This is a genomic window from Mycobacterium asiaticum, assembly GCF_001673365.1.
Lineage (GTDB): Bacteria > Actinomycetota > Actinomycetes > Mycobacteriales > Mycobacteriaceae > Mycobacterium > Mycobacterium asiaticum_A.
Map to the genome: position 1 here is coordinate 1 of NZ_LZLS01000068.1, position 43525 is coordinate 43525.

The 43525-nt window shown below is 65.5% G+C and carries 30 protein-coding genes and 1 pseudogene; 16 read left to right on the plus strand and 15 right to left on the minus strand.

Annotation, left to right across the window (positions count from 1 at the left end; genetic code table 11):
• From A5634_RS07435 to A5634_RS28905, 4 genes are all read right to left on the minus strand, one after another.
• Positions 1-511, minus strand: a 511-nt coding sequence (locus A5634_RS07435) for a PE family protein (protein ID WP_155769407.1), incomplete at its 3' end; no start/stop codon positions are given.
• A gap of 55 nt (positions 512-566) precedes the next feature.
• The gene (locus A5634_RS07440) at positions 567-3155 is read right to left on the minus strand and encodes a sugar epimerase family protein (protein WP_065143419.1); all 2589 of its coding nucleotides are present in this window, start codon (positions 3153-3155) and stop codon (positions 567-569) included.
• Positions 3152-15658: a type I polyketide synthase gene (locus A5634_RS07445; protein WP_065143420.1), complete on the minus strand. Its 12507-nt coding sequence runs from the start codon at positions 15656-15658 to the stop codon at positions 3152-3154. Before A5634_RS07445 ends, A5634_RS07440 begins: the two co-directional genes overlap by 4 nt.
• 220 nt (positions 15659-15878) lie before the next feature.
• Positions 15879-16229 (minus strand): hypothetical protein, encoded by a 351-nt coding sequence (locus A5634_RS28905; protein WP_081290263.1) that lies wholly within the window; start codon positions 16227-16229, stop codon positions 15879-15881.
• A gap of 186 nt (positions 16230-16415) precedes the next feature.
• Between A5634_RS28905 and rbpA the strand changes: the two genes are divergently transcribed.
• Entirely contained in the window at positions 16416-16751 is a 336-nt protein-coding gene (gene rbpA / locus A5634_RS07455; protein WP_036359704.1) for an RNA polymerase-binding protein RbpA, read from the plus strand.
• Here rbpA and A5634_RS30300 read toward each other — a convergent pair.
• The 4 genes and pseudogenes from A5634_RS30300 to A5634_RS07475 form a co-directional block, all read right to left on the minus strand.
• A pseudogene (locus tag A5634_RS30300) lies at positions 16708-17581 on the minus strand (polyprenol monophosphomannose synthase); the annotation flags it as partial. The gene rbpA and the pseudogene A5634_RS30300 overlap by 44 nt on opposite strands.
• The gene (gene lnt / locus A5634_RS07465; RefSeq protein WP_437339951.1) at positions 17569-19245 is read right to left on the minus strand and encodes an apolipoprotein N-acyltransferase; all 1677 of its coding nucleotides are present in this window, start codon (positions 19243-19245) and stop codon (positions 17569-17571) included. The gene lnt and the pseudogene A5634_RS30300, both read right to left, overlap by 13 nt.
• A gap of 121 nt (positions 19246-19366) precedes the next feature.
• The gene (locus tag A5634_RS07470) at positions 19367-20899 is read right to left on the minus strand and encodes an amidohydrolase (RefSeq protein WP_081290264.1); all 1533 of its coding nucleotides are present in this window, start codon (positions 20897-20899) and stop codon (positions 19367-19369) included.
• Between the two features lie 81 nt (positions 20900-20980).
• A complete protein-coding gene (locus A5634_RS07475; RefSeq protein ID WP_065143423.1) occupies positions 20981-21484 on the minus strand; it encodes an FxsA family protein in 504 nt (167 codons plus the stop codon).
• Between the two features lie 72 nt (positions 21485-21556).
• On the opposite strand from A5634_RS07475, the gene A5634_RS07480 reads away from it, so the two are divergent.
• Entirely contained in the window at positions 21557-22252 is a 696-nt protein-coding gene (locus A5634_RS07480) for a dienelactone hydrolase family protein (RefSeq protein ID WP_065143424.1), read from the plus strand.
• Between the two features lies 1 nt (position 22253).
• On the opposite strand, the gene A5634_RS07485 is transcribed toward A5634_RS07480, so the two are convergent.
• Entirely contained in the window at positions 22254-22637 is a 384-nt protein-coding gene (locus A5634_RS07485) for a PPOX class F420-dependent oxidoreductase (protein WP_065143425.1), read from the minus strand.
• Positions 22638-22744: 107 nt separating this feature from the next.
• Between A5634_RS07485 and A5634_RS07490 the strand changes: the two genes are divergently transcribed.
• The 5 genes from A5634_RS07490 (at position 22745) to A5634_RS07510 (ending at position 26813) form a co-directional block, all read left to right on the plus strand.
• On the plus strand, positions 22745-23947 hold the full coding sequence (locus A5634_RS07490; RefSeq protein WP_065143426.1) for a DUF1214 domain-containing protein: 1203 nt from the start codon (positions 22745-22747) through the stop codon (positions 23945-23947).
• Positions 23944-25089, plus strand: coding sequence for a sulfotransferase family protein (locus A5634_RS07495; RefSeq protein WP_065143427.1), 1146 nt, complete (start codon positions 23944-23946; stop codon positions 25087-25089). The genes A5634_RS07490 and A5634_RS07495 overlap by 4 nt, the downstream gene beginning before the upstream one ends.
• The gene (locus A5634_RS07500; protein WP_065143428.1) at positions 25076-25714 is read left to right on the plus strand and encodes a TetR/AcrR family transcriptional regulator; all 639 of its coding nucleotides are present in this window, start codon (positions 25076-25078) and stop codon (positions 25712-25714) included. Before A5634_RS07495 ends, A5634_RS07500 begins: the two co-directional genes overlap by 14 nt.
• A gap of 10 nt (positions 25715-25724) precedes the next feature.
• Positions 25725-26528 carry an SDR family NAD(P)-dependent oxidoreductase gene (locus A5634_RS07505; protein WP_065143429.1) on the plus strand — a complete coding sequence of 268 codons (804 nt, stop codon included), beginning with the start codon at positions 25725-25727 and terminating at the stop codon, positions 26526-26528.
• A gap of 84 nt (positions 26529-26612) precedes the next feature.
• Positions 26613-26813 carry a hypothetical protein gene (locus tag A5634_RS07510; protein ID WP_065143430.1) on the plus strand — a complete coding sequence of 67 codons (201 nt, stop codon included), beginning with the start codon at positions 26613-26615 and terminating at the stop codon, positions 26811-26813.
• A gap of 2 nt (positions 26814-26815) precedes the next feature.
• On the opposite strand, the gene A5634_RS07515 is transcribed toward A5634_RS07510, so the two are convergent.
• A complete protein-coding gene (locus tag A5634_RS07515) occupies positions 26816-28312 on the minus strand; it encodes a molybdopterin-dependent oxidoreductase (RefSeq protein WP_065143431.1) in 1497 nt (498 codons plus the stop codon).
• Between the two features lie 83 nt (positions 28313-28395).
• Here A5634_RS07515 and A5634_RS07520 point away from each other — a divergent pair, with 83 nt between their 5' ends.
• The 3 genes from A5634_RS07520 (at position 28396) to A5634_RS07530 (ending at position 31733) form a co-directional block, all read left to right on the plus strand.
• Positions 28396-29223 carry an SDR family oxidoreductase gene (locus A5634_RS07520; RefSeq protein ID WP_065143432.1) on the plus strand — a complete coding sequence of 276 codons (828 nt, stop codon included), beginning with the start codon at positions 28396-28398 and terminating at the stop codon, positions 29221-29223.
• On the plus strand, positions 29220-30107 hold the full coding sequence (locus A5634_RS07525) for an oxygenase MpaB family protein (protein WP_065143433.1): 888 nt from the start codon (positions 29220-29222) through the stop codon (positions 30105-30107). Before A5634_RS07520 ends, A5634_RS07525 begins: the two co-directional genes overlap by 4 nt.
• Positions 30108-30194: 87 nt before the next feature.
• Positions 30195-31733 carry an HNH endonuclease signature motif containing protein gene (locus tag A5634_RS07530; protein WP_065143434.1) on the plus strand — a complete coding sequence of 513 codons (1539 nt, stop codon included), beginning with the start codon at positions 30195-30197 and terminating at the stop codon, positions 31731-31733.
• Here A5634_RS07530 and A5634_RS07535 read toward each other — a convergent pair.
• The 4 genes from A5634_RS07535 to A5634_RS07550 form a co-directional block, all read right to left on the minus strand.
• Positions 31702-33090, minus strand: coding sequence for an FAD-dependent oxidoreductase (locus A5634_RS07535; protein ID WP_065143435.1), 1389 nt, complete (start codon positions 33088-33090; stop codon positions 31702-31704). The genes A5634_RS07530 and A5634_RS07535 overlap by 32 nt on opposite strands.
• 51 nt (positions 33091-33141) lie before the next feature.
• Positions 33142-33813, minus strand: a complete 672-nt coding sequence (locus A5634_RS07540) for an alpha/beta hydrolase (RefSeq protein ID WP_253861512.1) — start codon at positions 33811-33813, stop codon at positions 33142-33144.
• A gap of 59 nt (positions 33814-33872) precedes the next feature.
• Complete coding sequence (bla, locus tag A5634_RS07545; protein ID WP_065143443.1) at positions 33873-34706, minus strand: class A beta-lactamase; 834 nt, start codon at positions 34704-34706, stop codon at positions 33873-33875.
• A gap of 97 nt (positions 34707-34803) precedes the next feature.
• A complete protein-coding gene (locus A5634_RS07550; protein WP_065143437.1) occupies positions 34804-35553 on the minus strand; it encodes an SDR family NAD(P)-dependent oxidoreductase in 750 nt (249 codons plus the stop codon).
• A 35-nt stretch (positions 35554-35588) separates the two neighbouring features.
• Between A5634_RS07550 and A5634_RS07555 the strand changes: the two genes are divergently transcribed.
• Positions 35589-35999: a F420-dependent biliverdin reductase gene (locus A5634_RS07555; protein WP_065143438.1), complete on the plus strand. Its 411-nt coding sequence runs from the start codon at positions 35589-35591 to the stop codon at positions 35997-35999.
• A 7-nt stretch (positions 36000-36006) separates the two neighbouring features.
• On the opposite strand, the gene A5634_RS07560 is transcribed toward A5634_RS07555, so the two are convergent.
• Complete coding sequence (locus A5634_RS07560; RefSeq protein ID WP_065143439.1) at positions 36007-37470, minus strand: hypothetical protein; 1464 nt, start codon at positions 37468-37470, stop codon at positions 36007-36009.
• 227 nt (positions 37471-37697) lie between these two features.
• On the opposite strand from A5634_RS07560, the gene A5634_RS07565 reads away from it, so the two are divergent.
• The 5 genes from A5634_RS07565 (at position 37698) to A5634_RS28095 (ending at position 42764) form a co-directional block, all read left to right on the plus strand.
• Positions 37698-38012 carry a DUF2563 family protein gene (locus tag A5634_RS07565; protein WP_065143444.1) on the plus strand — a complete coding sequence of 105 codons (315 nt, stop codon included), beginning with the start codon at positions 37698-37700 and terminating at the stop codon, positions 38010-38012.
• Positions 38013-38023: 11 nt separating this feature from the next.
• Positions 38024-40381, plus strand: a complete 2358-nt coding sequence (locus tag A5634_RS07570; protein ID WP_081290262.1) for a hypothetical protein — start codon at positions 38024-38026, stop codon at positions 40379-40381.
• A 35-nt stretch (positions 40382-40416) separates the two neighbouring features.
• Complete coding sequence (locus tag A5634_RS07575; RefSeq protein ID WP_253861511.1) at positions 40417-41367, plus strand: hypothetical protein; 951 nt, start codon at positions 40417-40419, stop codon at positions 41365-41367.
• A 178-nt stretch (positions 41368-41545) separates the two neighbouring features.
• Complete coding sequence (locus A5634_RS28090; protein WP_155769408.1) at positions 41546-41992, plus strand: hypothetical protein; 447 nt, start codon at positions 41546-41548, stop codon at positions 41990-41992.
• A gap of 238 nt (positions 41993-42230) precedes the next feature.
• Entirely contained in the window at positions 42231-42764 is a 534-nt protein-coding gene (locus tag A5634_RS28095) for a hypothetical protein (RefSeq protein WP_155769409.1), read from the plus strand.
• Positions 42765-43525 lie beyond the last annotated feature (761 nt).

The window sequence follows — 43525 nt, forward strand, 5'->3', positions numbered from 1 at the left end:
CGACGCCACCGTCGCCGCCGTCGCCGCCGTCGCCGTAGAACAGGCCTCCGTTGCCGCCGTCGCCGCCCGCCCCGCCGTTGCCGAACAACAACCCCCCGGCTCCGCCGTCGGCCCCAGTTCCCGCCGCGCCGTTGGCGCCGTTGCCGATCAGCGGACGACCCAACAGCAGCTGGGTCGGCAGGTTGATCAGGTTCAGCAGGTCGGTAAATGGCCCGGGCAACGCCGCCGCCGCGGCAACCTCGGCGCCGGCGTAGGCGGTCGCGCCGGCGGCGAGGGTCTGCACGAATTCGGCGTGCAAGGCGGCGGCTTGCGCGCCGAGCACTTGATATCGCTGCGCGTATCCGCCGAACAAAGCGGCGACGGCCGCGGACACCTCATCGGTGCCGGCGGCCAGAATCTCGATCGTCGGGCCTGCGGCAATTGCGCTGGCCGCGTGCACTGTTGATCCGATGCCCGCCAATTCCGATGTCGCCGCCGTCATTAGCTCCGGCGCTGCATAAACGAACGACACTGCACACCCTCCCCGGCTCGCCGGATGTGCAGCAAAGGGTATCCCTACTGAGTGCCTATATCGGGGATTTCGCGGGGTCGAGCACCCGGATCTCTCCGGTGGCGCCGTCGACCTCAACGAGCGCACCCTGCGGCAGCGAACGCGTGGCGCCCGCAACGTCGACCACGCAAGGGAATCCGAATTCCCGGGCCACCACGGCGGCGTGCGACATCGGGCCGCCGAGTTCGGTGACCACCGCCGCGGCGTAACAGAATGCCGCGGTGTAGCCGACGTCGGTGACCTCGGCAACCAGAATTTCCCCGGGTAGCAGGTCGTCGATGGTGTCGGGACGCACAATGCGCACCCGGCCCTGCACCCGACCGCCGCAGACCCCCACCCCGCGCAGCGTGTCGCCGCCGGTCAGGACCGGCGCGCTAGACGTGGTCGGTTCCCAGCTCCCGCTGAACACAGTGGGCGGAACGACGGCGATCAGTCGGCGCTGTTCGGCGCGGCGCTTGGCGATGAGTTCGGAAACGTTGGCGGGCAGCGCGTCCAGTTCGTCGACCAGCAGGTAGAAGACATCGTCGGCCGATCCGAACAGGCCGGACTCGGTCAGCCGGCGGCCGTACTCGCGTAGCAGTCCGCGCAGCACCCAGATGGCTCGCACCATCCTGTCCCGGCGTACTTCGCGGTCGCGCAGTTGTCGCGCGGCGAGCAGCGCAACGGGCTTGGCCCGCAATGGAATTCGTGCGTGTTGAGGAGTTGGGGGTGGCGGCGCACCAAGCGCTTTGGTCACCATGCGCACGAGCAACTCGGGGTCATCTGCATAGCTGGTGGACAGCATCTCGACCTCGGCCGGGCCGCGGTGCCCCATCAACGCGAGTTCGGCCTGCACCGCGGCGTGGAAGTCGGGTGCCTCCACGGCCAGCTTGTCCAGCCGCTCGCCGGGCTCGGCCAGCACCCTGAGGACAGTCGGATCGCGGCGGGCGGCGCTCACCAGCCGTTGCACCGCCTCCACCGATCGCGCACTGACCAGTTCCGGTCCGGCCGCGGGCGCCGTTTCGCGCCCGCACAGTCCGCGCAGCAAGACGTTGAACGCCGCGCACAACATGAACGAGCCGGACGCCAGCAGCCAGCCGTGCACCACGTGATCACGGGCCAGCAGGATCAGGCTGAGCAGCCGGCGGTCGTCCAACTGCTGAACATCTTCGCCGACGAGTTGCTCCAACCGGTCGACGTCGTCCAGATAGTCGCGGGTGTCCAGCGGCGAGCCGGCGCTCAAACCCACTAGGTTGACGCCGAACACACCGATATTGCGGATCGTGCGCAGCTGCCGGCGCACCGGGTTGGTTTCCGACGGCGGCCGTTGTTCGCCGAAGATCGGCAACGAGGCCATGCTGGGGCCGAAGAATCCGCTGTTGCTCACGATGGTTGCGGGTTTGGCGAACGGCACTGTTTCGGCCATGAAGTGAGCCGACGTGATGGCGCCGTAAAGCCGGTGCGCAAAGACCGCGACGGTGCGCATGGCGATCTCCTTTTGGACCACCCCGCCGGGCCGCAGCCGTTCGGCGATGCCCACCCCGCCGGCGCGCAGGCCCCGCACGGTCACCGACGCCGAGGACGGCGAGAACGGGCCAGGCAGCGCCTCGGACAGGTTGGTCGCCAGGAAGGTCGGGAATCGCGGGTCGATCGGAGTGTCGAACTCTCCGTTGTCCGACTCCGGGCCGGCCAGTTCGGGCACCACGCCGTCGTCGGCAGGGGTGTCGACCGCGGGCAGGTCCTGAATGGGCGCCAGCCGCCACGGCAGCGACAGGACCCGGTTGCCGACCGACACCCGGCCGCGAACGGCAAGGGCAAAGTCTTCGAAACACTCCTCGGCCGTCCAGGCGGGGACGAAACCCCAGTCGTCGCGGAGTCGGGCGGTATCCATCATCGGGCTGCTGGGCAACGTGGTCCGGCGACCCATCGCCGCCAGTCTGGGGCCCAGCGGCACGATCGGGCGGCGCAGCGCTCGGGCGAGCTGACGCAGCGTGGGTGCGTGTGGCGCGGCGAGATTTACTACGCCGGTTGCATTCTCGTCGCCGATAGCCTGGATCAACAACCGAAGCACATCGTCAGGGTGGACGACTTGGAGGCGGTCATCAGCCGACTGGACGAACAGCGCGGGGCGTGCAAGTGATGTGCGCAGTCTGTTGTTTACGCCACGGCCCAGCATGAGCGGGCAGCGGATCGCCACCCACCGCGCGCCGGACTGCGCCAGCATCTCCTCGACACGCGCCTTCTGCCGTCCATTCGCAGTCACCGGACGGACTGGGTCGTGCTCGGTTGCCGGACGTACCGTCGTGCCGTAGACCTCGGCAGAAGAAACGAAAACGATTCGCTTGCTGCCTGTTTCGGCCATCGCAGCCAAAACGTTCGCGGCGCCTTCCACATTGACCTGGTCGCCCGATGACGCCCAGGCGCAGTGAGCAACAACGTCCGCTCCGACGACGGCACCTCGCACCGCGGCCGCATCACGGATGTCGGCAGCAATGAATTCCGCTGAACCCGACCAACTTTCGGGCCGTTGACGGGCAATACCGGTGACCTCGTGACCCTGGCTGAGCAGCCGGGTGACCAGGCCGCGGCCGAGCACACCGCTGGCTCCGGTGACGGTGATTCTCACTCGTCGTCATCCATGAACGCCGCGCTGAGCAGGTCATCGAGATCCATGTCCGCGATGTCCTTCTTGGTGGACTCCGCGTGCAGCGAGGCGTCGCTGGCCTGCCCGTTGCTCTTGGGTGCACCGAGGTCTTCGTTGGCAAGGGCAAGCAGCAGGTCCAGCACTCCGGCCTGGCGTAGACGCTTGACCGGGATGGATGCCACGACCCGGCGCAACTCCTCTTCTCCGGGCGCTGCCTGCTGCTCCTCCTTGCGTTCGCCGCCCACCAACTCCTGGTGGAAGTAGCCGGCCAGCGCCGCCGAGTTCGGGTAGTCGAAGATGAGCGTCGGCGAAAGCGGCAGCCCGGTGGCGGCTTTGAGCCGATTGCGCATCTCGACCGCGGTCAGCGAGTCGAAACCCAACTCCTGGAAGGCCCGGTCGGGGTGGATGGCCTCGGGCGTGGTGTTGCCCAGCACGGTGGCGATGTGCGAGCGGACCAGATCCAACAGCATGGTGCGCTGCTCGTCCTCGGACAGGCCGTCGAGGCGTTGCAGCAGCGCCGACTTGGATTTCGCGGCGGCCAGCGAGTCGTCGACCTGACGGCGGGCCGGTGCGTTGATCAGGTCGACGAACATCGGCGGCAGTGTTCCGGCATCGAACTTGGCGCGCAAGGCAACCAAATCGATGTGGGCGGGCAACATGAACGGCTCGTCGACAATCAGTGCGGTATCGAGCAATTCGAGCGCCTCCTGCGACGACATCGCCACGATCCCGTCTCGCGCGAACCGGGCCAGATCGGCACTGGCCAACCCCTCGGTCATGTCGCTGGCCTGGTCCCACAGACCCCAGCCCAGCGAAGTGGCCGGCAGGCCGTGCGCGCGCCGGTGCGCGGCCAGGCCGTCCAGGAACGAGTTGCCAGCCGCATAGTTGGCCTGGCCCGAGGCGCCCGCAAGCCCGGCGATCGACGAAAACAGGACGAACGCAGACACATTCAGCTCACGCGTCAATTCGTGTAAGTTCCAGGCCGCATCAACCTTGGCGCGCATTGCCGCGTCGACGCGGTCGGGAGTCAACGACGTCACCACCGCGTCATCCAGCGTCCCCGCGGCGTGGATCACGGCTGACAGCGGATGCTGGACCGGGATATCGCCGATCACCTTGGCGAGCGCGGCGCGGTCCGCGGCGTCGCAGGCCACCACCCGCACCTGCGCACCCGCCTCGGTCAACTCCGCGATCAATTCCCGAGCGCCCGGGGCGTCAGGACCGCGACGGCTCAGCAAAAGCAGCTGACGCGCCTGATGCCGGGTAACGAGGTGACGGGCCAGTGCCGAGCCCGCCATGCCGGTGCCACCGGTGATCAGCACGGTACCGCCGCTGACTGCGTCCAGTCCGCCCTTCATGGTCATGACGACCTTGCCGACATGGCGCGCCTGGCCCAGGTAGCGCAGTGCCGCGGGGGCACGGCGTACGTCAAACGTGGTGGCCGGCAAGGGTTGCAGCCGGCCGGCATCGAACAGTCCCGCCAGTTCGGTGAGCATCCGCTGAATGTGGTCCGGTCCGGCTTCGAACAGGTCGAAGGCGCGATAGCGCACACCCGAGTGATCGTGGGCGACCGTATCGGCATCGCGGATGTCGGTCTTGCCCATCTCCAGGAACACCCCGCCGGGTGCCACCAAACGCAGTGAAGCGTCGACGAACTCCCCTGCCAGGGAGTCGAGCACGACGTCCATCCCAGCCACGCCGTCCCGGGCGGCCACGGCGCGGAATTTGTCCTCGAACTCGAGGCTGCGCGAGTCACCGATGTGTTCGTCGTCAAAGCCCATGGCGCGCAGGGTTGCCCATTTGGCCTTGCTCGCGGTCGCGAAAACCTCGACACCCCAGTGCCGGGCCAGTTGCACGGCCGCCATGCCCACACCACCGGCGGCCGCATGTACGAGCAGACGCTGTCCGGGTTGCACGTCGGCCAGCACCCGCAGCGCGTAATAGGCGGTCGCGAAAACGACCGGGGCGGTAGCCGCTTCGATGTCGGACCAGCCCGTCGGAATCTTGATCAGCAACCGCTCATCGGTAACGGCGACGGCGCCGGTGCCCTCCGGGAACAAACCGGTTACCCGATCACCGACCGCGAAACAACCTGCATCGGAGGCTGTTTCGATAACGATGCCGGATGCCTCGACACCCATCGCCGCATCCTCGTCGGGGTAGAGCCCCAGCGCGATCATCACGTCACGGAAGTTGGCGGCCATGGCGGTGGTCGCGATGCGCACCTGACGCGGCGCTAGCGGAAGATCCGCATCCGCAATGGGTTCCATGCGCAGGTTCTCGAACGTGCCGGCGGTGCTCACAGCCAACCGCCACGGGCCGTCGGTCGGAGGCACCAGCAGGTTCCGGACCGCACGGCTGCCGTGCACCCGCGCGATATGCGTCGTCCCGTTGCGTAACAGAACCTGCGGCTCACCGACCGCCAACACGGCCGCAACGTCCTCGTCGGTGACGGGAACATCGCTGTCCACCAATACGATTCGGCCAGGGTGCTCGGTCTGCGCCGAGCGAACCAGGCCCCACACCGCGGCGCCGGCCAAGTCCGTGACATCCTCACCGGCCGCCGCTACCGCGCCGCGGGTCGCCACCACCAGCACTCCGGCGTCATGGTCGTTCAGCCAGGCCTGGACCGCACCGAGTGCCCGATGGGTCACCGGGTAGACGCCGGCCAGGGTATCGCCGGCAACGGGCTCGGATTCGAAGATTTGGTACGGCGGAGTGCTCGCATTCGACGCCACCGGCGCCGGGGACCAAATCACCTCGAAGAGCCGGTCTGCACCCGAACCCGCCAGCGCAGCCTTGAGTTGCTGCTCGGTCACCGGCCGGGCCACCATCGACGCCACCGAGAGCACCGGCAGCCCAAGCGCGTCGGACAATTCCACCGACACCGACGAAGGTCCGGTCGGCACAATGCGGGCCCGCACCGCCGAAGCGCCCGCCGCGTGTAGCGACACCCCCTGCCAAGCGAAGGGCACCAACACTCCCTCGGCGCGATCCAGCTCGGTGCCGTCGCCGCCGACGATGAGCGCGTGCAACGCTGCATCCAGTACCACCGGGTGCACGCCGAAACCGTTGGGCGACAATCCCGGTACCGCCGGCAGTGCCACCTCCGCGAACAGTTCGTCGCCGCGGCGCCACATCGCGGTCAGGCCCTGGAACGCCGGTCCGTACCCGTAGCCGCGCTCGGCCAACCGCTCGTAGGTTCCGGCCACGTCGACTTGGCTCGCTCCCACCGGTGGCCACACCGACAGATCCGTACCGGGCTGTGTCCCCGCACTCACGCTTCCCTCGGCGTGCAGCAGCCACCCGCTCTCGCCCCGTGAAAACACCGACACGGCACGGGAACCGGACTCGTCGGCGGCATCGACGACCACCTGCACCGCAACCGAACCCGATTCCGGCAGGACCAGCGGCGCCGCCAGCGTGAGTTCGTCGACGACCGAGCAGCCGACCTCGTCGCCGGCGCGGATGGCGAGTTCCACAAAGCCTGCGCCCGGGAAGATTACGACGCCGCCGACGGCGTGGTCTTTGAGCCAACCGTGCGTCGCGGCCGAGAGTCGACCGGTCAGCACCACACCACCTGAGGATGGCAGGTCGACGACCGCACCCAACAGCGCGTGTTCGCTGGCCGCCAAGCCCAGACCGGCCGCGTCGACGGCCGCAGCCTCGTTGGACAGCCAGAACCTGCGCCTCTCAAAGGCATACGTCGGGAGCTCGACGAAGTTCGCCTGACCCACCATGGCCTGCCAGTCCACCGCCGCGCCCGCAACGAACGCCTGGGCAACCGCATTGGTCAGCGTCGTCGCCTCGGGCCGATCCTTGCGCAGCGCTGAGGCAGTGGTTACCTCGAATTCGGGCAGCGATTCTTCGATGGCGGCCGCCAGACCGCCGCTGGGGCCGACTTCGAAGAAGCGTGTGGCGCCGGCGGATTGGACGAAGCGGATGCTGTCGGCGAAGCGGACGGCTTCCCGGACGTGACGCTTCCAGTACGCCGCCGACCCGAAGTCGTCAGCGGCGAGCTCACCGGTCAGGTTCGAGATCACCGGAATGGTTGGCTGTCCAATCGGCAGTCCGGCTGCGACCCCGCCGAATTCGTCGATCATCGGATCCATCAGTGCCGAGTGGAATGCATGCGAAACGGCAAGCTGGTGGGTACGCCGACCCTCGGCGCGCAGCCGCTCGGCCACCGCCAACACCGCGTCCTCAGCACCCGAAATGACCACGGAGGCCGGACCGTTGACGGCGGCGATGTCTACCTCAGGGTCCAGCAGTGGGCCCAGTTCTTCCTCGGTGGCCTGCACCGCCACCATCGCCCCCCCGGGCGCCAGCCGCTGCATGAACCGTCCCCGGGCGGCCACCAGGACAGCGGCATTCTCCAGCGACAGCACACCGGCGACATGCGCGGCGGACAGCTCACCGACGGAATGTCCCATCACGAAATCAGGTCGCACACCCCAGGATTCCAGGAGCCGGAACAACGCGACCTCGACGGCGAACAACGCCGGCTGGGCGAACTCCGTACTGTTGAGCAGGGTTTCGTCGTGCCCCCACATCACCTCCCGCAACGGCCGCAGCAGGTGCCGGTCCAGTTCGCCGACCACGGTGTTGAAGGCCTCGGCGAACACCGGGTAGGTGGCGTGCAAGCCCATTCCCATGCCCAGCAATTGGGCGCCTTGGCCAGGAAAGACGAAGACGGTCTTGCCGCCGGGCTGGGCGACACCGCGAATGACGCTGCCCATATCGCCGGCCAATTCGGTTAACCCCGACAACAACTCGGCCCGGTCGGCCCCGATGACGACTGCACGATGCTCGAAGGCCGTCCGACCGGCTAGCGACCAGCCGATGTCGGCAACGTCGAGTTCCGCACGGGCACCGACATATTCGGCCAGTCGGGTCGCCTGGGCCCGCAACGCCGGCGCCGACTTGGCAGAGACGACCCACGGCAGCACGGCCGGTTTGGGCCCGACGCTCTCGGCCCGCGGCGCAGGCGATACCGGGGGAACCGATTCGATGATCACATGCGCGTTGGTGCCACTGATCCCGAACGACGACACACCCGCGCGACGGGCTCGGCCTTGTGCCGGCCACGGTTTGGCTTCGCTGAGCAACGCCACCGATCCGGTGGACCAGTCCACGTGCGGGCTCGGCTGGTCGACGTGCAGCGTGGCCGGCAACAGCTCGTGGCGCATCGCCTGGACCACCTTGATCACGCCTGCGACACCGGCCGCGGCCTGCGTGTGACCCATGTTCGACTTGATCGACCCCAACCACAACGGTTCGGTGCGCCCCTGACCGTAAGTCGCCAACAACGCTTGAGCCTCAATCGGATCACCCAGCGTGGTCCCGGTGCCGTGGCCTTCGACGGCATCCACCTCGCCCGGTGACAAGTCGGCGTTTGCCAACGCGCTGCGCACCACCCGCTGCTGGGAGGGACCGTTGGGGGCAGTCAAACCGTTGGATGCACCGTCCTGGTTGATAGCCGAGCCGCGCACTACCGCCAACACCGGATGTCCCAACCGTTGCGCGTCCGAAAGCCGTTCCACGACCAGCATTCCGCCGCCCTCGGAGAACCCGGTGCCGTCGGCGGCCCCGGCGAACGCCTTGCAACGACCATCCGCTGACAGCCCGCGCATCCGACTGAATTCGACGAAGATGTCGGGTGTTGCGTTGACGGTCACGCCGCCGGCCAGCGCCAGGTCGCACTCCCCCGACCGCAGTGATTGCACGGCCATGTGCAGCGCCACCAAGGACGACGAGCACGCGGTATCCACCGACACCGCGGGCCCTTCCAAACCGAGGACATACGCCACGCGGCCCGAGGTCACGCTGCAGGACTGGCCGGTCAACCGGAAGCCCTCGACGGCATCGGTGGCAGAGAATCCGTAGCCCTGGGTCATCACGCCCGCAAACACACCGGTCGCGCTGCCGCGCAGCGTGCTGGGCTCAATCCCCGCCCGCTCCAAGGCTTCCCACGACAATTCGAGGTACATGCGCTGCTGGGGGTCCATTGCCAGCGCTTCGCTGGGTGCAATTCCGAAGAACGCCGGGTCGAAATCGGCAACCCCGTCCACGAAGCCGCCAGTGCGCGTGTAGCACGTGCCGGCGACATCGGGGTCCCGGTTGTACAGCCCGGCCAGGTCCCAGCCGCGGTCGGTCGGAAAATCCGACAGCACGTCGCGGCCCTGGATCAGCATGTCCCACAGGTCTTCGGGGGAATTCACGCCGCCCGGGTAGCGGCACGACATGCCCACGATCGCGATCTGGTCGTCGCCAGTTGCGCGGGCGGCGGGTGCGTGCTTGATTTCCTGCGGTAGCCCTGCCAGCTCGGTGCGCATGTAGGACGCCAGGCCGTTGGGCGTCGGGTAGTCGAAGATCAGGGTCGGCGAAAGCGAAAGCCCTGTGGCCGATTTGAGCCGGTTGCGCATTTCGACGGCGGTCAGCGAGTCGAAGCCCAACTCCTGGAACGCTTTGTCGGCATCGATGGCCTCCGGCGCGACGTTGCCCAGGACGGTGGCAATATGCGACCGCACCAGGTTCAGCAGGATGGCCTGCTGCTCGGCTTCGGGCAACCCGTGCAATCGTTGCGCGAGAACAGATTTCGACTTTGCCGCGGCCAGCGAATCGTCAACTTGTCGCCGCGTCGGCGCGTTTACCAGATCACGGAACATCGGCGGCACCGCCACCGCGTGTGCCCGCAACGCAGACAGGTCGATGCGGGCTGGTGCGAGGAACGGCTCATCGACGATCAGCGCGGTGTCGAACAACTCCAGCGCCTCGGCCGACGACAGCGCCAGCACTCCTTCGCGGCCCAGGCGGGCGCGGTCGGCATCGTCGAGCCCGCCGGTCATGGCGCTGGCCTGCTCCCACAACCCCCAAGCCAGTGACATCGCCGGCAGGCCGTGCGCCCTGCGGTGTGCGGCCAGTCCATCCAAGAAACCGTTGGCCGCTGCGTAATTGGCCTGTCCCGACGAGCCCACCAACCCGGCCATCGACGAAAACATAACGAAGACAGACACATCCAGATCGCTGGTCAGCTCGTGCAGATTCCAGGCCGCATCCACTTTGGCCCGCAACACCGCGTCGACCCGGTCGGGCGTCAGCGACGTCACCACGGCGTCGTCGAGCACGCCGGCGGCATGGATCACCGCCGAAAGCGGTCGCTGCACACCGATGTCGGCGATCACCTTGGCCAGTGCCGGCCGGTCGGACGCGTCGCACGCCACCGCCTGCACCTGCGCACCGGCGGCTTCCAGTTCGGCCACCAATTCGGCGGCTTCCGGCGCGTCCGGTCCCCGCCGGCTGAGCAGCAACAGATTACGCACCCCGTGCCGGGTCACGACGTGCCGTGCCAGCGTCGAACCGGCCATGCCGGTGCCGCCGGTGATCAATACCGTCCCCTGTGCCCAGGCATCCGGCAAAGTCATGACTACCTTGCCGATGTGGCGGGCCTGGCTGAGGTACCGCAACGCCGCGGGTGCCCGCCGAATGTCGAATGTCGTCACCGGCAACGGCCGCAACACACCGGCGTCGAACAATTCGGCGAGGTCGAGCATGTACTGGTGCATCCGCGGGCGGCCTGGTTCGAACAAGTCGAAGGCCCGGTAACGCACCCCCGGGTATTCCTGGGCGATCACGCCGGGGTCGCGGATGTCGGTCTTGCCCATCTCCAAGAAGACGCCGCCGGGTTTGACCAACCGCAATGAGGCATCGACGAATTCGCCGGCCAGCGAGTCCAATACGATGTCCATTCCGACCGTTCCGCTGCGGGCGGTCACCGTCGCGAACTTCTCCTCGAAGTCCAGACTGCGCGAATCGGAGATGTGGTCGTCGTCAAAGCCCATGGCCCGCAAGGTGTCCCATTTGCCCTTGCTGGCCGTGCCGAATACCTCGAGACCCAGGTGCCGAGCCAACTGGGTGGCCGCCATGCCTACTCCGCCAGCGGCGGCATGGATCAACACCCGCTGCCCGGGCTTGGCGGCGGCCAGGTCGATGAACGCGAACCATGCGGTGGTGAAGACGGCCGAAATGGCGGCCGCTTCGGGGTACGACCAGTGCGAGGGCATCGGCAGTAACAGCCGGATATCGCCGGGGACAACCGTGCCGCTGGTGTCCGGGAAGAACCCGTAAACCGAGTCGCCGACCGCGAATTCGGTGACGCCCGGCCCGACTTCGGTGACCACGCCGGCTCCCTCGCCGCCGAGCAGGGCTTCGTGGGTGAACATACCCAGCGTGATCATGATGTCGCGGAAGTTGGCTGCGATGGCCCGCAGCGCGACCCGGACATGGCCGGGCTGCAAAGGTGCGTCCCCGTTGGGAACCGGTTCGAGACGCAGGTTTTCGAAGGTGCCGGCGCTGCTGAGCCCCAGCCGCCACGGTCCCTGAGCGGGCGGTTCCAGAATCCCGTCGACGGCTCGACTGCCGCGGACCCTGCCCACATAGGCTTGTCCGCCACGCAGCACGACTTGCGGCTCACCGACCGCGAGGGCTGCCGCCGCTGCCGTATTGTCAACGGGCACATCGGAATCGACCAATAGCAGTCGGCCGGGATGCTCGGTTTGGGCGGATCGCACCAGACCCCAGACGGCCGCCCCCGCCAAGTCGGTGACGTCTTCTCCCGGCACGGCCATGGCGCCCCGGGTGGCCACCACCAGTACGCCCGCTTCATGTTCGGTCAACCAGGCCTGTACGGCGGCCAGCGCCTGATGGGTGCGCTCGTAGCTGCCCGTCACCGGATCATCGTCAGTTACAACGGTTTCGAATATCTCGAACGCGGGCTGCCCAAGCCCGCTGGCCTCGGCGCGGGCTGCCGTGGCCGGCACCCAGGCCAGCTCGAACAACCGGTCGGGGCCCGCGCCGGAGACGGCGGCCCGCAGTCGCTGTTCATTCACCGGGCGCGCCACCATCGCAGCGACCGACAGCACCGGCAGGCCCAGCCCGTCGGCAAGTTCGACCGACACTGAGCTTGAATCCGGGGACGAACCGGCAGGCGCGATCCGTACCCGCACCGCGGTTGCGCCCGCGGCATGCAGCGACACGCCCTGCCAGGAGAAGGGCAGCAGCAGTTCCGCGCCCGGGTTGGCCAGCACGGCAGCGTGCAATGCGGCGTCCAACAGTGCCGGGTGTACGCCGAAGCCGCTAGCACCACCGGCCGCCTCCGGAAGCGTTACCTCGGCGAACAATTCGGCACCGCGCGACCACAGTGCGGTCAACCCGCGGAAGGCCGGTCCATACCCGTAGCCCTGCTCGGCCAGTCGGTCATAGCCGCCGGCTACATCCACGGCCACGGCTCCCGCCGGCGGCCACACCGACAGGTCGGCGGCCGGTTCACCGCTGCCCGCGCTCAACGTGCCCTCGGCGTGACAGACCCACACCGAGCCGCCGTCTGATCCGGCGTGCGAGTAAACAGACACACTGCGGTGCCCGGACTCCGCGCTGGCCGCACCCACAACCACTTGCACGGCAACGGATCCCGATTGCGGGATCATCAGCGGTGACCGCAGCGTCAGTTCCTCGACCACCGAGCAACCGACCTCGTCGCCGGCGCGGATTGCCAATTCCACAAAACCCGTACCGGGGAACACCACCATCCCGGAGACCGCGTGGTCGCTCAGCCAGCCCTGAACACTCGGCGAAAGCCGACCGGTCAGCACAACACCACCGGAGGCAGGCAGGTCCACCACTGCGCGCATTAGCGGATGCTCGCTGGTAGCCAGTCCCAAGCCGGACGCGTCGACACCCATGCCCTCCCCGGAGAGCCAAAAGCGCCGTCTGTCAAAGGCATAGGTGGGCAACTCGACAAAACCCGCACCGTCCAGCGCCGCGCGCCAGTCCACCGCCAGCCCGGCGACGAACGCGGTGGCGGCAGAAGCCAGGAACCGGTGCAGCCCGCCGTCTTCCCGGCCGAGGGTGGGGACCACGACGGCGTGGGCATCGGGGGCATCGGGGCCGGCGAGGCAATCGTCGGCCGTGTCCTCGATGCCGGCGATCAGCGCCGGATGCGGGCTGGATTCAACAAAGACGCGGTAGCCGTGCTCGCAGGCAGTGCGGACCGCTTGGTCCAGTTGCACCGTCTGTCGGATATTGCGGTACCAGTATTCGGCGTCCAAATCCGCTGTGTTCAACCGGTTTCCGGTAACCGTGGAAAAGAATGCGGTCGATGAGGAAGCCGGTTCGATTCCCGTCAGCGTCTCGATGAGTTCGCTGCGGATCGCCTCGACCTCTACCGAGTGGGATGCGTAGTCGACGTCGATCCGGCGAACGCGCAACTCCTGCTCGGTGCAGTGCTTGATCAGCTCCTCGAGCGCGGCGCCCTCGCCGGATACCACGACCGCTGACCGGCCGTTGACGGCCGCGATGCCGATCCGATCTCCGAAGGGAGCCAACAACTCCCGCGCCTGGGCGACACCGCAGGCGATGGAGGCCATGCCGCCCGGACCGGCCAGCCCGGTCAACAGTTTGCTGCGCAGCGTGACCACCTTGGCGGCGTCGCGCAGCGACAAGGCTCCGGCAACATAAGCCGCGGCGATCTCGCCCTGAGAATGGCCGATGACGGCGTCCGGACGAACCCCGATCGACTTCCACAGCTGCGCCAGCGACACCATCACCGCAAACAGCACCGGCTGCACGACGTCGACGCGATCCAGTCCTGGCGCACCCGGCGCGCCACGAAGCACGTCGATCAGCGACCAGTCGACGAACTCCGCGAACACCTCGGCGCACGCCTCGATCTGTTGGGCGAATCCCGGTGCGGTGTCCAATAATTCGACGCCCATACCGATCCACTGCGAACCCTGGCCGGGAAAGACGAAGACGGTCTTACCGACGGGCTTGGCGACCCCGGTGATGAGCTCGCCGGGTAGGTCGGTGCCCAGCTCGCCCAGACCGGCCAGCAACCGATCCCGGTCGCCGCCGACGACGACGGCCCGATGCTCGAAGGACGTCCGTCCCGCCAACGACCAACCGATGTCGGCAATATCCAAATCAGGCCGGGCGCCAATGAAATCAGCCAAGCGTTTCGCCTGCGCCGTCAGCGCGGCGGCGGACTTGGCCGAAACCACCCACGGCACCGCCGGCCGCGCCGGCGCAGCCTGGCGCGCTTCGGCCGGCACCGATTCGACGATCACATGCGCGTTGGTGCCGCTGATCCCGAACGACGACACCGCCGCGCGACGGACCGGCGCCGCCTGGGCCGTCCAAGGCCGTGCCTCCGACAGCAACTCCACCGCACCCGCGGACCAATCCACGTGTGGCGAGGGCGCATCCACGTGCAACGTCGCGGGCAAGACCTCGTGCCGCAAGGCCTGAACCATCTTGATCACGCCCGCCACTCCGGCCGCGGCCTGGGTGTGACCCATATTCGACTTGATCGAGCCCAGCCACAGCGGCTCTTTACCGGCCTGTGCTCTGCCTTGCCCATAAGTGGCCAACAACGCCTGGGCCTCGATGGGGTCGCCCAACGTCGTGCCGGTGCCATGGCCCTCGACCACATCGACGTCGGTCGGCGCCAAACCCGCGTTGGCCAGCGCGGCGCGCACCACCCGCTGTTGGGAAGGACCGTTGGGCGCGGTCAGCCCGTTGGAGGCGCCATCCTGGTTGACCGCCGAGCCCCGAACCACCGCGAGCACCGGATGTCCCAGCCGCTGCGCGTCCGAAAGCCGCTCCACGACCAGCATTGCGCCACCCTCGGACCAGCCGACTCCGTCGGCCGCCCCCGCGTAGGCCTTGCACCGACCATCCGGGGCCAGCCCGCGATGCCGGCTGAATTCGACGAACACCGTGGGGGTGGCGTTGACCGTCGCACCGCCGGCCAGCGCCAGATCGCACTCCCCCGAGCGCAGCGACTGGACCGCCATATGCAGTGCCACCAGCGACGACGAGCAGGCGGTGTCCACCGAGACCGCCGGGCCTTCCAGGCCCAGCACGTAGGACACCCGGCCGGATGCCACGCTGGACGTCATGCCGGTAAGTCGGTAGCCCTCGATCTCCTCGGCAAACATGCCGTAACCCTGGGCGATAATGCCGGCAAACACACCCGTGGCACTGCCGCGCAAGCCGCCCGGGTCGATTCCGGCGCGTTCCAGAGCCTCCCAGGACAACTCCAACAGCATCCGATGCTGGGGGTCCATTGCCAACGCTTCGCTCGGCGCGATCCCGAAGAACGCGGCATCGAAGTCCGCGACGCCGTCCACGAACCCGCCGGTGTTTGCATAGCTTTTGTGGGCCGCGTCGGGGTCGGGATCGAATAGCGCACCCACATCCCAGCCACGGTCGGCGGGAAATGCCCCAATCACGTCGCGCCCGTCGGCCACCATCTGCCAAAGGCTTTCCGGGGAGTCGACTCCGCCCGGGAAACGGCACGACATTCCGACGATGGCGATCGGCTCGCTCGAGCGCTCCAGCAGCGCGCGGTTGGTGCGTTTCAGGCGTTCGACCTGGACCAGCGCTTTCCGCAATGCTTCAGTCGCATGCTGGAGCTGATCACTCATTAACTAACCCCTTGCCTAATTTGGTCGTCTCTGACCCGCCGTGTGCGGCTCTCGCCGAGTCATGCAAGGTGCTGCACGAAGCTACGGCTTCGGGCGGCGCTGCGACCCAAGAATCTTGCTGGTGAGTATCGCCAACTCCGGCAGGATTTCAAAAACGTCCGATACTCCCAGCTATGGCGCGACTGTACCGTTCCGCGAGGTATCGCGTCGCGAAGCCGGCTCAAACGCCGACGCGCCGCCAACCGTCGGCGGCCTGGGCCGCGCGCAGCAATTCATCGCACAAATCACGCAATTCGGCGGCGGCCGCGCCTTCCTCGAGCGCGGTTGCGACATCTTCTGCGGCGCATCGGACCTGGTAGACGCGATCAGAGAGATCGGCGGCCTCGTCGGCCGACAACACCACGGCATCGGCCGGCACGGCGGCCGCATCACCGCGGGAGATCATGGCCCGCTGCTCGTAGGCCCGCTGCCGACACGACTGGCGGCAGTACTGCCGACGGCGACCCATCCCGACGTCGGTCACATCACGACCGCACCAGCGGCACGGCTGAGGCCGAAGGCGACGACTCACGACTGCAGACTTTAGTCCGATCCGCGCCGAGATCCCGGTATCATCTATGTTCGCGGATCGTCGCGTCGTCGCGTCGCGCATAAACCAAGAACACCGGGAACTTGAGCAAATGGTCTTAACGTTTGCTTAGAGAGATTTCAGATACGGGAGCACCACAAGCTCACCGGACCCAAAGGAGCAGCACCAATGGCTGATCGTGTCCTGCGAGGCAGTCGCCTCGGCGCCGTGAGCTATGAGACCGACCGCAACCACGACCTCGCGCCGCGCCAAATCGCCCGCTACCGCACCGAAAACGGCGAGGAATTCGAAGTCCCGTTCGCCGACGACGCCGAAATCCCCGGCACCTGGCTGTGCCGCAACGGCATGGAAGGCACCCTGATCGAGGGCGATCTGCCGGAGCCGAAGAAGGTAAAGCCGCCGCGTACCCACTGGGACATGCTGCTGGAGCGCCGCTCGGTCGAAGAACTCGAAGAGTTGCTCAAGGAGCGCCTCGACCTGATTCGGTCGCGTCGCCGCGGCTAGGCGCGCGGCTAGGTGTGGGCGCGCGCGCCCGCGCTCTTGCCTTTGCGGCGCTCCAATCGGCCCCGCACGCCCCATCGGGTCACCTTGACCAGCGCCTCGCTGATGTTGGATCCACTCATCTTGGAGACACCGATCTCGCGCTCGGTGAAGGTGATCGGCACCTCGACCACGACGAACCCGGCGTTGACGCTGCGCCAGCTCATCTCGATCTGGAAGCAGTAACCCTTGGAGTCGACACTGTCCAGGTCGATCGTCTCGAGCACTTCGCGGCGGTAGGCGCGATACCCGGCGGTGATGTCGTGCACGCCGATACCAAGCGCCAGCCGGGAATAGGTGTTGGCCGTCTTGGACAGGGCGAGGCGCCGCCACGGCCAGTTCCGCACGGTCCCGCCGTGTACGTAGCGGGACCCGATCGCCAGGTCGGCTCCGGCGTCGACCGCTTCCAAGAGACGGTAGAGCTGTTCGGGCGCGTGGCTTCCGTCGGCATCCATCTCGACCAGGACCAGGTAACCGCGGCCCAGTCCCCAGGCAAAACCTTCCAGATACGCCGCACCAAGGCCGTTCTTGGCGGTGCGATGCAACACGTGCGTGCGACCCACGTCTGCGGCGGCCAGCTCGTCGGCGAGCTGCCCGGTGCCGTCCGGGCTGTTGTCGTCGACAACGAGGATATGAACGTGTGGGCAGGCGTCTGTCACCCGACGATGGATCAACGGCAGGTTCTCCCGCTCGTTGTAGGTCGGGATGATCACCAGAACCCGCTGGCTGGGGCTCTGCCCGGGTATGTCGCCCGGAACCTCGGGCACAGGCTGGCCGGTGGTCATGTAGCTCCTTCACTTGGCCCGCTCTGGGCCCCACTTTCAGCGTTTTTCGGGTTCGGGATCGCGCTTTCAGCTTCCGGGGCGTCCGATTCAGCTGACACCGACCGCCGAGGCCACATTGCACGACGGGAACGCAGAAACCAGCGCGAGAAACCATCATTGTGCCGTATCGCGGCCAAAATCAACGCTCCAGCCGCTCCGACCAGCACCCACTGCAGGATCTGAGCCCAGCGCGTTGCTGGTGTCAGCGTGGTTTTCAGGCGCACCTGGGTGTCGATGTAGTCCGGCTCGAAGAACTCGGTGCGCTTGAGTTCGCGGCCGTCCGGGGCGATGACGGCGCTGACCCCGGTGGTCCCGGCGACCAGGACGTAGCGGTCGTGCTCGACGGCCCGCACCTTGGCGAAGGCCAGCTGCTGCTCACTCATGGTCTTGGTGAAGGTGGCGTTGTTGCTGGGCACGGTCAGCAACTGGGCGCCGTTTCGGACCGAGTTCCGCGGTGCGCGGTCGAAGACCACTTCCCAACACGTGGCGACCCCGACCGTTACCCCCGCGATGCGCACGGTTCCGGTTCCGGCGACGGGCACGAAATGGCCGGCGCGGTCGGCGTACCCGGACAGGTGCCGAAAAAGCCACGGCATCGGCAAATATTCGCCGAACGGCTGGACGATCGCCTTGTCGTGCCGCTCGCCGGGCCCGCTGCCGGGGTTCCAGACGACCATCGTGTTGGTGTATTCCGGCGTGGCTTTCATGCGGCCAGGAACCGGCAGCAACGTTCCGACCAGGATCGGCGCCCCGATCGCGTCGGCCGCCTTGGAGATCTCCTGGTAGGCGTCGGCGTTGAGGAACGGGTCGATGTCCGACGAGTTCTCGGGCCAGATGACGAACCGGGGTTGCGGGGCCGTCCCGGCGCGCACTTCCTCGGCCAACCGCAGTGTCTGGCTGACGTGGTTATCCAATACCGCGCGGCGCTGTGCGTTGAAGTCGAAACCCAGCCGTGGCACATTGCCCTGCACGATGGCGACGTTGATGGCGGGTTCGCCGCCCGACCCGGCACCTGAGTGCCGCACCTGCGGCCAGACCAAGATGGCGGCCAATAACACCAGGCAGATGCTGAGGCCCGGCAACATCACCGCCGGGGGCCGGGCGTTGCGGGTCGGGGCCTTGACCCAACGCGCGATCTCCAGGGCGATCGCGGTCAGGCTGGCGCCGATCAGCACGACCGACGAGGACAGCAACGGAACACCGCCGAGCTGCGCCAACGGTAGTAGCGGGCCCTCTGCCTGACCGAACGCGAGCGATCCCCAGGGGAATCCGTCGAAGGGAAAAATCGATTTAAAGTACTCCTGGGCCCCCCAGAGCACAGCGAACCATATCGGCCAGCCCGGCAGTTGCCGCACCACCACCGCGCACAGGCCGAAAACGCCCGGGAAGCACGCCGACGCCGTAGCCAGCACCAGCCAGGGCATGTCGCCGACATATGTGCCGATCCACGGCAGCAGCGGCACGTAGAACGTCACACCGAAAAGGAATCCGTAGCCCAACCCGCCAGCGGCGGTGGTGGCCGGATGGATCAGCACCCAGGTCAACATCGCGATCGCGACGAACGCCGCCCACCACCAGTTCAGCGACGGGAAGCTGGCGAACATCAGCCCGCCTGCCACCAGCGAGACCGCCATTCTGGTCACCCGCGGCCGTAGCGCTGCCCAGAGCGTCGGCAGCCGCCGCGGCCGGGCTTCCGGCAAATCCGGGGGGTCTTCTGCCAGCAAATCCTCCGAGCTTTGCTCAGCGGCTGTCTCGTCAGCCATGGATGACCGCACCCCGATGAACGGTTTGGCGGCAGCGCGGCAACGGATCGTTCTCCCCCAGTCGGGGCAGCGCCGCTACCCGGGCCCGCGGATCAGTCGACCAACGCTGGACGGCGTCGCGGGGCGCGCTGACATCGAGCACGCCGGCATCCCACACCGCATACGATGCGGGCGCGCCCGGGACCAAAGTGCCGGCGATACCGTCGCGGACGCCGCTGGCCCGCCACCCGCCGCGGGTTGCGGCAGCGAACGCCGCGCGCGCCGAAACCCCGCTGCCCGGAGTGCGGTGGTTGATCGCCGCGCGCACGCTCGTCCACGGTTCGAAGTCGGTGACAGGCGCGTCGGAACCGAAGGCGAGGGGCACGCCTTGGGATGCTAACAGCGCCAACGGGTTGAGCCGGCAGGCTCGCTCCGGACCGAGCCGCTGGGCGTACATGCCGTCGTCGCCGCCCCACAGCGCATCGAAATTGGGCTGCACGCTGGCGATAACGCCCCACGAGCCCAGCTTGGCGGCCTGCTCGGGGCTGACCATCTCCAGATGCTCCAAACGGTGGCCGCAGCGAGCGACCGCGGCGATGCCAAGGTCGTCGACGACTCGCTCGAGGGCATCGACCACAGTCGAGACCGCGGCATCGCCGATGACGTGAAACCCGGCCGCCACTTCGGCCTGGCTGCAGGCCCGCAGGTGCGCTTCGACGGCGCCGGGGTCGACGTGGCGGGCGCCGGTGCAGCCGGGCGCGTCTGCGTACGGTTCGTGCAGCCACGCGGTGCGCGAGCCCAGTGACCCGTCGACGAACAGGTCACCGGCCAAGCCGCGGGCGCCGGTCTCGGCTATCAGCGTGCGGGCACGCGCCGGCGTGGTCACCGCCTCACCCCAGTAGCCGATCACCTCGACACCCTGGTCCAGGCCAGCCAGGTGCAGCCAGTCGTCCAGACCGCCGATCTCCGGGCCGGCGCATTCGTGCACGGCAACGATTCCGGCCGCGGCCAGCGCCTGCAGCGCGGCCACGCGAGCCTCAGTGAGTTGCGCTTCGGTCAGCAGGCTACGAGCCACTGCCCGGGCCCGGTGATGGGCATCCTCAGCTAGCGGCCGCTGTGCGTCGAACCCGGCGGCACCGGCGAGGTCGGGCACGAGCCGTCGTAAACCGGAGGACGCCAGGGCAGAGTGCACGTCGACCCGAGCCAGGTAAGCCGGACGATCGCCGAGCACCGCGTCCAGATCGGCAGTGCTGGGCGCGGTGTTCTCCGGCCACGCCGACTCGTCCCAACCGTGACCCCACACCGGCCGTCCCGGATGCGCGGCCGCGTAATCGGCGACCAGCCGCACACATTGGGCCCGCGAGGTGGCTGGACGCAAATCCAGGCCACTGATCGCCAATCCGGTTGCGCTCAGGTGGATGTGGCTGTCGACAAATCCCGGCGCTACGAATGCGCCGTCGAGATCCTGCATCACGGCGTCCGGAAATTGGTTGCGGCCCACGTCATCGCTGCCCAGCCATGCCACGACGTTCCCGCGGATCGCCATCGCGGTGGCGTCAGGGTGGCTGGGGCTGTGTATTCGCCCGTTGACCAGCAGCGTGGTGTGGGTCTGCGTCACAGGGAGAAACTAGATGGTGCCCGACGCCTTGCGGATGGGCGCCTCATAGGCGACCGGGGTGCCGTGCAGCACCGCCGGTTCGCCGTCGATGACGTCGATCACCTCGCCGTCGATGTAGTCCCGGCCGTCGATGTAGTCCCGGTCGTCGATGTGGTCCCTCGCGCCGCGCAGCGCGATGGCGGTGAGGCCGGGGCGCGCGACGGCCCGGATCGGTGGCACCAGCAGCAACAGGCCCAGCGCGGTGGTGACCAGACCGGGTATGACGACCATCCCGGTCGCCAGTGCGGTCAACGCACCGTCGCTCAATGCGGCGCGCGGTTCTTGCGCGCCGGACCGCAGCTGGGCGAATTGGCGGCTGAGCTGCAGCCCGCCCATGGGAGCTCCGAGGCCTACACCCAGCACGAACGTGCCCAGGAGCAACAATGCCGTCCAACCGACGCCGATCGCCGCCGCCAGCCCGACAGTCACCATGAGCTCGACGACGGCATAGATGAGAAAGAGCCGTCCAACCATGACAGGCCAACGATTGCGGTGCGTGCCGGAGTTCCACGCGCAGTCGCGGCGCGGCTGCAGTTAGATGACACTATGACCACGATTGAGATCGACACCCCCGCCGGAGCGATCGATGCGCTGCTGAACGTACCGGCTGGAGAAGGCCCCTGGCCAGGTGTGGTGATCGTGCACGACGCGATCGGTTATGGCCCGGACAACGAGTCGATGTCGCAGCGAATCGCCCGAGCGGGTTACGTCGCGCTCACGCCGAACATGTACGCGCGGGGTGGCCGGGCACGATGCATCACCCGGGTGATGCGCGACGTGCTGACCAAACACGGGCCGGCCATCGATGACGTGCTGGCCGCGCGGGATCATCTGCTGTCCATGCCCGAATGCTCCGGACGGGTCGGGATCGTCGGCTTCTGCATGGGCGGACAATTCGCACTCGTGCTGTCCCCCAAAGGTTTTGGTGCATCTGCACCGTTCTACGGCACCCCGCTGCCACGCAAGCTCGAGGAAACCCTCGACGGCGCGTGCCCCATCGTCGCGAGCTTCGGCAACCGCGATCCGCTAGGAGTGGGTGCGGCCAAGCGACTGCGCAAAGTGACCGAGGCCAAGGACATCACCGCAGACATCAAGTCCTACCCGGGCGCCGGGCACAGCTTCGCCAACAAACTGCCCGGTCAACCGTTGTTGCGCATCACCGGATTCGGCTACGACGAGACGGCAACCGAAGACGCATGGCAACGGGTGTTCGCCTTCTTCGGCGAGCACCTGGCGTCCTGACTTATCCAGCCACCCTGAGTTCGAGTCCGATGTTGTTTTCCATGCCGCCGCGCCGCTTGCTGAAGATGTTGAAGACCTTCCCGACAATGCCGTAGCGCTTGCCGATCGCGTCGTAGACCATGGCGTTTTGCGACTTGTCCAAGATGGCCGCGGTGCCTTCGACGGCTTCGCTCTTAGGGCGGCCACGCACGTCGCAGACGGCCAGCGTCACCCGCGGCGTATTGCGAATTCGCTTGACCTTCCACGACTTTCCTTCGGTGATGACCAGCAGGCGATCGCCGTCGGCCGCGGCCCAGATCGGCACGGGCTTGGGCCGCCCGTCTTTAGTGAAGGTGGTGAGCAAGAGGTATCTCGCTTTGGCCAGATCGGCGAACGTTGGTGTCACGGTTGTCAGGCTAACGCTCCGGAACTGTCGTTGACATTCCCGGCGACTTGCTGCGATAGTCAGGGCTGCATTAAGTGAAAACGATATTTTCATTTAAGGAGGCGCGGGTGGCCTGGCTGCCGTTCTCGATAGCCGAGGCCGCGCTGTCGGAATCCGACGAAACACCCAGCCTGGCGCAGGCATGGTCGCACCTCCTGCAGCGGCTCGGTGGCGCGGCTGACAGGGTGGAATCCGATCCGGCCAGCCGGAATCGGGCTGATCTCGCCGCAGGTATGCGTCACCTGCTGGTCCTGCTCGCCGCCGGCGTCGACGAGGTGTTGCGCTTCGACCCGGATCCGGTGTTGCGGGTGCAACCCACCAGCACCGATGACGTCTTGACCTGGGGCATGGAATGTCCGGATTGCATCTACACGCGGGCCGTGCTGCGCGGCGGCGAGAGTTATCGCCTGTCCGGAAGCCGCGGCACCGCGCGCTATGTCGGACTGCAAACCATGAACGGCATCGCGGCCACTTCGAACGTTCTGGTCGACGAACTCGACGTGGATGCCGACGGCAATTTCGAGGTAATCCTGTCCGCGGATGAGCGCTCCGGCAACTGGATGCGCATCGAGGGTGACCATCCCACTTTCACGGTGCGACACTTCTTCTACGACTGGGACACCGAAGTGGCGTCGTCGCTTCGTATCGAGCGGCTCGGTGATCCGGTCTCGGCAGGCGCCTCGGCCCGAGACGCCGGAACCGCTTTGTCGCGGCAACTCGTGGCGCTCGGCGACTTCGTACAGGAGAACCTGGCCTTCTTTCTGCAGTTCGGCGAGGCCGCACCTGTCAATGGCTTTCTGCCGCCGATCGATCGCAGCGACATGGGTGCGGCCGCGGAGAACAGACCGGTGATCGGGCGCTGGGAACTCGAACCCGGCGAGGCGTTGATCGTGGAAGTCGAACCGCCCGAAGGCATTTATTGGAGTTTTTCGATCGGCAACCCGTGGTGGGAGACCATTCACTATGGTCGCCACCAGTCCAGCCTGAATGCCCATCAGGCCGTGGTGGATTCGGACGGCAGAGTGCGGGTGGTGCTTTGCGCCGAAGACCCCGGAGTCGCTAACTGGCTCGATACCGCGGGGCACAGCAACGGCCCGATCATCCTGCGCTGTGTGCGCACCACGACAGCGCCGACACCGACCACGAGGGTGGTGCCGATCGGCGACGTCTCGGCCGAGTTACCCCCCGACACCGCGCGAGTCACCCCCGCCGAGCGGGCAGCCACCTTGGCGGCGCGGCGCACCGCCGTGCGCGAAAGGTTTGGTCGATGACGTTCAATGCCGATGAGCTAATGGAGGGAGCCTGCGCCGCAACGGGTCTCGACGATTTCGGGTCGTCCTACTATCGCGAGGGCCTGGAACGCATCGTTGATGCTTTGAACACCGCCGCCGACCTGAACGAACTGGGCCGCGTCATCCAGCACGCCACCATCAGCAACGCGTTGATCCAGCGTCTTAAGGTCGAGCACACCTATGCCCAACACCCCGAGATCGACGACGAGGTGGTCGGCGGGCCGGTGTTTGTGATCGGTCTACCACGAACCGGCACCACCGCGCTGAGTCAGCTGGTGGCGGCCGATCCCCAGTTCCGGTCGTTGCGGATGTGGGAATCCCAAGCCCCGGTGCCGCCACCGGAATCAGCCACCCAGCATGACGATCCGCGCATCGCACAGGCCGAGGCAGGCCTGAAAATGCTGGATGACATGTTCCCGTTGATGAAAACGCTCTACAACTCCGAGGCCACGGCGCCGACGGAATGCCAGGACCTGATGGGCATGAGCTTTCGAACGTTTCATTTCGACGGCGCCGTGCGCGCACCGGCGTATCTGGACTGGCTGATGAATTGCGATATGCGCGAGACGTACATCTATCACCGCCGGGTTCTCAAACTGCTCCAGTGGCATTGCCCGCCCAGTCTGTGGCATCTCAAGACCCCGGTGCATATCTTCGCGCTCGATGCCCTCGTCGAGGCCTACCCGAACGCTAAATTCCTATGGAGCCACCGTGATCCGGCCAAAGTAATGGGGTCGGTGTGCAGTCTGATCCGATACGTGCGCAGCTGGAGCAGTGACCGCGACGACCCGGTCGAGCTGGGCGCCGAACAAGTCGACAGCTGGACCGAAGGGGTGCGGCGGGCGATGGACTTTCGCAGGCGGATGGGTGACGACCGATTCGTTGACGTCTCGTTCGCCGACCTGCAGGCTGAGCCAGTTGCCACCCTGCAATCCAGTTACGACACACTCGGTTTGGCTTTCACCGACGCCACGCTGAATTCGGTGCGGAATTGGGCCGACCAGCACAAGCCAGGCTCACGCGGCGCACACGACTACGACCTGGCCGACTTCGGACTCACCCCCGAGGGCGTCCGCGAGCGGTTCGCCGACTACCTCGCGACCTACGATGCGACAGCCTGACCAAGAAGGCGTTTCTCGCACGCGGCGGCGCAACAAGTTGGCCCCGGATCCGGAGATTCGTCGCGAAATCCTCGCTGCCGCAGCCGCGGCGCTGCAGGAGCAGGGAGTGGCGGGGCTGAGCGTCGCCGCGGTCTTGGAACAAGCCGGACTGAGCACACGTGCGTTCTATCGGCATTTCGGTTCGAAGGACGAGCTGTTGGCCGCGGTCTTCCTGACGGCGGCGCGCGCCGAGACGCAACGGCTACGACGCCGGATGACCGCGGCGCCAACAGATGTGGAGGCCGTGGAGGCATGGATCGACGCCCGACTCGACTTGGCGTTCGACGACAGCGTCCGATCCGATCTGCGCCGGCTGTCACTGCAGGCGCAATCCCAAGCGTTGGCCGCCCCTAACTTGATTCAGCCCGCATACGCCGAAATGTTGTTGCCGCTGCGCGAGGCACTCGAGCGCGGCGTGGCGCACGGCGTATTCCGCGGCGTCGACCCAGAGCACGACGCGCGATTCATCCATGGCGTGGTGTGGGCCGGCATCGACCGGCACTGGACGACGGGTGACTCGGACCGCTCGGGTTTGCGTGAGCACATTCTGCGGTTTTGCTTGCAGGCGTTAGGCGTTGAACGGTAGAGGAGACTTCATGGATCTGGGATTTACCGAATCGACCGCGGTGGTCACCGGCGGCAGTAAGGGGATGGGGCTGGCCATCGCGCAGACCCTCGCGGCCGAGGGCGCCAGCGTCGCGGTGATGGCGCGTGGCCAAGCGGCGCTGGATGCCGCCGTGACGGGATTACGCGAAGCCGGCGCGCCGGATGCCGTGGGGATCAGCGTCGACATGGCCGATGCCGAGTCGATCGATGCCGGCTTTTCTGCGATAGCCGAGCGGTGGGGACGACTGAACTGCCTGGTGCACACCATCGGACCGGGCGACGGCTACTTCGAGCAGATGAACGACGCGGAGTGGGACGCGGCGTTCACGCTCGGCACCATGTCGGCGGTGCGATCGATCCGTGCCGCGCTGCCCCTGCTGCGCGCCGCGGATTGGGCCCGCATTGTGACCCTGTCGGCGCACTCCATTCAACGTCAGAATCCCCGGATCGTCGCCTACACGGCGTCCAAGGCGGCGTTGGCCAGCGTCACCAAAAACCTGTCCAAAAGCCTTGCCAAAGACGACATTCTGGTCAATTGTGTGTGTCCCGGCACCATCGTGACGGCCAGCTTCACCGAGGTGCTCAAAGACATCCTCGCCGCGGACGGTTTGGATGCCACCGACCCGCGCGACGTTATGAGCTGGATCGACAACAACTTTCACCAGCCGTGTGATCTCGGTCGCGCGGGACTGCCCGAGGAGGTCGCTTCCCTCACCGCCTACCTGGTATCCCGGCGCAACGGCTACGTCACTGGCGCGACGGTGAACGTCGACGGCGGCTCAGACTTCATCTGACACCGTCGCTCTCATCTTCCGAAGGTCGGCTCGGCCACTCCTCATTCGTACCGCCGCGTCGAATCGGCACGTAAGGTTGCCGGTATGAACAGGGGTTTCGTCGTCACTTTCGCGGTCGGGTTGATCATTGCGTTGTTCGGGTTGATTTGGGCACTGCAGGGATTTGGGGTCCTCGGCGGTAGCCCGATGAGCAACACCACGACCTGGTCGATCATCGGTCCGATCACATCCTTGATCGGAGTGGTGATTGCCGTGATCAGTTGGCGGAAACTAACTTCCAAATAGCGTCAAGCTTCTACGACAGTGAAGTTCACCGTGTGCCAGCCGGTAGCGCCATCGGGAACGGGATTAGCCTTCTCCTCCGTCTGCACAGCTCCGGTGTTGTCGATGGCACGGACGGTAATAGTTTGTCTCCCAGGGGTTTTCGCCTGCCAAGGCAAACTCCACAACCGCCACGTCTCATTGGAATAGCTGGCTCCCAGCTGAGCAGGCTGCCATTCGCCGTCGCCAATCCGAACATCCACGGCCCGCACGCCACGGTTCTGCGCCCACGCGACACCGCCGAACACCACGTGCCCCATCGGGACTTTTTGACCGCTTCTCGGCACGTCGATACGCGACTCGGTCTTGATCGGCGCCCGTGCCGCCCAGCCCTGACGCGTCCAGTACGCCTTGGCTTTGTCGAACCGGGTCAGCTCCAAGTCGACGACCCATTTGGTGGCCGACACGTAGCCGTAGAGTCCGGGCACCACCAATCGCGCCGGGTAGCCATGCTCGACCGGTAGGGGCTGGCCGTTGAGGCCGACCGCCAGCAGCGCTTGGCGACCATCCGTAAGAGTCTCAACCGGTGTGCCCGCGGTGAATCCGTCGATCGAGGTCGAGAGCACCATATCGGCGTCCTTGTGCACACCGGCCGCCGCGAGCAGATCAGACACACGGTAACCCGTCCAAACTCCCGTCGAAATCAAGTTGCCGCCAACGGGATTCGATACGCAGGTCAGTGTCGTCACCGACTCGACGACGTCGAACTTGGTGAGGTCGTCGAAGCTGTAGGTAATTTCACGATCCACCATGCCGTGGATGCGCAGCCGCCAGTCGCCGTGGCTGAGTTGCGGAACACTAAGCGCTGTGTCGATCCGGTAGAACTCGGTGTTCGGTGTGATGAAGCTTGGCAGCGCAACGCCTTTCGGTTGCACATCGGCGGGTATGGGAGGTACCGCGAACCGTGGCCGGGGCAGGACGAAGGCCTTGCGGTCGGCAGTTACCGAATGGGCCAGCCGCGCTACAACGCTACCTGCCACGCCGGTGACGACCCCAAATCCGATTAAGCCCAACATGACCAGCTTGCGTCGGCCAGTGTCCGGGTGGTCCTCGTTGTCCGGCGGATGGGCCGGCGTAAGCACCCGCAGGACCGCTACGCCGCACACGGCGCCAACCACCGTGGGAATGGTGTCGAGTGCTGTCGCAGACTGCCGCGACAGCACGGCCGCACAGCCGAGGACACCCATCGCCGCGATCGCGGCGCTGCCGAGCGGACGGCGTCGAGTTTCGAGGGTTCCGGCGATCGCCGCGATAGTGGCAATCGCTATGAGCACGACCACGGCCAAAAATGGTTTGTCCAGCGTGCCGAGGGTTTGGATGGCCCACTCTTTGATCGGTCCGGGGGTGAGGTCGATGACCGCAGCGCCGACCGCGGTGCGCGCATCCGCCCGCCCACCGATCGGGATGCTGAGCAACTGGGCGACACCAAGCGCGATGGCGGCAGCCGCAACCCCGGCGATCATCCGGTCATTAGACGAGGTAGACGCCACCGCAGTTACTCTACGACTGCCAACGCACCGCTGGCGACACGCGATACCGTGTAGCGGTGACATCTTCGGTTGCCGGAAAAGTTGTAGCCATTACCGGCGGCGCACGCGGAATTGGTCTGGCCATTGCGACCGACCTGCACCGCTTGGGCGCCAAGGTCGCCATCGGAGACATCGACGAGGCCACTGCCAAGGAGTCCGGTGACCGGTTGGGTCTGGCGCTGGCCACTCGCTTGGACGTGACGGATCGCCCGTCGTTCACGGGGTTTCTCGACACCGTCGAAGACAAGTTGGGGCCGCTGGACGTCCTGGTCAACAACGCCGGCTTGATCGCGGTGGGAAGCGCGGTTGACGAACCAGACGACGTCACGCAGCGCCTGTTCGACGTCAACGTGCACGGGGTCATCCTGGGCACCAAATTGGCGACGCAACGGATGCTGCCGCGCCGGCGCGGTCACGTCATCAATATCGGGTCGCTGGGCAGTGTGCTTCCTACCGAGGGCATCGCAACCTATTGCGCCACAAAACATGCCGTGCTCGGATACACCGATGCCGTCCGTATGGAGAACCACGGCAGCGGTGTGCATTTTTCGGTGATCATGCCGACTCTGACGAATACCGAAATGATTGCCGGTGTCGGGCACGCCAAGGGTTTCAAGAATGCCGAGCCCAGCGATGTGGCGCGGGCCGTGGTCGGAGTGATCGCCAAACCGGAGTCACACGTGGCGGTCCCGCGTTCGCTCGGTCGTACGGTGTGGGCGCAGCGCCTATTGCCGCAAAGCGTGGCGGAGGCGTTCGCACGCGTCTTGGGTACCGGGCGGGTGTTCACCTCGGACCTGGAACGCGAAAAACGCGAGGCTTACGCGCGACGCACCGGGACGTCATGAGCGAACGCATCGAGTTGGGCCCGCGGTCGTTGCTGTGGCGCTGGGCAGGCGACATGCGGATTGCGTTCGAAGGCGGCACAGCGGGACTGATGCAGACGATGCATCCCGCGATCGGCCAGGGACTCATCGACCATTCGAACTTCTTCGATGATCCCGTCGACCGCGTATTCCGTTCGCTGCCAGGCATTCTCGGCACGATCTACGACGGTCCCGAGGCGGAGGACACGGGTATCAAGGTGCGTGATTTCCATCGCGACATCAAGGGGGAACTACCCGACGGGGAGCGCTATCACGCCTTGAAACCTGAGACGTATTGGTGGGCACATGCCACCTTTCAGGTGATGGTGCACCGACTCGCCGAGCATTGGGATGTGCATCGACTCACTAACCGCGAGCGCGAACAGCTTTATCTGGAGGGCTGTGAATGGTATCGCCGGTACGGGATGTCGGACTCGCTGCTGCCGCCAACGCTGGCCGAGTTCAATCGGGAGTACGAGCGCTGCTGCGCCGAAGTGCTGCAACCTAATGCCGCGTCGGACTTTCTGATCGAGTTCATCCAGCGCACCGCAATTCCCGACATGAGCGCGTCACCGGATTACCCGAGCACTCCCCTGCTGCGTCCGATCATGGACGCGCTGCTGCCGACGATGCCGGTTCGCACCGCGTTGGCGCCACCGATGCGCCTGGTAATTTTCGGGGGTCTGCCGCCAATTGTTCGGGAACGCTTCGGGATTGGGTGGTCCGGCGTCGACGAGGCCAGTTATCTTGCGGTGCGCACGGCCATCAAGCAGGGCTGGCGGGCGATACCCGCGGCGCTGAAATGGCACGACGCGGCGCGCAAGGGCTGGAAGCGCGAGTTGGGCAGCGTGCCGCGCCGGGTTTAGGTCCGTGATTATTCACAGTCGGGAGTTTGTCCACAGGCGCGGCTTCGCGGGTGGGTGTTGTCAGACCTGCCTCCTAAAATCGAAAGCATGTTCGACTCGGATTTGCCCGATGCTGTCGCCATCGCCACCGTCGACGACGCGACGCTGGTCGGGGCAATCGGGGGGTGGGGGCGAGCCGAAGCCGCCGCGGCATCCCGCCGCTTGGCCGCCATCGCCGAACTGGTTAGCCGTCGGACCACAGGCGACGTCGCACACGACAGGTGGTCGTGCGACAACTGGGACAATATTGCCGCCGAAGTTGCTGCTGCATTGGGCGTCAGTCATAAAGTCGCCTCTGGCCAGATGTATCTCGCCGTGGCCTTGCGCGACCGGTTGCCCCGCACGGCTGCACTCCTCGCCCACGGTGCGATCAGCGCGCGGCTGGCTGCGACCATCGTTTGGCACACGCAGCTGATCAAAGACTTCGAAACACTGCAGTTGGTGGACAAGACACTCGCCGAGGATGCGGTGCAATACGGACCGCTCTCGGCAAACAAGACCGCCCAAGCGATCGACGCGATCATCGATCGCTATGACCCCGGCGCCCTACGTAAGACCCGCGCCTCCGCCCGGAGTCGCGATGTGGTTGTCGACATCGCCAACGACGAGTCCGGCACCGCTGCATTCTGGGGGCGGTTGTATGCCTCGGATGCGACCGTCCTGAATCGGCGCCTCACCCAGATGGCCGGCGAGGTCTGCGACGACGACCCCCGTACGCTGGCCCAGCAGCGCGCCGACGCTCTTGGAGTCTTGGCCGCCGGCGGTGAACGCCTGGCGTGCGAATGCGATAAGCCAGACTGCCCTGCTCAGACCGGTAGCGATCAGCGGGCGACGGCCGTGGTCATTCACGTGATCGCCGACGCCGAGTCGCTGACCGCCGAACCCGATCCACATATGTCCGGCGAGGTCGCGGTACGGCCCATCACGCCGGAGATGACGCTGAGCGAGGCGCTGGCCCCCGAGCCGGAGCCGCCCGGTGTTCACTTGCCCGCCGGCCACATCCTCGGTGGCGCAACTGTTCCCGCGCCGCTATTGAGCCGGCTCGTCGCGGCTGGTGCGAAGGTCGCACCGTTGGGTCGCCTTAGCGACACAGCACCCGGGCCTGGCTATCGGCCGCCCGCGACGCTCGACCGGTTCATCCGCTGCCGAGACATGACCTGCCGGTTCCCAAATTGCGATCGGCCAGCCGAGCTTTGCGATGTCGACCATACGATTCCGTACCCGATCGGTCCGACACATCCGTCGAATCTCAAGTGCCTCTGCCGAAAACACCACTTGCTGAAAACTTTCTGGGGCGGCAACGGCGGCTGGCGCGATCGTCAATTGTCCGACGGCACCGTCGTCTGGACTGCGCCGACCGGACGTACCTACACCACCCGTCCCGGGTCGCGGCTGCTGTTTCCCACCTTGTGCCTGGACACAGGTGAGCTGCGCACTGCCGCAACGGAAGACCGCCCATCCACGCATAGCGGGCTGATGATGCCGCAGCGACGTCGCACCCGCGAGCAGGATCGCATGTATCGCATCGACTCCGAACGCGCGCTCAATAATTCGGCTACGCCGCGCCGGTCCTCAACGCAATCCTAGGTTCGGCGCTTTCATCGACCGGGCGCCTGCGCTGGGCCCGGGCGATCCGCAGCAGCATGGCGGGTCGCAGCAATCGAACGGCCGGGTCGACCATTGCCGTGACCCTCATGAATTGGGCCGCGACAGCGGGGTCCGATTCGGCCGCGACGAACACCGGTTCCAGGCACGCGTTGCTGATCCGCATCGTTAGTGGTCGCACTCCCGGCACTTCCGGAAGGGTCAGATCCGAGGCGACAGCCGTTTGCCAAGCAACCCGGACCTTCTTGGCGGCGAGCCGGGTGAAGCGCCGGGTAAGACCGGGGCCACCGCGGCGCAGACAGTCGCGCAACACCGTAGCCTCCAGAGCCGCGACCGTCATGCCCTGCCCGTAAATGGGATTGAAGCTGCAGACCGCGTCGCCCACCACCAGCAGGCCGTCGGGGGACCGGCGCATCTTGTCATAGCGTCGCCAGCGGTTCGACGGGACCCGATGGTGCACCACCTCGTCGACGAGCTCCGCCGCCCGCAGCGCCTCGGTGACACGAGGGGACGCCAATTCAGCTGCGTAAGACAGGATTTCGTCGTAGTCCCGGGGCGGTTCAACCCCGGCCATCGTACCGGCACCGACCATGTAGGTGTTGTTCTCGTAGCCGATTATTGCCAGCATCCGCGGCCGCCCCGGCTTGGGGAAGTGCGCGATCATGTGCTCCTTGATCACGCCGGGCGGTATCCGCACGAGTTGACAGGCGTAGGCGAGTTGCACCTTCACTTCGTCTTCGATGGGACGTTGATAGCCGAGTTGTTCGAGGAATAGCGGTGTCCGCGAACCGCGTCCGGTGGCGTCGATGACGAGGTCTGCGACCACCGTCGTCTCCTGATCGCACGTGCGGTCCACCAGTCGTACCCCAGTAACCCGGCGACGGTCCGGGGTCGCGGTCAGACCGACCACGTCGTGGCCCTCGCGGAAAGTCACGTTCGGCATCGCCTGAACTCGTTGCCGCACATTCCATTCCAGTATCGGCCGGCTTGGGGACAGAATCTGCGGCGCATCCGCCGACCTGCCCGACCGGACCAAGCGATGACCGGCGAACGACCAGTCAAGTTTGGCGAAATCACCGTCATCCCAGGTGCTAGCGCCCTGACTCAGCAGGTCGGCACGTATTCCGGGAAACAGCTCGTCGAGCACCTGGGTGAGCCGCGCGAGGCAGGCATGGATCAGTCTTCCCTGTGGGACGCCCCGCCGGTTGACGGGATCGGCCGGAAGGATGTCACGCTCGACCACCGTGACCTTGTTGTAGAAGTCGGCCAGCACCCGTGCGGCCAACAGGCCGCCCATACTGGCGCCCAACACCACTGCATGATTTCCGCGTTGCTCCATTGCCGCAGTGTGCGGCGCGGCCGACGTAGCCGAATAGAGTAGGTGGCTACCTCATTTTGGGAGGACGTCGGCGATTCGAGCCGCGACGTCAGCGGCCACCCGTCGCGCTTCCGCCCCGCTCCCGGGTTCGTAGCGGTCTGCGGCCGGGTCGTATTCGGCGCCGGCGATCGATCCGTGGTCGGCTGCCAGCTCGACAAATTCAACCGGCCGCCCCATTTGTTGGAGTGCAGCGGCAAAGTCTCGGCTGGCACTGACCGGCACTACGTCATCTGCCGTCCCGTGCAGCAGTGTGAATGGTGAGCCGGTGAGGCCGGCCGACAGCAACTCGGTCACAACTCGACCGGAGATCGGGTCGCGGGCCATGAACGCCCCGGCCAGGCACACCGTATGGGCTATCGAAACATCGTGGCGCTGTGCATCGAGGGTGAGACCGGCCGCCGCTGCGCCTCCCATTGACCAGCCGACGAGGACGATCTGATCGGCTTGCGTCCAGCCGCGGATGAAATCGACGGATCGCAACAGATCAGCTCGCCCGCCGTCGTCGCTGTGGGAGTTCCAATCCGGCGCAACCACTGCGGCATCGTGACCGGCCAGCACCCCGGCGAGCGGTCGGACAGCGGCGCGCGCGTCGGATTGCATACCGTGCCATAGCAGGATCGGAGGTTGCTTCGGATCGCCGAAGACATCGGCCCGACGGCCCGGAGCATATTCCACCGTGTGCACAGGCATCGGTTGCCCGGGAACTTCAGATCCAAACCAGTCGGATGGGTAGGGGATCCTGGTTAGCCTCTCAGCGCTGACGCCACGATGCGCGCGGCGTCGGCGACGAACGCCTCATTGGGTTCGGCGTCATAGCCGCCCGCGACGAGATCGGTGTAGATGGCGATGACGTGTGGCACGTCACCGGGTGACCACACCACGGCGACGTCGTTGGCTCGCCCATAGTCACCCGACCCGGTCTTGTCGATCACCTTCCAATCGGTCGCGAACGCGGCACGAATTCGGTTGCCGCCGGTGGTGTTTCGTGCCATCCAATCCGTGAGCATCGCACGTTTGTCGGCCGGTAGCGCATCGCCGAGCACCAATTGTTGGAACACCAACGCGATCGCATGCGGCGAAGTCGTGTCCCGCTCGTCGTTCGGCGGGTCGCGGTTGAGTTCGGGTTCGGCCTGATCGAGCCGACTTGTGTTGTCCCCCAGGCTACGTAGGTAAGCGGTGAATCCGGAGGGACCGCCGATCTGGTCGAGCAGCAGATTGGCGGCGGTGCCATCGCTGTACCGAATCGCGGCATCACACAGTTGCCCGACGGTCATTCCGGTTTCGACGTGCTGTTCGGTGACCGGCGAGGTCGAGTTGATGTCGGATTTCGTGTAGGTGATCGTCTTGTCCAGTTGCGCCAGCGGAAACTGGTGCAATACAGCGGCGACCAGTGGTGCCTTGAAAGTGGAGCAGAACGCAAAGCGCTCGTCGGCGCGGTAGGCGATCGCACCCGTCGTTGCATTCGCAGGCACATACACGCCCACCCGGCCCCCGTAGCGCCGCTCGAGTTGGTCGAATTGGCTGTTGAGATCGGGTGCGGCCGAGACTGGCGCGCAACCCGCCAGCGGGAGAAGCATTGCGGCGGTGAGGAACTCGCGACGACTGGGCTTGGCTAGCAGCACGTGAGCAGTTCTCGTTCGTCATCAGTGTCGGCGCCGATGCCGACCACCACGATCATCGGGGCATCCTGCGCCAAACGGCTTGCGGCAACAGTTTCAGGACAAAGAACAACGGTCGCAGCACCCAGGGAATCCAAACGCTGCACCGGCCTTTCGCCAATGCCTTCGCGGTGGCGGCAGCCACCTTTTCCGGGGTGCTGGAAAGCGGCGCCGGCGTCATACCCTCTGTCATCCGCCCGATTACGAACCCCGGGCGTGCCACCAACAATCGCACCCCGCTACCGTGCAGTGCGTCGGCCAACCCGCTGACGAAGCCGTCCAATCCGGCCTTGGCAGAACCGTAGACGTAATTGGCCCGACGCACCCGCACTCCGGCGACCGAGGAGAACACCACCAGCGATCCGTGTCCGGCCGCGCGCATGGCCGTGGACAGATGGGTGAGCAAGCTGACCTGGGCGACGAAATCGGTGTGCACGATGTCGATCGCGTGTTGTGCATCGGTTTCGGCCCGAGTCTGGTCGCCGAGGATTCCGAAGGCCAGCACCGCGGTGCCGATCGGGCCGTACTCGGCGATGATCTCGGCGACCAGCGGGCCGTGCGCGGAAAGGTCGTCGGCGTCGAACTCTTTAGTGTGCACCGCCGTGGCGCCAGCCTGGAACAGCACGTCTCGTTGGTCGTCGAGCTGGTCGGCTCTGCGTGCGGCCAGCAGCACGGTCGCTCCGGACGCCAGGCGCCGCGCGAGTTCGATGCCGATCTCGCTGCGACCGCCGAAAATTACTATCGGACCAACACCCGTGTCGTCCACGGCTGTGATTATGGCCTGCGCTAGCGTGGAGTGCGATGGCCAAGACCACTACCCGGCTCACCGATGACGCTCTCGCGTTCCTTTCCGAACGTCATTTGGCCATGTTGACCACGCTGCGGACCGACAACTCACCGCATGTGGTGGCCGTCGGATTCACCTTTGATCCCAAGACGCACATCGCGCGGGTGATCACCACCGGAGGTTCCCAAAAGGCGTTGAATGCCGAGCGGGCGGGGGTCGCCGTACTCAGCCAGGTCGACGGCGCTCGGTGGCTGTCGCTGGAGGGCCGGTCCGCGGTGAACAAGGACATTGACGCCATCCGCGACGCCGAACTGCGTTATGCGCAGCGCTACCGCACCCCGCGGGCCAACCCGCGCCGGGTGGTCATCGAAGTTCAGGTGGAACGGGTGCTGGGGTCGTCAGACTTGCTGGACCGAGGCGAATAGCCCGGGTTTACGGCGGGATGGTGTACTGCACCCATGCCCCGCCGGCTGGTCCGGCTACGGCGTTCAGTCGGGAATTCTCGAGTCCGGTATGTGGCAACGCGAAATTCGAGCCCATGGCCGCACAAGCCGCGGGGGCGTTGGTGAATGTCACGGGTGCCGTCACCGACCAGGTACCCGCTCCGGTCTGGCAGCCTGCGGGATGCGCGCTTCCGCACGCGGCGGCCACCCAACGGCCGTTGACTCCTTGGAGGGTGCAGGTTCCTGCGGAGGCCCGTGGTTCGTCGGGCGCCCAACTCCACAGCGTTCCCTGAAGACGCCCGTCCTCGGGCAACAATTGGTCGAAGCCGAACAGATTGACGCCGCAGTTGGTCATCGACTGCGTTTTGGTGGGGGTCAGTGCCTCCGGATTGTTGGGTGGCCGGGTCGGATCGGCCAGTGCTGAAACAAAAATGGAGTCCTCGAAGTACCGGATGATTTTGGTGGCGTATACCGGTGGCCCGTAGGTGGCGTCGCACTTGGGGAAGGGCTGGTAGCCGAACGTTGAGCCGCTTTGCAACTCCTCGTCCTCCCAGTTGAAAACGGTGTTTCCCCATGCGGGGACGCAGTCTGTAACTAGTACGACCTGGGCGCCGGCGGCACGAACATCGTTGCGCGAGATGGTGCGTGGGAAAAAGGCGCAGCCGTTGGGAGTGATATCGGCGGGATTCGGGTGATATATGAGGCTTGTTCCGTTGGGCCGTCGTAAGCCTTGCTCGAGCGTATCGAGCGCCGAAGCGTACGCCGTGGCGTCCTTCAATTGGTCCTCGATGAGGATCAACACGACTTCGTTCGGGTTCGCGTTCAACCAATCCGTAATGGCCGGAAGCACTTTGGTGAAAAGTGGTTCAGTGGTGCAGCCCAGATTCGCTTGAGTTGGCCCACGCCCGTGACACACCGCCACCGCGCGGCGTCCGAGCTGGTTGATCTGCGGGATGTAGTGCAGGTCCAACTCGATGCTGCGGACGTCGATATCCAGCTGTTGTGTCATGGACAGCTGCTGGTTGGAGTCGGCGTGCGAAGGGGTGAACTGATGGGCCAGACTGTTGTACGAGTTGTGGGTGCCGATCCACTGGGCGTTTGCGAATGGCACCGAGTCACCGAGCGCGTACTGAAATTGCGCGGTCCGGTGTGTCCATGACTGCAGGTAGGCGACGGTTGCCGCCTGAGTCACCTTATGCGCCAGCGGCACTAGGCACAGATTGTCGTTGACCCCGAGGCGGCGGCATTCGGCGGCCACCGCGTCGGCGAATTTGCCGGTGCCCACGCACGGGAACGCAAATGGGCTGATGGCGTTGCAGGGCGCGGTCGGAGATGGTGGTGTAGGCACCTCGTTGACGTCGGCACGCACGGGCGGCGCCGATGTCAGTGCCAGTATGAATGCACTTGTCACGACGGCGAATTGCAACCATCGGGCGCAGGTGGCGCTGGACATGCGCGCAACGTTGGCACGACTGTGCGGCGCGGGCGAGAACTGTTGCCGAACTGTAGGAGTGTTGAAATCACTCTGTTAACTTTTGTCACGCTGTTCTCATCGGTACCTTCTGTCTCTCCGCGGGATAGTGCTGCGTTTGCCCGGCTCCGAGCGACAGCCGCGGTGAATTGCGGGACTTGCGGGCGACCGTTACCGTCGCCAGCGTTCTCGGACAAAAGGAGGCAACGATGTTCGTCGACCCTGCTTTACTGCGCTCGGGGGGCAGCGAATCACGACGCGCAAGCGAGCACATAGATCAAGCGGCAGAACATCTTTCGCGGGCATCAATGCAGTCCCAACTGTTTGGCGACTTCGCCGCCGCCGACACGTTTCACGCTGCGACCGGTGCGGTGCTGGCCGACCACGCACGCGTCATGTCGGGCAACAGCGAGAGTCTTGGCGCAGTCAGTCGAAGCGCGCACGTCGCCGCCGCGTCGTTCACCGCCATGGACGAGAGCAACGCCGCGGCCGTCGAGGTGGTGCGGTGCAACTTCGCCACATAGACGTTGCGGCCGTGATCGCCGAGGCCGGCGGTGATCCATGGGCCGTCAACCGAACGCTACAAAGGGGCGCCCCGGCACAGATTTCGTACCTGGCGCAGGCCTTTCTCGAAGCGGGCCAGCACACGGCGGAAGCCGACAAAGCGTTCGAAGAAGCGCGTCGCCGCTTTGTCGCGTCTTGGAATCGCGAGCACGGTGAACATCCCATCAACGACGCAGCCGAGGTGCAACGCGTTACCCGGTCGCTAGGCGTGCAGTCCCCGCAACTCGCCAAAATTGCGGTCGACTTGGAACTGGTGGCGGCGGCGTTGTCGGAGGCGCAGCGGCACTCCGCGACGCAAATACACTCCCTGGAGGGCGACCTAGAGAACATCGACCACCAACTTGGCAAGGCAATTGGGCGAGAGGCTCTGGGGTTAATATCTCCGGTTCTGGCGGTGGGAATCATTCAGGAGATCATGGACCTGGAACAGAAAGCGATTGACCGCACTGCTTCGGCCTGGAATCAGATCAACGGCATCCGCGACAAGTATTCGAACCTGCTGCACGACTTGATGACCCAAATGCGAACCAAAGACGGGTACGACGGGGCGGCGGTCGTAGCCGTCGACGCTGAAGAACCGGGGCGTTATGCCGAGCAGGAGGTACGGGCAGCGCTGGCCGGCGATCAGGCAGCGGCGGCACGCGTCAATAGTGTTTTGGATGGAATCACCGAAGAACAACGGACCGGAAAGGCGCCGCTGACCGCTGAACAGGCCGCCATGCTCAGCCAACTGCAGGCCCAAGAACATGGCATGTCCGTCGCGGATTTGCACACCGCCGAGCAACGCCTCGGTGCTCAGCGCCAGTTGATCGGCAACTCGTGGCAGCTAATGAGCAATGGTGCGCTGGTGTTTCCCCGGACCGAACTCAGACCCGGTGCGCTGCAAGGCACTGACCCGGTGAAGGGTAGTGCGGAGCTGCTTCCCGCGAGCATCCTGCAGGCCTTCGAGGCACCATGGCCCATAAGCAAGGACCAACAATCCCTATTGCTGCGGTCGCTAACCGGTAGCCAGATGAGGGCCATCGCGGACATCGTCAAGCACGGCAATCCCGCATTACAGACGAATACCGAACTGGACCGGCGCATGATCCGCAGGGCATTTACGCTGATGGAAAGCGAGGCTTGGCAGAGTGGCAGCATGGGCAAGTCTGAATTGCCATTGCCCGATGCCAGCTTTGATCACCCCGTCACCGACCTTCTGACGGCCGCGTCACGTGATCACCAGGTGGTGCACGGCATGCTGACCAGTCCCGACCGGGACAATTTCCTGCGCGACATCACTAATTATAACTGGGCCGACCGCGGGAAAAGTGTTGCGTCGCTTTTTGATTGGATAGAAGGCGCGGCTCACGGACCCGAAGCCGGAATTGCCGGAGACACGGCACATGCTTACGCCTCGTACGTGGGCAACTCCGCATCGGGATTGCTGCACCTGCCTGGGAATCACACTGTGGGCGAGATGAATCCCGAGTTGATCCAGAGCATGGCGCACGGGCTGGCTCCGTACATGAGCAATATCGCAGGCATACCAGGAGGATTGCCAGAATTTGGCCCCGCTCTCGACACTGCAACGGATTTCGAAAGCGGCCACATGCCGGTTGCCAAAGGAATCTTTTCTGTGCTGAGCACCGACAAAGCAGCATTGGAATGCTTCCACGGGGCCGCCGACGAGCGTGCAATCCTCGCCGAAAGTTCCTACGCTCAGGCACTCGCCGGTCACGCACCCGGTATGGACAGCTACGACGCCAACCTGCACGATGCCATGACACTGCGCGGCCTGGTCGACTCGGGAATACACGCAGCCACTCAGGCTGACGCCGAGAACCATCACACCACCCAGGAAGAGGCTCAGCGCAACGAATACACCTCTCGCAAGACCGCATATGAAGTTGGCGCCAGGCTTGCTAGCGCTGCAGCAGGTCTCACACCCGGGGTCGGCGCTTACCTCGGCCCAGGGGTCGGTGTCCTCGGGGCGATGATTGAGAACGACTTCATCGGACCCGCTCCGAGGGGCAGTGCTCTGATTGAACATCCGGTGCCGGATATGCCTATCGGCCAAGCTGATCGGGAAATCCTCAACTCCCTCATCGCGTTCGGACAACCAGTACCGATTGCGCCGGAATACCTCATTAACGGCAGGATAGCCACACCGGACGAATTAGCCGGCACGTCAATGGGTTTCAACGCTGGAGCATATGATCAGGTGCTTAGCCGTGCGCTGCACGAGTTCTTCTCGCAGCACTACGGCAACGGTGTGGGCAAACCGTTGATGCCCGACCAATTCATGATCGATCGCTACGACGCGGTCATCAAGGACTCCCGCCCGTAGCATCAGGCGCGGAGAGAACAGCTTGGAAGGACGCAATGAGCGGAGACGGCGATCAGCTACGGATCATCCTTGGCCAGCTCTCGCAGCTATTGGGGATACCGCCGCCACCGATGATCACACCCGACCAGTTGGCGACGGGCACCTCGAGCATCAGCCAACTGCTGCGCGCGTTGGGTGCGGCGGCGAATGCCGGTGATCCCGACGATTACGGAGAAGCACTGGCCGGCCACGATGAGCGCGAGGCCAAGACTTCGGATGCGCTGGCGAAGTTCCCGGCTAACGAAGAGGATGCCGCCGCGCAACTGGCCGGTGTTGGGGGGTCGGGCCAGCTGTCGCAGATGCTGCAGCAAATGCCGCAGATGGCTTCTGGTGTCGGCGGAGGTATCGCCGGTGCACTTGGTGGTTTGTTGCAACCGTTGAGCCAGATCCCCCAGCAACTCGCCCAGGCCGGTCAACAGGCTATGCAAGCGGGCATGGGCATGATGCAGCAAGGTTCTGGTGTCGGTGAGGTTGGGCCCGACGAACTGCTTGAGTCCGAGGGCGGATTCGGGGGCGGGGAAAGCTTCGGAGCGGCCAGCGGTGGTGGCGGTAGCGGCGGTGGAGGTATCGAAGGAACCACGCCGACCGCGATGCTGGGCCCCCCGCCGACTCCGTCGGCCGGAACGGTGCCAGCCTCGGCGCAAGTCGTAACGCCGACCCCCGCGGCGGCAACGGAACCGGCGGCGACTCCGCGCGGGGCGATGGGTGCGATGCCGATGATGCCGCCCGGAGCCATGCAAGGCGCGGCGGGGGCAGGCAATGACGCGAAACCCGACACGAAACGCATCGTCGGGCCGACGGTGAAGAACGGCGCGCCGGTCCAAGGACGCATTACCGCGCCGCCACCCCTGCCGCCCGTCGTCAAGCACGTGGACGGCAAGCCCGTTGCGACCCGTCGCATCCTATTGCCGGAGGACAAGCGTGACGGCGAAGGTGCGGGTCGTTAACGGTTGCGGCTGAGCGAAATCGTTACTAGCCAGTCAGATGACCTGGCTTGGGCTGCGACGGCAAAGTGTGACTGGCGGATTCGCATGGTGTCGCTACGATCCAGGCGTGTTGAATATTCCTCCACCGCAGTCCATTTCGGCACCAGCGCGTCAACGGTCCTCGCGATGGCTAGCGATTATGCCGCTGGCAGTTGTCTTCACTGCGATCGGCGTCGCGATTGGGGCGTGGTTGCGGCCGTTGCCCAAGACCGAGCCGTCCGCCGCGCCGAGCTATTCGAGTCAGCAAGTGGCTGAAGCGAAGGCGAAGGTTTGCGCTGCGTATACAAGAGTGCATCGCGCCGTCGGGGTGAATATGGCCCGGGAGCCAAATAACGACCCGACAACACAACTTGCCATCGCTACCAGCGCTAGGCAAGCGCTTGTCGCTGGCAGCATTTTCCTTCAGGCTACGTTATCCGATGAGCCCGCCACGCCGGTTGGTCTAGCTTCAGCATTGCGGAAACTAATCAATATTTTTCAAAGCCTGACTGTTGACTATCTGAACGGGCTTGGCAGCCCAGAGATTGACCCAACACTGCGAGCGGGTGATGACATCACTTCGAATATCGAACAAGCATGCAGCTAAGCCATATTTCAACAATGCACACCAGCCTCCCTTTGAGATGGCAAACTACCGAAACAATGAACAGCAAGCCGGTAGCCCACGGGCACACCACCGCCGGACGGCAAATGTCGACGGCCAGGGTGCGGATCGAGTCGAGAGCAAACTGGTATTCGGTTCACTTGCCTCTCAATACGCCTAATCCGTGCGCTCCTGGCGAAGTGTGACTGGCGTATTCGTGCTGAGTCGCTACGATCCACGCGTGTTCAATGTACCCACATCGCAGTTCATTTCGCCGGCATCGCCGCCGGCGCGCAACCAATCTTCACGATGGATCGCGTTTGCTTCGCTGACAGTTGCCATCGTTGCGATTGGCGCCGCCATTGGCGCCTGGCTCCGACCGTTGCCAAAATACGAACCGCCACCGGCGCCCACTTACTCGAACCAGCAGGCCTCATCCGCAACGGTGAAGGTGTGCGCCGCACACACAAAAGTGCAGCAAGCATTGACTCTCAGTGCTGACCGAGATGGCGGCAACGATCCCATCGCCATCCTGACCGTAGCCACCAGTGGAAGACAGGTGCTTGATGCTGGTAGTCGCTACCTACTGTCCACGTTGTCCGAATCTCCAGCAACCCAGCCTGAACTGGAAATTGCTATCCGAAAATTGGCCAGTGCGTACCAGCAGATAACGATAACTTATCTGAGCGGCGCTGCAAATTCTGATCCGGAGTTGCCTCCGATGCTGGATGCTGCTGATGACGCAATTTCGGCGATAGAACGGCTCTGCGGTTGACTGCCGTTCTACCGGCAAGCGGCCGCACCACCAAGTGGACCAGGTTAGGGGCCCGACGGCAGTTCACTAATCACCGCCAACGCGCTTGGAGTTCACCGCGGGAAGTGCAGACTGCGCCTGTGGGTTCAAAAACCGCACTTGGGCATATAAAAATTAGCCATCTACCGCAACAAGGGGATCATGGTCGGATATCGACGGCATGCGTGCTGCGACCCGTCGCATTCGGTTGTCAAAGGGATGGGCGCGACAGTGAAGGGACGCTACCACGTAGCAAACTGCGCAGCGGTGCACTCCCCTGATAGACGACCTGGGTTGGGCAGCGTTGGCAAACTGTGACTGGCGGATTACCACAAGGTCGCTACGATCCACGCGTGTTGAACATCCCTTCACCGCCGCCCATACCCTCGGCATGGCCGCCAGCGCGTAAGCAGCCCTCACGATGGCGAGCGTTTCTGTCGCCCGCAATTGCCCTCGTTGCAATCGGCGTCGCCGTTGGCGCCTGGCTTCGGCCCTTGCCCAAGTACGAACCACCTGCGGCTCCCACTTACTTAAGTCGGCAGGCCTCAGACGCGAAGGCGAAAGTGTGCGCTGCATACGCGACAGTGCATCGGGCAGTTCTCGCCAACACAGGTCGGACCGGTGACGACGAGGCGACCGTACAACTTGCCCTGGCTGCACATGCGCTGGCTATGACAGCCTGATTTGGCCCCAGGGGGACGGCTTGATGTGGCCCCACTTGCTCGACACGCCGGGGTAGTTAT

Bases quoted from the DNA above. Each gene is read 5' to 3' on its own strand.
- A5634_RS07495 (WP_065143427.1), top strand. From the start codon at position 23,944: ATGACGTTCAATGCCGATGAGCTAATGGAGGGAGCCTGCGCCGCAACG.
- A5634_RS07445 (WP_065143420.1), bottom strand. From the start codon at position 15,658: ATGAGTGATCAGCTCCAGCATGCGACTGAAGCATTGCGGAAAGCGCTG.
- A5634_RS07505 (WP_065143429.1), top strand. From the start codon at position 25,725: ATGGATCTGGGATTTACCGAATCGACCGCGGTGGTCACCGGCGGCAGT.
- lnt (WP_437339951.1), bottom strand. From the start codon at position 19,245: ATGGCGGTCTCGCTGGTGGCAGGCGGGCTGATGTTCGCCAGCTTCCCG.
- A5634_RS07515 (WP_065143431.1), bottom strand. From the start codon at position 28,312: ATGATCGCCGGGGTTGCGGCTGCCGCCATCGCGCTTGGTGTCGCCCAG.
- A5634_RS07510 (WP_065143430.1), top strand. From the start codon at position 26,613: ATGAACAGGGGTTTCGTCGTCACTTTCGCGGTCGGGTTGATCATTGCG.
- A5634_RS07560 (WP_065143439.1), bottom strand. From the start codon at position 37,470: ATGTCCAGCGCCACCTGCGCCCGATGGTTGCAATTCGCCGTCGTGACA.
- A5634_RS07530 (WP_065143434.1), top strand. From the start codon at position 30,195: ATGTTCGACTCGGATTTGCCCGATGCTGTCGCCATCGCCACCGTCGAC.
- A5634_RS07565 (WP_065143444.1), top strand. From the start codon at position 37,698: ATGTTCGTCGACCCTGCTTTACTGCGCTCGGGGGGCAGCGAATCACGA.
- A5634_RS07500 (WP_065143428.1), top strand. From the start codon at position 25,076: ATGCGACAGCCTGACCAAGAAGGCGTTTCTCGCACGCGGCGGCGCAAC.
- rbpA (WP_036359704.1), top strand. From the start codon at position 16,416: ATGGCTGATCGTGTCCTGCGAGGCAGTCGCCTCGGCGCCGTGAGCTAT.
- A5634_RS07475 (WP_065143423.1), bottom strand. From the start codon at position 21,484: ATGGTTGGACGGCTCTTTCTCATCTATGCCGTCGTCGAGCTCATGGTG.
- A5634_RS07480 (WP_065143424.1), top strand. From the start codon at position 21,557: ATGACCACGATTGAGATCGACACCCCCGCCGGAGCGATCGATGCGCTG.
- A5634_RS07470 (WP_081290264.1), bottom strand. From the start codon at position 20,899: ATGGCGATCCGCGGGAACGTCGTGGCATGGCTGGGCAGCGATGACGTG.
- A5634_RS07535 (WP_065143435.1), bottom strand. From the start codon at position 33,090: ATGGAGCAACGCGGAAATCATGCAGTGGTGTTGGGCGCCAGTATGGGC.
- A5634_RS07525 (WP_065143433.1), top strand. From the start codon at position 29,220: ATGAGCGAACGCATCGAGTTGGGCCCGCGGTCGTTGCTGTGGCGCTGG.
- A5634_RS07555 (WP_065143438.1), top strand. From the start codon at position 35,589: ATGGCCAAGACCACTACCCGGCTCACCGATGACGCTCTCGCGTTCCTT.
- bla (WP_065143443.1), bottom strand. From the start codon at position 34,706: ATGCTTCTCCCGCTGGCGGGTTGCGCGCCAGTCTCGGCCGCACCCGAT.
- A5634_RS07575 (WP_253861511.1), top strand. From the start codon at position 40,417: ATGAGCGGAGACGGCGATCAGCTACGGATCATCCTTGGCCAGCTCTCG.
- A5634_RS28090 (WP_155769408.1), top strand. From the start codon at position 41,546: ATGCCGCTGGCAGTTGTCTTCACTGCGATCGGCGTCGCGATTGGGGCG.